This window comes from Variovorax sp. 22077, assembly GCF_052044195.1.
GTDB lineage: Bacteria > Pseudomonadota > Gammaproteobacteria > Burkholderiales > Burkholderiaceae_C > Variovorax > Variovorax atrisoli.
In genome coordinates this window covers 56,197-111,252 of sequence record NZ_JBQEQC010000007.1, presented here as the reverse complement: position 1 = coordinate 111,252, position 55,056 = coordinate 56,197, and the positions used below count along the sequence as shown (strand labels likewise).

Annotated in this window: 55 protein-coding genes (2 of these 55 cut by a window edge); 36 read left to right on the top strand and 19 right to left on the bottom strand. The window is 68.6% G+C overall.

The window, feature by feature from the left end; all coding sequences use genetic code 11:
* From ileS to ACTJLF_RS12260, 9 genes are all read left to right on the top strand, one after another.
* On the top strand, nt 1–1,084 hold the 3' portion of the coding sequence (gene ileS / locus ACTJLF_RS12300) for an isoleucine--tRNA ligase (RefSeq protein ID WP_019654283.1). The gene continues 1,766 nt to the left of window position 1, outside the view; 1,084 of the gene's 2,850 nt are visible here — the last part of the coding sequence; the start codon falls outside the window, past its left edge; its stop codon occupies nt 1,082–1,084.
* Complete coding sequence (gene lspA, locus ACTJLF_RS12295; protein ID WP_019654284.1) at nt 1,084–1,599, top strand: signal peptidase II; 516 nt, start codon at nt 1,084–1,086, stop codon at nt 1,597–1,599. The genes ileS and lspA overlap by 1 nt, the downstream gene beginning before the upstream one ends.
* A gap of 156 nt (nt 1,600–1,755) precedes the next feature.
* Nucleotides 1,756–2,793, top strand: coding sequence for a LacI family DNA-binding transcriptional regulator (locus ACTJLF_RS12290; RefSeq protein WP_019654285.1), 1,038 nt, complete (start codon nt 1,756–1,758; stop codon nt 2,791–2,793).
* Nucleotides 2,794–2,845: 52 nt separating this feature from the next.
* Nucleotides 2,846–3,856 carry an ABC transporter substrate-binding protein gene (locus tag ACTJLF_RS12285; protein ID WP_440883164.1) on the top strand — a complete coding sequence of 337 codons (1,011 nt, stop codon included), beginning with the start codon at nt 2,846–2,848 and terminating at the stop codon, nt 3,854–3,856.
* A 34-nt stretch (nt 3,857–3,890) separates the two neighbouring features.
* On the top strand, nt 3,891–4,730 hold the full coding sequence (locus tag ACTJLF_RS12280; protein WP_126182745.1) for an ABC transporter permease: 840 nt from the start codon (nt 3,891–3,893) through the stop codon (nt 4,728–4,730).
* A 10-nt stretch (nt 4,731–4,740) separates the two neighbouring features.
* Complete coding sequence (locus ACTJLF_RS12275) at nt 4,741–5,541, top strand: ABC transporter permease (RefSeq protein WP_019654288.1); 801 nt, start codon at nt 4,741–4,743, stop codon at nt 5,539–5,541.
* Nucleotides 5,531–6,592, top strand: coding sequence for an ABC transporter ATP-binding protein (locus ACTJLF_RS12270; protein ID WP_132796990.1), 1,062 nt, complete (start codon nt 5,531–5,533; stop codon nt 6,590–6,592). Before ACTJLF_RS12275 ends, ACTJLF_RS12270 begins: the two co-directional genes overlap by 11 nt.
* Nucleotides 6,589–7,443, top strand: coding sequence for a phosphodiesterase (locus ACTJLF_RS12265; protein WP_440883163.1), 855 nt, complete (start codon nt 6,589–6,591; stop codon nt 7,441–7,443). The genes ACTJLF_RS12270 and ACTJLF_RS12265 overlap by 4 nt, the downstream gene beginning before the upstream one ends.
* Nucleotides 7,444–7,511: 68 nt before the next feature.
* Nucleotides 7,512–9,173: a Na/Pi cotransporter family protein gene (locus ACTJLF_RS12260; RefSeq protein WP_019654291.1), complete on the top strand. Its 1,662-nt coding sequence runs from the start codon at nt 7,512–7,514 to the stop codon at nt 9,171–9,173.
* 27 nt (nt 9,174–9,200) lie between these two features.
* On the opposite strand, the gene ACTJLF_RS12255 is transcribed toward ACTJLF_RS12260, so the two are convergent.
* The 3 genes from ACTJLF_RS12255 to ACTJLF_RS12245 all read right to left on the bottom strand — a co-directional run bounded on the left by ACTJLF_RS12255 (nt 9,201) and on the right by ACTJLF_RS12245 (nt 11,908).
* Complete coding sequence (locus ACTJLF_RS12255; RefSeq protein ID WP_126182741.1) at nt 9,201–10,211, bottom strand: bile acid:sodium symporter family protein; 1,011 nt, start codon at nt 10,209–10,211, stop codon at nt 9,201–9,203.
* A 196-nt stretch (nt 10,212–10,407) separates the two neighbouring features.
* On the bottom strand, nt 10,408–10,809 hold the full coding sequence (locus ACTJLF_RS12250) for a response regulator (protein WP_019654293.1): 402 nt from the start codon (nt 10,807–10,809) through the stop codon (nt 10,408–10,410).
* Nucleotides 10,810–10,921: 112 nt separating this feature from the next.
* Complete coding sequence (locus tag ACTJLF_RS12245) at nt 10,922–11,908, bottom strand: quinone oxidoreductase family protein (protein WP_019654294.1); 987 nt, start codon at nt 11,906–11,908, stop codon at nt 10,922–10,924.
* A 123-nt stretch (nt 11,909–12,031) separates the two neighbouring features.
* On the opposite strand from ACTJLF_RS12245, the gene ACTJLF_RS12240 reads away from it, so the two are divergent.
* Complete coding sequence (locus ACTJLF_RS12240) at nt 12,032–12,940, top strand: DMT family transporter (protein ID WP_126182740.1); 909 nt, start codon at nt 12,032–12,034, stop codon at nt 12,938–12,940.
* A 118-nt stretch (nt 12,941–13,058) separates the two neighbouring features.
* Here ACTJLF_RS12240 and ACTJLF_RS12235 read toward each other — a convergent pair whose 3' ends face one another.
* The 4 genes from ACTJLF_RS12235 to ACTJLF_RS12220 form a co-directional block, all read right to left on the bottom strand.
* Nucleotides 13,059–13,853 carry an SDR family oxidoreductase gene (locus tag ACTJLF_RS12235; RefSeq protein WP_019654296.1) on the bottom strand — a complete coding sequence of 265 codons (795 nt, stop codon included), beginning with the start codon at nt 13,851–13,853 and terminating at the stop codon, nt 13,059–13,061.
* A 41-nt stretch (nt 13,854–13,894) separates the two neighbouring features.
* Nucleotides 13,895–14,863, bottom strand: a complete 969-nt coding sequence (locus ACTJLF_RS12230) for a DMT family transporter (protein WP_440883162.1) — start codon at nt 14,861–14,863, stop codon at nt 13,895–13,897.
* Nucleotides 14,864–14,907: 44 nt separating this feature from the next.
* Nucleotides 14,908–16,521, bottom strand: coding sequence for a gamma-glutamyltransferase family protein (locus tag ACTJLF_RS12225; protein ID WP_440883161.1), 1,614 nt, complete (start codon nt 16,519–16,521; stop codon nt 14,908–14,910).
* Nucleotides 16,522–16,652: 131 nt separating this feature from the next.
* Nucleotides 16,653–17,624, bottom strand: a complete 972-nt coding sequence (locus ACTJLF_RS12220; RefSeq protein ID WP_019654299.1) for a Bug family tripartite tricarboxylate transporter substrate binding protein — start codon at nt 17,622–17,624, stop codon at nt 16,653–16,655.
* Nucleotides 17,625–17,726: 102 nt separating this feature from the next.
* Here ACTJLF_RS12220 and ACTJLF_RS12215 point away from each other — a divergent pair, with 102 nt between their 5' ends.
* The gene (locus ACTJLF_RS12215; RefSeq protein ID WP_132752402.1) at nt 17,727–18,653 is read left to right on the top strand and encodes a LysR family transcriptional regulator; all 927 of its coding nucleotides are present in this window, start codon (nt 17,727–17,729) and stop codon (nt 18,651–18,653) included.
* Nucleotides 18,654–18,870: 217 nt separating this feature from the next.
* Here ACTJLF_RS12215 and ACTJLF_RS12210 read toward each other — a convergent pair whose 3' ends face one another.
* The 7 genes from ACTJLF_RS12210 to ACTJLF_RS12180 form a co-directional block, all read right to left on the bottom strand.
* Nucleotides 18,871–20,382, bottom strand: coding sequence for a tripartite tricarboxylate transporter permease (locus ACTJLF_RS12210; protein WP_019654301.1), 1,512 nt, complete (start codon nt 20,380–20,382; stop codon nt 18,871–18,873).
* A gap of 19 nt (nt 20,383–20,401) precedes the next feature.
* A complete protein-coding gene (locus ACTJLF_RS12205; protein ID WP_019654302.1) occupies nt 20,402–20,890 on the bottom strand; it encodes a tripartite tricarboxylate transporter TctB family protein in 489 nt (162 codons plus the stop codon).
* A gap of 140 nt (nt 20,891–21,030) precedes the next feature.
* A complete protein-coding gene (locus tag ACTJLF_RS12200; RefSeq protein ID WP_132796984.1) occupies nt 21,031–22,827 on the bottom strand; it encodes a GspE/PulE family protein in 1,797 nt (598 codons plus the stop codon).
* A gap of 20 nt (nt 22,828–22,847) precedes the next feature.
* Complete coding sequence (locus tag ACTJLF_RS12195; protein ID WP_132796982.1) at nt 22,848–23,624, bottom strand: spermidine synthase; 777 nt, start codon at nt 23,622–23,624, stop codon at nt 22,848–22,850.
* 12 nt (nt 23,625–23,636) lie between these two features.
* Entirely contained in the window at nt 23,637–24,182 is a 546-nt protein-coding gene (locus ACTJLF_RS12190) for a DNA-deoxyinosine glycosylase (RefSeq protein WP_020723048.1), read from the bottom strand.
* A 131-nt stretch (nt 24,183–24,313) separates the two neighbouring features.
* Nucleotides 24,314–24,736 (bottom strand): hypothetical protein, encoded by a 423-nt coding sequence (locus ACTJLF_RS12185; RefSeq protein WP_019654306.1) that lies wholly within the window; start codon nt 24,734–24,736, stop codon nt 24,314–24,316.
* 131 nt (nt 24,737–24,867) lie between these two features.
* Nucleotides 24,868–25,728 carry a TatD family hydrolase gene (locus ACTJLF_RS12180; RefSeq protein ID WP_440883160.1) on the bottom strand — a complete coding sequence of 287 codons (861 nt, stop codon included), beginning with the start codon at nt 25,726–25,728 and terminating at the stop codon, nt 24,868–24,870.
* Nucleotides 25,729–25,825: 97 nt separating this feature from the next.
* Between ACTJLF_RS12180 and ACTJLF_RS12175 the strand changes: the two genes are divergently transcribed.
* The 4 genes from ACTJLF_RS12175 to ACTJLF_RS12160 all read left to right on the top strand — a co-directional run bounded on the left by ACTJLF_RS12175 (nt 25,826) and on the right by ACTJLF_RS12160 (nt 30,042).
* Nucleotides 25,826–26,842 carry a S1C family serine protease gene (locus ACTJLF_RS12175; protein WP_126182734.1) on the top strand — a complete coding sequence of 339 codons (1,017 nt, stop codon included), beginning with the start codon at nt 25,826–25,828 and terminating at the stop codon, nt 26,840–26,842.
* Nucleotides 26,843–26,887: 45 nt separating this feature from the next.
* Nucleotides 26,888–27,907 (top strand): AAA family ATPase, encoded by a 1,020-nt coding sequence (locus tag ACTJLF_RS12170; RefSeq protein ID WP_019654309.1) that lies wholly within the window; start codon nt 26,888–26,890, stop codon nt 27,905–27,907.
* A gap of 111 nt (nt 27,908–28,018) precedes the next feature.
* Complete coding sequence (locus ACTJLF_RS12165) at nt 28,019–29,008, top strand: DUF58 domain-containing protein (protein ID WP_019654310.1); 990 nt, start codon at nt 28,019–28,021, stop codon at nt 29,006–29,008.
* Entirely contained in the window at nt 29,005–30,042 is a 1,038-nt protein-coding gene (locus tag ACTJLF_RS12160; protein WP_019654311.1) for a VWA domain-containing protein, read from the top strand. Before ACTJLF_RS12165 ends, ACTJLF_RS12160 begins: the two co-directional genes overlap by 4 nt.
* Here the strand turns inward: ACTJLF_RS12160 and ACTJLF_RS12155 are convergent.
* Complete coding sequence (locus tag ACTJLF_RS12155; protein WP_019654312.1) at nt 30,026–30,664, bottom strand: TetR/AcrR family transcriptional regulator; 639 nt, start codon at nt 30,662–30,664, stop codon at nt 30,026–30,028. The genes ACTJLF_RS12160 and ACTJLF_RS12155 overlap by 17 nt on opposite strands.
* Nucleotides 30,665–30,737: 73 nt before the next feature.
* Complete coding sequence (locus ACTJLF_RS12150) at nt 30,738–31,340, bottom strand: phenylacetic acid degradation protein PaaY (RefSeq protein WP_019654313.1); 603 nt, start codon at nt 31,338–31,340, stop codon at nt 30,738–30,740.
* Nucleotides 31,341–31,502: 162 nt separating this feature from the next.
* On the opposite strand from ACTJLF_RS12150, the gene ACTJLF_RS12145 reads away from it, so the two are divergent.
* The 15 genes from ACTJLF_RS12145 (at nt 31,503) to ACTJLF_RS12075 (ending at nt 46,620) form a co-directional block, all read left to right on the top strand.
* Nucleotides 31,503–32,306, top strand: a complete 804-nt coding sequence (locus ACTJLF_RS12145) for an enoyl-CoA hydratase-related protein (protein WP_440883159.1) — start codon at nt 31,503–31,505, stop codon at nt 32,304–32,306.
* A gap of 4 nt (nt 32,307–32,310) precedes the next feature.
* A complete protein-coding gene (gene paaI / locus ACTJLF_RS12140; RefSeq protein ID WP_126182732.1) occupies nt 32,311–32,775 on the top strand; it encodes a hydroxyphenylacetyl-CoA thioesterase PaaI in 465 nt (154 codons plus the stop codon).
* Nucleotides 32,776–32,789: 14 nt separating this feature from the next.
* A complete protein-coding gene (paaK, locus tag ACTJLF_RS12135; protein ID WP_019654316.1) occupies nt 32,790–34,100 on the top strand; it encodes a phenylacetate--CoA ligase PaaK in 1,311 nt (436 codons plus the stop codon).
* A 38-nt stretch (nt 34,101–34,138) separates the two neighbouring features.
* The gene (gene paaA, locus ACTJLF_RS12130; RefSeq protein ID WP_019654317.1) at nt 34,139–35,152 is read left to right on the top strand and encodes a 1,2-phenylacetyl-CoA epoxidase subunit PaaA; all 1,014 of its coding nucleotides are present in this window, start codon (nt 34,139–34,141) and stop codon (nt 35,150–35,152) included.
* Nucleotides 35,149–35,445 carry a 1,2-phenylacetyl-CoA epoxidase subunit PaaB gene (gene paaB / locus ACTJLF_RS12125; protein WP_440883158.1) on the top strand — a complete coding sequence of 99 codons (297 nt, stop codon included), beginning with the start codon at nt 35,149–35,151 and terminating at the stop codon, nt 35,443–35,445. Before paaA ends, paaB begins: the two co-directional genes overlap by 4 nt.
* 21 nt (nt 35,446–35,466) lie before the next feature.
* Complete coding sequence (gene paaC, locus ACTJLF_RS12120; protein WP_440883157.1) at nt 35,467–36,246, top strand: 1,2-phenylacetyl-CoA epoxidase subunit PaaC; 780 nt, start codon at nt 35,467–35,469, stop codon at nt 36,244–36,246.
* Nucleotides 36,246–36,770, top strand: coding sequence for a 1,2-phenylacetyl-CoA epoxidase subunit PaaD (gene paaD / locus ACTJLF_RS12115; protein ID WP_126182729.1), 525 nt, complete (start codon nt 36,246–36,248; stop codon nt 36,768–36,770). Before paaC ends, paaD begins: the two co-directional genes overlap by 1 nt.
* 22 nt (nt 36,771–36,792) lie before the next feature.
* Nucleotides 36,793–37,878 (top strand): 1,2-phenylacetyl-CoA epoxidase subunit PaaE, encoded by a 1,086-nt coding sequence (gene paaE, locus ACTJLF_RS12110; protein ID WP_019654321.1) that lies wholly within the window; start codon nt 36,793–36,795, stop codon nt 37,876–37,878.
* Between the two features lie 171 nt (nt 37,879–38,049).
* Entirely contained in the window at nt 38,050–39,195 is a 1,146-nt protein-coding gene (locus ACTJLF_RS12105) for an ABC transporter substrate-binding protein (RefSeq protein ID WP_132752392.1), read from the top strand.
* 172 nt (nt 39,196–39,367) lie between these two features.
* Nucleotides 39,368–40,396, top strand: a complete 1,029-nt coding sequence (locus ACTJLF_RS12100; protein ID WP_440883156.1) for a branched-chain amino acid ABC transporter permease — start codon at nt 39,368–39,370, stop codon at nt 40,394–40,396.
* A complete protein-coding gene (locus ACTJLF_RS12095) occupies nt 40,393–42,306 on the top strand; it encodes a branched-chain amino acid ABC transporter ATP-binding protein/permease (RefSeq protein WP_440883155.1) in 1,914 nt (637 codons plus the stop codon). The genes ACTJLF_RS12100 and ACTJLF_RS12095 overlap by 4 nt, the downstream gene beginning before the upstream one ends.
* Complete coding sequence (locus ACTJLF_RS12090) at nt 42,303–43,034, top strand: ABC transporter ATP-binding protein (protein ID WP_354421902.1); 732 nt, start codon at nt 42,303–42,305, stop codon at nt 43,032–43,034. The genes ACTJLF_RS12095 and ACTJLF_RS12090 overlap by 4 nt, the downstream gene beginning before the upstream one ends.
* A 144-nt stretch (nt 43,035–43,178) precedes the next feature.
* On the top strand, nt 43,179–45,251 hold the full coding sequence (gene paaZ / locus ACTJLF_RS12085) for a phenylacetic acid degradation bifunctional protein PaaZ (RefSeq protein WP_126182724.1): 2,073 nt from the start codon (nt 43,179–43,181) through the stop codon (nt 45,249–45,251).
* A 20-nt stretch (nt 45,252–45,271) separates the two neighbouring features.
* Nucleotides 45,272–46,030: a glucose 1-dehydrogenase gene (locus tag ACTJLF_RS12080; RefSeq protein WP_184604996.1), complete on the top strand. Its 759-nt coding sequence runs from the start codon at nt 45,272–45,274 to the stop codon at nt 46,028–46,030.
* A 29-nt stretch (nt 46,031–46,059) separates the two neighbouring features.
* Complete coding sequence (locus ACTJLF_RS12075) at nt 46,060–46,620, top strand: methyltransferase family protein (RefSeq protein WP_019654328.1); 561 nt, start codon at nt 46,060–46,062, stop codon at nt 46,618–46,620.
* Between the two features lie 92 nt (nt 46,621–46,712).
* On the opposite strand, the gene ACTJLF_RS12070 is transcribed toward ACTJLF_RS12075, so the two are convergent.
* Entirely contained in the window at nt 46,713–47,087 is a 375-nt protein-coding gene (locus tag ACTJLF_RS12070) for a DUF3761 domain-containing protein (RefSeq protein WP_440883154.1), read from the bottom strand.
* Between the two features lie 237 nt (nt 47,088–47,324).
* Between ACTJLF_RS12070 and ACTJLF_RS12065 the strand changes: the two genes are divergently transcribed.
* The 5 genes from ACTJLF_RS12065 to ACTJLF_RS12045 all read left to right on the top strand — a co-directional run bounded on the left by ACTJLF_RS12065 (nt 47,325) and on the right by ACTJLF_RS12045 (nt 52,059).
* Nucleotides 47,325–47,777 carry a hypothetical protein gene (locus ACTJLF_RS12065; RefSeq protein WP_019654330.1) on the top strand — a complete coding sequence of 151 codons (453 nt, stop codon included), beginning with the start codon at nt 47,325–47,327 and terminating at the stop codon, nt 47,775–47,777.
* 173 nt (nt 47,778–47,950) lie between these two features.
* The gene (locus ACTJLF_RS12060; protein ID WP_019654331.1) at nt 47,951–48,547 is read left to right on the top strand and encodes a phosphatase PAP2 family protein; all 597 of its coding nucleotides are present in this window, start codon (nt 47,951–47,953) and stop codon (nt 48,545–48,547) included.
* On the top strand, nt 48,544–49,605 hold the full coding sequence (locus ACTJLF_RS12055) for a glycosyltransferase family 2 protein (RefSeq protein ID WP_440883153.1): 1,062 nt from the start codon (nt 48,544–48,546) through the stop codon (nt 49,603–49,605). Before ACTJLF_RS12060 ends, ACTJLF_RS12055 begins: the two co-directional genes overlap by 4 nt.
* A complete protein-coding gene (locus ACTJLF_RS12050; RefSeq protein WP_440883152.1) occupies nt 49,602–51,230 on the top strand; it encodes an ArnT family glycosyltransferase in 1,629 nt (542 codons plus the stop codon). Before ACTJLF_RS12055 ends, ACTJLF_RS12050 begins: the two co-directional genes overlap by 4 nt.
* Nucleotides 51,223–52,059: a ChbG/HpnK family deacetylase gene (locus ACTJLF_RS12045; RefSeq protein WP_440883151.1), complete on the top strand. Its 837-nt coding sequence runs from the start codon at nt 51,223–51,225 to the stop codon at nt 52,057–52,059. Before ACTJLF_RS12050 ends, ACTJLF_RS12045 begins: the two co-directional genes overlap by 8 nt.
* A 13-nt stretch (nt 52,060–52,072) precedes the next feature.
* Here ACTJLF_RS12045 and ACTJLF_RS12040 read toward each other — a convergent pair whose 3' ends face one another.
* On the bottom strand, nt 52,073–52,675 hold the full coding sequence (locus ACTJLF_RS12040; protein ID WP_440883150.1) for a flavin reductase family protein: 603 nt from the start codon (nt 52,673–52,675) through the stop codon (nt 52,073–52,075).
* Between the two features lie 37 nt (nt 52,676–52,712).
* On the bottom strand, nt 52,713–54,284 hold the full coding sequence (locus tag ACTJLF_RS12035; protein WP_440883237.1) for a TerC family protein: 1,572 nt from the start codon (nt 54,282–54,284) through the stop codon (nt 52,713–52,715).
* A 375-nt stretch (nt 54,285–54,659) separates the two neighbouring features.
* On the opposite strand from ACTJLF_RS12035, the gene fusA reads away from it, so the two are divergent.
* Nucleotides 54,660–55,056: the 5' end (the start) of an elongation factor G gene (gene fusA / locus ACTJLF_RS12030; protein ID WP_440883149.1), read on the top strand. It continues 1,667 nt past the right edge of the window; only the first 397 of its 2,064 coding nucleotides appear in the window; the start codon lies at nt 54,660–54,662; the stop codon falls past the right edge of the window.

Sequence of the window (55,056 nt, the reverse complement as noted above, 5' to 3'; positions counted from 1 at the left end):
CCACGACCAGCACCGCGGATGGTTCCATTCGTCGCTGCTCATCGCCTGCGCGCTGGAAGACCGCGCGCCGTACAAGGGCCTGCTGACGCACGGCTTCACGGTCGATGCCAAGGGCATCAAGATGAGCAAGTCGCTCAAGAACGGCATCGACCCGCAGGAAATCAGCAGCAAGCTGGGCGCGGAGATCATCCGCCTGTGGGTGGCCGCGAGCGACTACTCGGGCGACATCGCGGGCGACGACAAGATCCTGGCGCGCGTGGTCGACGCCTACCGCCGCATCCGCAACACGCTGCGCTTCCTGCTCGCGAACACCAGCGACTTCGACATCGAGAAGGACGGCGTGCCGCTCGACCAGCTGTTCGAGATCGACCGCTACGCGCTGTCGCGCGCCGCGCAGTTCCAGGCCGAGATCCTCGCGCACTACAAGGTGTACGAGTTCCACCCGGTGGTGGCCAAGCTGCAGATCTACTGCTCGGAAGACCTGGGCGGCTTCTACCTCGACATCCTGAAGGACCGCCTCTACACCACGGCCCCGGGTTCGCTGGCGCGCCGCAGTGCGCAGACGGCCCTGTGGCACATCGCGCAGGCGATGCTGCGCTGGATGGCGCCCTTCCTGAGCTTCACCGCCGAGGAGGCCTGGAAGATCGTGGGCACCGGCAAGCCGGGCGACTCGATCTTCACGCAGACCTACAGCCAGTTCGCCGCGCCCGACGAGGCGCTGCTGGCCAAGTGGAACCGCATCCGCGAGATCCGCGACGTGGTCAACAAGGACATCGAGGCCGTGCGCGCCGAAGGCAAGGTCGGCTCGTCGCTGCAGGCCAACCTGCAGCTGACGGCCCCGGCCGACGACTTCGCACTGCTGGGCTCGCTGGGCGAGGACCTGAAGTTCGTCTTCATCACCTCCGCCATCGCGCTGGCCGCGGGCGAGACGCTCTCGACGGTGGTCACGCCGAGCGCCGCGCAGAAGTGCGAGCGCTGCTGGCACTACCGCGACGACGTGGGCCACGACCCGGCCCATCCGACGATCTGCGGGCGCTGCACCAGCAACCTGTTCGGCGCAGGCGAATCGCGGAGCGTTGCCTGATGGCCGCCGCCCGTTCCATGTCGTCCGCCTCGCGTTCGCGCGGCGGCAGCATCTGGCCCTGGCTCGGGCTGGCGGTGATCATCGTGATCATCGACCAGTTCACCAAGACGCTGATCCTGGGCTACTACAAGCTGGGCGACGCGACCTACGTCACGAGCTTCTTCAACGTGGTGCGCGCCCACAACACGGGCGCCGCCTTTTCGTTCCTCGCCGACCACTCGGGCTGGCAGCGCTGGCTGTTCACCGCCATCGGCGTGGGCGCGGCGGTGTTCATCGTGTGGATGCTGAAGTCGCACGCGGGGCAGAAGCTGTTTTCGTTCTCCATGGCCTGCATCCTGGGCGGCGCCATCGGCAACGTGGTCGACCGGATGATGCACGGCTACGTGGTCGACTTCCTGAGCTTCCACGCGGGCAACTGGTACTTCCCGGCCTTCAACGCGGCCGACAGCGCCATCACGCTCGGGGCGATCTGCCTGATCGTCGACGAGATCCGGCGGGTCCGCCGGGGCAAGTAAAAGCTCATCGAAATCCAGAACAAGGGGCCCGCAGGGCCCCTTTTCTTTTGGCCCGCACTGCCTGCGAAAGCCGAGGGTTTCTCCCGCTTTCTCGCCATGTCATAACAAAGTCATACTGCCGCGGTTCAATGTAAACGATTACATGAGCACCGCACGATGAGCATCCAAGCCGTTGCAGCCAAAGCCGGGGTCTCGGTGGCCACCGTCTCGCGCGCCTTCAACTTTCCGGACAAGGTGACGCCCGCCACGCGCGAGCTGGTGGAACGCGTGGCGCGCGAGCTCAACTACGTGCCGAACGCCAGCGCCCGCACCCTGCGCACCCAGCGCAGCCGCGTGCTCGGCGTGGTGCTGCCCACCCTGCTGAACCCGACCTTCGCCGAATGCCTGCAGGGCATCGCGCGCGCGGCCATCGCCGGGGGCTACGCGATCATCCCCGTCACCACCGGCTACCGGATCGAAGAAGAGGAGCGCGCCGTGCATCTGCTGCTCGCGGGCAGCGTCGACGGCCTGATCCTCGTGGTGTCGAACCCCTCGACCTCGGCCGCCCTGCCCCGCCTGCAGGCGGCCGGCGTGCCCTACGTGCTGGCCTACAACCGCCACCCCGCGCACCCCTGCGTGTCGGTCGACAGCGAAAGCGCGGTGGCCGATGCGGTCGCGCGGCTGGTGCTGCTGGGCCACCGGCGCATCGCGATGGTCAGCGGCACGCTCGCCGCCTCCGACCGCGCGCAGCAGCGCTATCGCGGCTTTCGCAAGGGCATGGCCGAAGCGGGCCTGCCGCCGCCTGCGCTGATCGAGGTGCCTTTCGTCGAAACCGCGGTGGATGCGCTCTCGAAGCAGCTGCAGGCGCGCAACCGCCCCACGGCACTGATCTGCTCGAACGACCTGCTGGCCATCCGCAGCATCCGGGCCGCGCACCTCAGCGGGCTTTCCGTGCCGGGCGACCTCAGCGTGGTCGGCTTCGACGGCATCGCGCTCGGCGAAGACCTCACGCCCGCGCTCACCACCATCGCCCAGCCCAACAGCGACATCGGCCGCCACAGCGTGGAACTGCTGATCCAGGCCATGGCCAGCGGCGCCGCGCTGCAGGCCGACGCGAGCCTGCTGCTTGCGCATTCATTTCGAGACGGCGAGTCGTGCGCCTCGGCGCACGAGAACGAAAACGACAGCCAGGACAACAACGCCGCAATTCCCTGACCCTCAAGACCCCCCGTTACCTGCCTACATCCATCCAAGGAGCCTTTCGATCATGTCTCTTCGCTTCCACCGCCTGGCCCGCCTCGGCCTGCTCGCCGCCACGCTCGCAGCCGGCAGCGCCATGGCCCAGACCGCCATCTGCTACAACTGCCCGACCGAATGGGCCGACTGGGGCACCCAGCTCAAGGCCATCAAGGCCAAGACGGGCATCACCGTGCCGCCGGACAACAAGAACTCCGGCCAGTCGCTCGCGCAGCTGGCCGCCGAGAAGGCCAGCCCCGTCGCCGACGTCACCTACCTCGGCGTGACCTTCGCGGTGCAGGCCGCCAAGGACGGGCTGGTCGAGCCCTACAAGCCGGCCGCCTGGAAAGACATCCCCGACGGCCTGAAGGACCCGGCCGGCAACTGGTTCACCATCCACTCGGGCACGCTGGGCTTCATGGTCAACGTCGACGCGCTCAAGGGCAAGCCGGTGCCGAAGTCGTGGGCCGACCTGCTCAAGCCCGAGTACAAGGGCCTGATCGGCTACCTCGACCCGGCCTCGGCCTTCGTCGGCTACGTCGGCGCGGTCGCGGTGAACGAGGCGCGCGGCGGCACGCTCGACAACTTCAAGCCGGCAATCGACTACTTCAAGGCGCTGCAGAAGAACGAGCCCATCGTGCCGAAGCAGACCTCCTATGCGCGCGTGCTCTCGGGCGAGATCGCGATCCTGCTCGACTACGACTTCAACGCCTACCGCGCCAAGTACAAGGACAAGGCCAACGTCGCCTTCGTGATCCCGAGCGAAGGCACGCTGGCCGTTCCCTACGTCATGAGCCTGGTCGCCAAGGCCCCGCACGCGGCCGACGCGAAGAAGGTGCTCGACTTCACCCTGTCCGACGAAGGCCAGGCGATCTGGGCCAAGGCCTACCTGCGTCCGGTGCGCGCCAGCGCCATGCCCAAGGACATCGAGGCCCAGTTCCTGCCGGCCAGCGAGTACGCGCGTGCCAAGAGCGTGGACTACGGCCGCATGGCCGCCGCGCAGAAGGCCTTCTCCAACGAGTACCTGAAGGAAGTCCGCTGAGCGGATGCCGCGCGCGATGACGCAAGCCATTTCCATGAACGCCTCCAGCGCCTCCGACGTGCCGAACGCCTGGAACCCGCGCTGGCGCCTGCTGGCCTGCGTCGCGCCCGCGGCCGCCTTCTTCGCGGCCTTCTGGCTGCTGCCGGTGGTGCGCCTGCTGGCGCTGCCCGCCGGCAAGGGCTGGGCCACCTACTTCGCGGTGCTGACCGATGCGCGCTACCTCGCGAGCATGGTCAACACCGTCGTGCTCTCGGTCACCGTGACGCTGGCCACGCTGGTGCTGGGCGCAGCCGTGGGCATCTACCTTGCGCGCCGCGCCTTCGTGGGCAAGCGCGTGCTGCTGTCGCTGCTCACGCTGCCGCTGTCGTTCCCCGGCGTGATCATCGGCTTCTTCGTGATCCTGCTCGGCGGACGCCAGGGCGTGGTGGCGGACATCGGCGACACGCTGTTCGGCGAGCGCATCACCTTCGCCTACGGACTGCTCGGCCTGTTCCTGGCGTACCTGTATTTCTCGCTGCCGCGCGCCATCGCCACCTATGCGGCAGCGGCCGAGTCGATGAACATGCAGCTGGAGGAAGCCGCGCGCTCGCTCGGCGCCTCGCGGCTGCGCGTGGCGCGCGACGTGTGGCTGCCCGAGCTGGCGCCGACCACGCTGGCCTGCGGCGCGATCCTGTTCGCGACCTCGATGGGCGCCTTCGGCACGGCCTTCACGCTGGCCAGCAAGTTCGAGGTGATCCCGATCACGATCTACAACGAGTTCACCAACTACGCCAACTTCGCACTGGCCGCATCGCTGTCGATCGCCCTGGGCGTCGTGACCTGGCTGGTGCTTTTCATGGCGCGACGCTTCGGCGCCAACCCCGTCGCACGCTGAGGTTCGCACCATGCACAAGAACACTCAACCGAAGGCTCCCTTCCTCTTCGCGGTGACGCTGATCGTGAGCCTCTTCATGATCGCGCCGATGCTGCTGTCGGTGATGGCGGGCCTGGTCAACAACTACAGCACGGGCATCAAGAGCGGCTTCACGCTGCGCTGGCTGGCCGAGGTGTGGGAGAACTACGGCGGCACCGTGGGCTGGTCGCTCGCGCTGGCCATCGCCTGCGTCGCCGGCACCGTGCTGCTGGGCGTGCCCTGCGCCTATGCGCTGGCGCGCAGCCGCTCGCGCGCGGCCCGCATCTTCGAGGAACTGCTGACGCTGCCGGTCGCGGTGCCGGGGCTGGCCACGGCGCTGGCGCTGATCCTCGCCTACGGGCAGCTCACGGCCTTCCGGCAGAGCTTCGCGTTCATCCTCGTGGGGCACATCGTCTTCACGCTGCCCTTCATGGTGCGCACCGTGGGCTCGGCCTTCCAGCGCGACGAGCTGCTCGCGCTCGAGGAAGCCGCGCGCTCGCTGGGGGCGAACTTCCGCCAGCGCTTCATGGGCATCCTGGTGCCGGCCGTGTTCCCGGCCATCGTGGCCGGCAGCCTGATGGTGTTCACGCTCTCGGTGGGCGAGTTCAACCTCACCTGGATGCTGCACACGCCGCTCACCCGCACGCTGCCCGTGGGCCTGGCCGACAGCTACGCCTCGATGCGCATCGAGATCGGATCGGCCTACACGCTGGTCTTCTTCGCCGTCATCCTCCCGGTGCTGTGGGGCCTGCAGCACCTTGCAAACCTGATCCAGAAACATCATGGAACTTGAACGCATCCCCATCGACATCGCCAACTGCGCGAAGACCTATGCAGACGGCACGCGCGGCCTGCAACCCACCAGCCTGCGCGTGGAGGCCGGCGAGGTGCTCGCGCTGCTCGGCCCCTCGGGCTGCGGCAAGACCACGCTGCTGCGGCTGATCGCCGGGCTGGAGTCGCCCGACGCGGGCAGCCGCATCGTGTTCGGCGACCAGGACGTCACCCAGCGCCCCGTGGAGCAGCGCGGCGTGGGCATGGTGTTCCAGAGCTACGCGCTCTTTCCGCAGATGACCGTGGCGGCCAACATCGGCTACGGCCTGCGCATCCGGGGCGTGTCGGCCCAGGAAGAAAAGCGCAGCGTGGGCGAGCTGGTCGACCTGGTGCGCCTGGGCGGCCTGGAGAACAAGCGCCCCGCCGAGCTCTCCGGCGGCCAGCGCCAGCGCGTGGCACTGGCGCGCGCGGTGGCGGTGCGCCCGCGCGTGCTGCTGCTCGACGAGCCGCTGGCCGCGCTAGACGCCAAGCTCAAGGAGTCGCTGCGCGACGAACTGGCCGAACTGTTGCGCCGGCTGCACATCACGGCCATCCACGTCACCCACGACCAGCAGGAGGCGCTGGCCATCGCCGACCGGCTCGCGGTGATGCGCGCCGGCCGCATCGTGCAGGTGGGCCGCGGCGAGGACCTGTACCGCGCGCCCGCGCATCCCTTCGTGGCCGAGTTCCTGGGCCGGGTCAACCGGCTGGAGCGCGGGCAGGACGCCATCGCCCAGGGCGTTGTCCGACTCGGAGGAAAGACCCTGCCCTGCCCCCCGGCGTGGCAGAGCCATGCGACTCTGCTGGTGCGGCCCGAGGACATCGAGGTCGGCTCGCCCCGGCTCGACTGGGGCGCTGCGATCGTCGAGCGCCGCACCTTCCTCGGCGATCGCGTGCAGCTGCATCTGCGCGCACAGGACCAGCCCGTGCTGGTGGCCGACGTGGGGCGCGACAATCCTTTCGGACCGGGCGACACGGTGGGTCTTCGCATCCAGCCCGAACGCCTGATGACGTCGCAGGAAGCCATCGCATGACGACAGCAGAAACCCGCAACAACACCATCCTGGTCCAGCTCACCGACCTGCACATCCGCGAGCCGGGCCGGCTGGCCTATGGGCGCATCGATACGGCCCCGTACCTGGAGCGCGCGGTGCAGTCGGTGCTCGCGCTGCGCCAGCAGCCCGACGCGGTGGTCGTCACCGGCGACCTCACGGACTTCGGCCGCGCCGCCGAGTACGAGCACCTCGCCCGCCTGCTTGCACCGCTGACCATGCCGGTCTACCTGATGCCCGGCAACCACGACGAGCGCGACCAGCTGCGCCGCAGCTTTCCCGGCCACGCCTACCTGGGCGCGGACGGCGACGGCTTCATCCAGTATTCGGTGCGTGTCGGCGCGCTGCGGCTGCTGACCCTCGACACCTGCGTGCCACACGCCAGCCACGGCGCGCTGTGCGAGAAGCGCCTGGCCTGGCTCGAAGCGCAACTCGACGCCTGCCGAGGCGAGCCGGTCGTCATCGCCATGCACCATCCGCCCTTCGAGACGCTGATCGGCCACATGGACGAGATCGGCCTGCTGGAAGGCGCCGAGGCGCTCGAAGCGCTGGTCTCGCGCCATCCGAACGTCGAGCGCATCATCTGCGGCCACCTGCACCGCGCCATCGACGTGCGCTTCGGCGGCACCATCGCATCTACCTCGCCGGCGCAGGCCCACCAGGTGTGCCTCGACCTGGCGCCCGACGCCGACTCGGCCTGGACGCTGGAGCCGCCATCGTTCCGGGTGCACGCCTGGTCCGCCCGCGGGCGCCGGCTCGTCACCCACCTGGCCGCCTCGGGCAGCTTCGAGGGGCCCTACCCTTTCCACGACAACGGAGCGTTGATCGACTGAAGCTCCTACTTGTGGAAAATGGGGTCGAAACGAAAAACAACGAAAAGAAAGGATAGAGCCCGACCTCCATGAAGCACCTCCTGAATCTGCTGGCGGCGGTGGCCCTGCTCGTGTGGGGCACCCATCTGGTCCGCACCGGCGTTCTTCGCGTGTTCGGCGCCAACCTGCGCAAGATCCTCGTGCAGAGCATGCGCAACCGCTTCACCGCCGCCCTCTCGGGCATCGGCGTGACGGCGCTGGTGCAGTCGAGCACCGCCACCTCGCTCATGACCTCCTCCTTCGTCGGGCAGGGGCTGGTCACGCTGCCTGCGGCTCTGGCGGTGATGCGGGGCGCCGACATCGGCACGGCGCTGATCTCGGTGCTGTTCTCGGCAGACCTTTCGTGGCTCTCGCCGATGTTCATCTTCGTGGGGGTGGTGCTCTTCATCACGCGCTCGGCCACGGTGGCGGGGCGCGTCGGCCGGGTGCTCATCGGGCTGGGACTGATGCTGCTGGCGCTGCAGCTGGTGGTGGAGGCGACCGAGCCCCTGTTCTCCTCGCCGGCCATCCGCGCGCTGCTGGCCTCGATCAACAGCGACGTGCTGCTGGAGATCACCATCGGCTCGGTGCTGGCCATCGTGGCCTACTCGAGCCTCGCGGTGGTGCTGCTGGTGGCGGCCATGGCCAGCTCGAACGTGGTGCCGCTGGACGTGGCGCTCGGGCTGGTGCTCGGCGCCAACCTGGGCAGCGGCCTGCTGGCGGTCCTGACCACGGCCAAGTCGGCCGTCTCGGTACGGCAGGTGACCGTGGGCAATCTGCTCTTCAAGGCGCTGGGCGTGGCCATCGTGGCGCCCTTCATCGGTCTGTGGATCCGCTACGTGCAGCCCGAGCTGCCGAACCAGACGCACGGGGTGGTGCTCTTCCACCTGGCATTCAACGTGGTGATCAGCGTGGGCTTCATCGGCCTGACGCAGCTGGTGGCCAAGCTGGTGACGCGCCTGCTGCCGCAGCCGCAGCAGCCGGCGGGCACGACGCGGCCGCATCACCTCGACCCGTCGGCGCTGTCGACGCCCTCGCTCGCCATCTCCAACGCCGCGCGCGAGGCGCTGCACCAGGCCGACGTGGTGGAGACCATGCTGATCGGCATCCTGGACGTGATCCGCCACAACGACCTGCGGCTGGCGCAGGAGCTGCGCCAGCTCGACGACACGGTGGACGAGCTCTACTCGGCCATCAAGTACTACATGACGCGCATCTCGCGCGAGGCGCTGGGCGAGGAGGAAAGCCGCCGCTGGACCGACATCATCAGCTTCACGATCAACATGGAGCAGATCGGCGACATCATCGAGCGGGTGATCATCGACGTCGAAGACAAGAAGATCCGGCCGCAGCGCAACTTCTCCGAGGCCGGCATGGCCGAGATCGTGGAGCTGCACGGACGCCTGGTGGCCAACCTGCGCCTGAGCATGAGCGTGTTCCTCAACGGCAACGTGCGCGACGCACAGAAGCTGCTGGAGGAAAAGGCGCGCTTCCGCGACCTGGAGCGGGCCTACGCGACCACCCACCTCGACCGGCTGTCGGACCGCACCACGCTGAGCATCGAGACCAGCTCGCTGCACATCGACCTGATCAGCGACCTGAAGCGCATCAACTCGCACATCTGCTCGATCGCGTATCCGATCCTGGAGTCGGCCGGGGCGCTGGCGCCCAGCCGGCTGCGCGAGTCGCGGCTGGGCAAGATCGAGGGCTGAACGGTCCTCCGAACGTCCTGCCCGGGCCTACTTGGCCTGCCCGGCGGTCTCCAGCAGCGAAGTCTCGTCGCGCCCGCGCCGCGCATAGCGCTGCGCCAGCACCGCGCAGACCATCAGCTGCATCTGGTGGAAGAGCATCAGCGGCAGCACGATCGCGCCCACCGCGTGCGAGGCGAAGAGCACCTTTGCCATCGGGATGCCGCTGGCCAGGCTCTTCTTGGAGCCGCAGAAGACGATGGTGATCTCGTCTTCCGTGTCGAAGCCCAGCTTGCGCGCCAGCAGGGTCGTGAGGCTCAGCGCCAGGCCGAGCACCACCGCGCACACCACGAGCAGGCCGACCAGTGCATGCACGGGCACCTGCTTCCAGAGCCCCTCGATCACGGCCGCGCTGAACGCGGTGTAGACCACCAGCAGGATCGAGCCCTGGTCGACGAACTTCAGCACCGCGGCGCGGCGCTGGATCCACTTGCCGATCAGCGGACGCAGCAGGTGGCCGGCCGCGAAGGGCACCATCAGCTGCAGCAGGATGCGCCCGATGGAATCCAGCGAGGAAGAAGCCGCATGGCCGCCGCTGGGCAGCACCACCAGGTTGACCAGCACCGGCGTGATGAACACCCCCAGCAGGGTGGAGGCCGAGGCGCTGCAGATGGCCGCGGGCATGTTGCCTCTGGCCATCGCGGTGAAGGCGATGGCCGACTGCACCGTGGCCGGCAGCACGCACAGGTACAGCACGCCGGTGTAGAGCTCGGGCGTCACCAGCGGCAGCAGGATCGGCTTGAGCACCAGTCCCAGCACCGGGAACAGCACGAAGGTGCTCGCGAACACCAGCAGGTGCAGCCGCCAGTGCATGAGCCCGTTGACGATCGCCTCGCGCGACAGCTTGGCCCCGTGCAGGAAGAACAGCAGGCCGATGGCCACCGTGGTCAGCCCCTCGAAGAAGTGCGCGATGCGCCCGCTGGCCGGCAGCAGGCTGGCCAGGGTCACGACCGAGAGAAGCGCGAGGGTGAAGTTGTCGGGAAGGAAACGGGGGCGGGACATGTTGCAACTCGGGACGAACGCCACGCGCGTTGCAGGCGCGCGGGCCGACTCAGCAGGGGAAGATGTGATTTCCGCGCATGAATCTGGTCGCCACTTTGCGGAGCCCGGCGCGTGCTCCTCGCGCCTTTAAGAAGGGGATTTTCGGCGAATTCCGGCATCGCTGCCGGGCGGGCCGGAAATGCCCCACCACGGCGCTTCAGTGTGCCGTGGGCGAACTGAACTGCGCCTGACGGCGGCGCTGGCAGTAGTCGATCAGGTCGTCGATCTCGGTGGCCTTGTCGAAGACCGCATCGGCGCCCAGGTGCACGCACTTGCGGCGCATGTCGGGCGTGGCGTAGTTGCTGAGCACCACGATCTTCTGGGAGGGGCTGCGGTTGCGGCAGGCCTCTAGCACGCGAAAGCCCGTGCCGTCCTTCAGGAACAGGTCGACGATGGCCAGGTCCCACTGCGCCAGATTGCTCGAAAGCCAGCGCGACCCCTCGGCCTCCGTCTCCGCCTCGCCGATGGGCTCGACCCTCGCCACCTCTCGCAGGGTGCCTGCGAGGTTGCGGCGGATGGTCGGGTTGTCTTCGACGATGAAGGTGCGAACGGTGGTCATGGGTATCTATGCCTCTGCGCTGTATCCACAGGCTACAAAGTGCTCGTGGCACAAGTCGAAGGCATGACACCCCTGCGCCGGTAGGACAAGGCCGGCGCGGCGGGCTCGGAAATCAGAGCGTGAGGATCGTGCAGCCCGTGGTCTTGCGCGCTTCCAGGTCGCGGTGCGCCTGCTGCACGTCGGCCAGCGGGTAGCGCTGGTCGATAGGAATCTTCACTGCGCCGCTGCGCACCACCGCGAACAGGTCGTCGGCCATCGCCTGCGTGCTTTCGCGCGTGGCCATGTGGGTGAAGAGCGTGGGCCGGGTGATGTAGAGCGAGCCCTTGGAGGCCAGCAGGCCGAGGTTGACCGGCGGCACCGGGCCGGAGCCGTTGCCGAAGATCGCCAGCAGGCCGAAGGGGCGCAGGCAGTCGATGGAGCCCTCGAAGGTGTCCTTGCCCACCGAGTCGTACACCACCTTCACGCCCTTGCCGCCGGTGATCTCCTTCACGCGGGCCGCGAAGTTCTCGGTGCTGTAGTTGATGGCGTGCGCCGCGCCGTGCTCCAGCGCGAGCTTGCACTTGGCGTCGCTGCCGGCCGTGCCGATCAGCTGCAGGCCCAGGGCCTTGGCCCACTGGCATGCGATGAGGCCGACGCCGCCGGCCGCGGCATGGAACACGATGAAGTCGCCGGCCTGCAGGCCCTCGGCCGGCAGCGTCTTCTTCAGCAGGTACTGCGTGGTCAGGCCCTTGAGCATCATGGCCGCGCCGGTCTCGAAGGAGATGTCGTCGGGCAGCCTGCAGACGTTCTTCGCCGGCATCACCCGCAACTCGCTGTAGGCGCCGGGGGGCTGGCTCGCGTAGGCGGCACGATCGCCGGCCTTGAGGTGGGTCACGCCCTCGCCCACCGCCTCGACCACGCCCGAGGCTTCCATGCCCAGTTGCAGCGGCATCTGGAACGGGTAGAGCCCGCTGCGCTGGTAGGTGTCGATGAAGTTCAGGCCCACGGCCTTGTGGCGGATGCGGATCTCGCCCGGACCGGGCTCGCCGACCTCCACCTCGACGATCTTCAGTTCTTCGGGACCGCCATGGCGGTCGATACGGACGGCTTTGCTCTTCATCGTTGCGGTCTCCACGCTCTGGAAAGAAGGTAAGGAAGGGATTGAAGGTAGGGGCAGGCATCCTGCCATGTTTGAGCTTCCGGCGACGGCGCGGGGAATCATTGCCCGGTAGAGTCGGCGCCCATGCAGACACAGCCGCAGCGCCTCGCTCCCCTCACCGTCTTCCTGCTCCTCGTTCCTCCGCTGCTGTGGGCCGGCAATGCCGTGGTCGGCCGCATGGTGCGGGAGCTGGTGTCGCCACTGACGCTGAACTTCGTGCGCTGGGTCATCGCCTTCGCGCTGCTGCTGCCGCTGGCGGCGCAGGTGCTGCGGCGCGACAGCCCGCTGTGGGCGCACTGGAAGCGCTACGCGGTGCTCGGCCTGCTGGGCATCGGCCTGTACAACGCCTTCCAGTACCTGGCGCTGCAGACCTCCACGCCCATCAACGTGACGCTGGTCGGCTCGAGCCTGCCGCTGTGGATGCTTGCGGTGGGCGCCCTCTTCTTCCGCGCGCGCGTCAGCGGCCGCGAAATCGGCGGCGCGCTGCTGTCGATGGCGGGCGTGCTGCTGGTGCTCAGCCGCGGCGAATGGCGGCAGCTGCTCGGGCTGCGGCTGGTGCCGGGCGACCTCTACATGATCCTGGGCACCATCGCGTGGGCCTTCTACAGCTGGCTGCTGGCGCGCACGCACGAGCCGGCGGCCGTGCGCAGGGACTGGGCCGCGTTCCTGATGGCGCAGCTGGTGTTCGGCCTCGCATGGTCGGGCGCGCTGGCCGCAGGCGAATGGACGCTGACGCCCGCGCACCTCGAACTCGGCTGGCCGCTGATCGCGGCGATGCTGTTCATCGGCATCGGCCCCGCGGTGGTGGCGTATCGCTGCTGGGGCACCGGCGTGCAGCGCGCGGGGCCGCAACGGGCGAGCATCTTCATGAACCTAACGCCGCTGTTCGCGGCGGTGCTGTCGGCGGCCTTCCTGCGCGAGCCGCCGCACTGGTACCACGGGGCGGCGTTCCTGCTGATCGTGAGCGGGATCGTGGTGGCCTCGCGGCGCTGAGCGAAGGACGGACCCTTCAAGCGAACACCGAGGAACCGGCTTTGCCGGGCCTCAGGTGTTGCCCCCGGCAGGGGGTTGGCGTGCGCGACACGAAGTGCGCGCAGCCTGGGAGCGAGCCCTAGTACGTGCCGGGGTAGGCGCCGCCGTCGGCCAGGATGTTCTGGCCGGTCATGTAGCCGGCCTGCATGCTGCACAGGAAGGCGCAGATGGCGCCGAACTCGGCCGGCGTGCCGAAGCGCTTGGCCGGGATGGTCTTCTTGCGGGCTTCCCACACGGTGTCGAAGTCCTGGCCCGACTTCTGCGCGGAACCGGCCATCGTGCCCTTGAGGCGGTCGGTGTCGAAGGCGCCAGGCAGCAGGTTGTTGATGGTCACGCCCTGCGCCGCCACCGACGTGCGCGCCACGCCGGCCACGAAGCCGGTGAGGCCGCTGCGCGCGCCGTTCGACAGCCCCAGGATGTCGATGGGCGACTTCACCGAGCTCGATGTGATGTTCACGATGCGGCCATAGCCGCGCTTGGCCATGCCGTCCACCGTGGCCTTGATGAGCTCGATGGGGGTCAGCATGTTGGCGTCGACCGCCTTGATCCACGCCTCGCGGTCCCAGTTGCGGAAGTCGCCGGGCGGCGGGCCGCCGGCGTTGGTGACGACGATGTCGAAGTCATGGCCCAGCGCGAACACCGCTGCACGGCCGGCTTCGGTGGTGATGTCGGCGGCCACGTGCTTGACGAACGGGTTGCCCGAGCCGCCGGCCACTTCGGCCAGCTTCTTCGCGGCCGCTTCCAGCACCTCGGCGCCGCGCGCCACGATCACCACGTTGACGCCCTCGCGCACCAGAGCCTCGGCGCAGCCGTAGCCGAGGCCCTTGCTCGCGCCGCACACCAGCGCGGTCTTGCCTGCAATACCCAGATCCATGTTCTTTCTCCAATGAAACAGAAGCAGAAGCGCCGGGGGCTTCAGCGCCCCTTGCGCGTGAAAACGAAAATGCCCGCGATCACGAGCACGGTGCCCGCCGCGATCCACGGCGTGAACGGCTCGCCGAGTATGACCACCCCCATGAGGATGGTCGACAACGGCCCGATCATGCCGGTCTGCGCCGCCATCGCCGGGCCGATGCGCTCGATGGCCATCATCACCATCAGCACCGGCACCGCCGTGCACAGCGTGGCGTTGAGCACCGACAGCCAGATCACCTCCGGCGCCACCGCCATCGCCACGCTGATCGGCCGCGTCAGCGCGAACTGCAGGATGCACAGCACGCAGGCCACAGTGGTGGCCAGCCCAACGAGCCTGAGCGACCCCAGCCGCTTGACGAACTCGCCGCTGTAGACGAGGTAGCCCGCATAGCTCACCGCGCTCAGGAACACCAGGAAGGCGCCCCAGGCCGCGGCGCCGCCGCCCTTGCCGCCGCCACCGGTCCAGAGCTCGTGGCCGAACACCAGCAGCACGCCGGCATAGCTCACGACCATGCCCAGCAGCTGCGGGCGCGTCGGGTGGCGCCGATATAGCAGCCAGCCGAAGAACAGCACCAGCGTGGGGTTGAGGTAAAGGATCAGCCGCTCGAAGCTGGCCGAGATGTAGGCCAGCCCCGCGAAGTCGAGGAAGCTCGCGAGGTAGTACCCCGAGAAGCCCAGGCCGACCACGCCGATCCAGTCGCGCCCGGTGAGCGCCGGCTTGCCGCGCCCGGCCCACCACGCCATCAGTGCGAAGAGCGGCAGCGCGAACAGCATGCGCAGCATGATGAGCGTGACCGCGTCCACGCCGTAGCGGTACGCGAGCTTGACGATGATGGCCTTGCCGCTGAACGCGATGGCGCCCAGGGTGGCCAGCACCAGGCCGGTGGCGACGCCCTTCCTGGCGCTGTCGCGCAGGGGTTGGAGGGCTGGCCGGGGGGATTCGCCGGTCGACGCGGCTGTCTTGTTCATCCCCCGATCATCGCGGCAAGCCCGAACCCCTGCCTCGCCCGCGCTCAGTACCCCGCAGCCGCGCCGTCGCGGCGCGGGTCGCTGGCGGCCACGTAGCCTTCGACCGAGGGCTCGCCCGCGCGCCAGATGAACTGGCCGGCGCCGAAGTCCTGGTAGGAGTCGTTGATCACTTCCAGGTGATGGCCGAGCTCGCGCAGGCCCTGCACCGTGGCCGGGTTCATCGCGGCCTCGACGTTGATCTCCAGCCCCGAGTTGAAGCGCCAGCGCGGCGCGTCGCAGGCGGCCTGCGGGTTCTGCCCGTAGTCGAGCATGCGCACCAGCGTCTGCATGTGGCCCTGCGGCTGCATGTTGCCGCCCATCACGCCGAAGCTCATCACCGGCTGGCCGCCCTTCGTGAGGAAGGCCGGGATGATGGTGTGGAACGGCCGCTTGCCCGGCGCCACCACGTTCGGGCTCTCGGCCTTCAGGCTGAAGCCGTGGCCGCGGTTCTGCAGGCTGATGCCGTATTCGGGCTCCACGCAGCCTGAGCCGAAGCCCATGTAGTTGCTCTGGATGAAGCTGACCATCATGCCGCTCTCGTCGGCGGCCGTAAGGTAGATGGTGCCGCCCTTGACCGGGTTGCCGGCCTTGAAGTCCTGCGCCTTCTTCGGGTCGATGAGGCGCGCGCGCGAGGCCAGGTAGGCGTCGTCGAGCATCTGCTCGGTGGTCACTTCCATGGTCCTGCGCTCCGACACGTAGCGGTACACGTCGGCGAAGGCCAGCTTCATGGCCTCGATCTGCAGGTGCTGCGACTGCACGGAGTCGACCGGCAGCGAGGCGATGTCGAACTTCTCCAGGATGCCCAGCGCGATCAGCGCCGCGATGCCCTGGCCGTTCGGCGGGATCTCGTACAGCGTGTGGCCGCGGTAGTCGCGCGAGATGGGCTCGACCCACTCGGGCTGGTAGGCCGCGAGGTCGGCCACGGTGAGCGCGCCGCCCTGCTCGGCGGAGAACTTCGCCAGCGCCTCGGCGATCTCGCCGTTGTAGTAGGCCTCGCCCTTGGTGCGGGCGATGGCCTTGAGCGCGCGCTCCGCGGCCGTGAAGCGGAACATGTCGCCCACCTCGGGTGCGCGGCCCCAGGGCAGGAAGGTCTGGGCGAAGCCCGGCTGCGACTGCAGGATCGGCGTGGCCGCGGCCCACTTGCCCTGCACCACCGGCGGCACGAGGTAGCCGCGCTCGGCGATGTCGATGGCCGGTGCCAGCAGGTCGGCGAAGGGCAGCTTGCCGAAGCGCTCGCTCAGCGCCACCCAGCCGCGCACCGCGCCCGGCACGGTGACCGAGTCGATGCCGCGCATCGGCGGATTGGCCGCGTCGGCGCCGTACTTGGCCTTGAAGTATTCGGGCGTCCAGGCCTTGGGCGCGGGGCCCGAAGCGTTGAGGCCGTGCAGCTTCTCGCCGTCCCACAGGATGCAGAAGGCATCGCTGCCCAGGCCGTTGCTCACCGGCTCCACCAGCGTCATCACCGCCGCGGTGGCGATGGCCGCGTCGACCGCGTTGCCGCCCTGCTGCAGGATGCGCAGCCCGGCCTGCGAGGCCAGCGGATGCGAGGTCGACACCACGTTGCGCGCGAAGATCGGGATGCGCGTGGAGAGATAGGGGTTGGCGTAATCGAACTTCATACCGTGCTTTCAAGGATGGCGTGAACAATTCGGGAAACACCGCCGAACCGGCTTTGCCGGGCCGCAGGTGTTGCCCCCGGAAGGGGGTTGGCGAAGCGACACGAAGTGCGCGAAGACTGGGGGTGAGCCTGTCACTCGTTGGTGATCTTGCGCTCGACGACGATCTTCTTCCACTTGGCCGCATCGGCCGCAACCATCTTCGCGAACTGGTCCGGCGTACCGGGCACCGCAGGCTCGATGCCCAGGCGCGCGAGCTTTTCCTTCACCTCGGGGTCGGCCAGCGCGTCGTTGGCGGCCTTGTTGATCTTCGCGACGATGTCCGCCGGCAGGTTCTTCGGGCCGTAGAAGCCGAACCAGGTGTTCGACTCGTAGCCGGGCAGCGTGTCGGCGATGGGCGGCAACTCGGGCGCGAGCGGGCTGCGCTTGAGCGAGGTGACGCCCAGCGCGCGCAGGCGGCCGTCGCGCACGTGCGGCATGCCGGTGGGCAGCGAGTCGAACAGCACGTCGACCTTGCCGCTGATCAGGTCGGGAATGGCCAGGGCCGTGCCCTTGTAGGGAATGTGCGTGACGAACACGCCGGCCTGCGCCTTGAAGAGCTCCGCCGTGAGCTGCACGATGGTGCCGTTGCCGCTCGATGCGTAGTTGAGCTTGCCGGGGTTCTTCTTGGCGTAGTCGATCCACTCGCGCACCGTCTTCGCGGGCGAATTGACCGGCACCAGCATGATGCTGGCCGCGTCGCCCACGTGCGCGATCGGCGTGAAGTCGCGCACCGTGTCGTAGGGCAGCTTGCTGATCGCCGGACCGATGGAATGCGTGCTGGTGGTGGCCAGCAGGATGGTGTAGCCGTCGGGCGCGGCCTTGGCCGCCTGGTCGGAGCCGATGGCGCCGCCGGCGCCGGGCTTGTTGTCGACCACCAGCGTAGTGCCCAGCTTGTCGCCCATCTTCTGCCCCAGCGTGCGGGCGAAGAGGTCGGTGGCGCCCGCGGCCGGGAACGGAACGATCAGCCGGATCGGCTTGTTCGGATAGCCCTGCGCCAGGCTGGCTGACGAAGCGGCCACGCCGAGCGCGACGGCGAGCACCTGGAGGAACTGGAGGCGTTTCATGTGCGGGAAAGAATTCTGTGCCAGTGAGGGGGACCGAGCATGCTATGCAGCGGCGGTGGATCAAGCCAGATAATCCAGCTTATTCAACTATCAACGCCGTTTATGACACGAGCCCCCGCCGAGGAAATCTCGCTGCAGCAGCTGCGGGCGCTGGCGGCCGTGGCCGAAACCGGCAGCTTCACACTGGCGGCCGAAGCCCTGCAGCTCACCCAGCCCGCCATCAGCCACCTGATCAAGCGGCTCGAGGAAGAACTGGCGCAGCCGCTGGTGGTGCGCGGGCGCCGCATCCGCATGACCAACGCGGGCCAGATGATGGTCGACACCGCCGTGCGTGCGCTGCGGCTGATCGACGACTCGGTCGGCGCCTGCCGTTCGCAGTCCCAGCTGCGCGAGGGCCGCATCGTGCTGGCGGTGGGCCACCTGACGGCGGGCGCCCTGCTGCCGCCGCTGCTGGGCCGCTTTTCGCAGAAGCACCCCACGCTCGCGGCCACGCTGCTCGACAGCACCGCCGAACAGATGATCTCGCGCGTGCTCTCGCAGGAAGCCGACCTGGGCTTCGGCTCCGACATCGGCCAGAAGCACTCCGAGCTGGCGACCGAGCCCCTCTTCACCGAGCGCATGGCCCTCTTCGTGCGCGACGACCATCCGCTCGCACAGCACGAGACGGTCGAAGCCAGGCGTCTGGAAGGCCTGCCCTTCATCCACGTCAACCCCGACGCCAACGTGTGGCGCGCCGTGAGCCGCCAGCTGGCGAGCGTGGCCAACGTGTACCCGCAGGTGGTGCACCACGTGTCGATGCTGTCGACGGCCTTCGGCCTCATCCAGGCCGGCGCGGGGGTCGCACTGGCACCCCGCTACGTCGAAGTCCTGATGCCCGGCAACCTGCGCGCCGTGGGGGTCACCCGCCCCGTGCTCGAATACCCCGTGGTCGCCATCCGCCTGGCCAAGCACCCGCTGAGCCCCGCGGCAATGGCCTTCCTGGCGATGGCGCGCCAGCACATGAAGCCGGTGCGGGTGGACAAGCTTTGAAGGAAAGCGGGAGCGGACAGCCGAACGCAGAAGAAGTACAAAAGACGCAAAGGCCGCAAAGGCCGCAAAAGAAACCAGGAAGACCTGTTTTGGTTTTCCTTTCGCGCCCTTCGCGAACCTGTCGCGAATCCTTCGCGCCCCCTGCGTCCGGCAGCCCGCCCCCTCACCCCCAAACAAAAACGGCGCCCGAAGGCGCCGTTGTGCAGGGCGTGAGGGATCAGTCCTCGACGAAGGCCTCTTCGCGCTTGGACTTCACGGCCGGCAGCAGGACGATGATCAGCAGCAGGGCTGCCGCGGCCAGCAGGCTTGCCGAGATCGGGCGCGTGACGAACACGCTCCAGTCGCCGCGCGACAGGAGCAGCGAGCGGCGCAGGTTCTCTTCCATCATCGGGCCCAGGATGAAGCCCAGCAGCAGCGGTGCAGGCTCGCAACCCAGCTTGAAGAAGGTATAGCCCACCAGACCGAAGATGCCCACCATCCAGATGTCGAAGGTGTTGTTGTTGGTCGAGTACACCCCGATCGCGCAGAACAGCACGATGGCCGGGAACAGGTACTTGTAGGGCACCGACAGCAGCTTGATCCACATGCCGATCAGCGGCAGGTTCAGGATGATGAGCATCGCGTTGCCCAGCCACATCGAGGCGATCAGGCCCCAGAACAGCTCGGGGTTGCTGGTCATCACCTGCGGGCCCGGCTGGATGTTGTGGATGGTCATCGCACCCACCATCAGCGCCATCACCGCGTTGGGCGGGATGCCCAGCGTCAGCAGCGGGATGAAGGAGGTCTGCGCACCGGCGTTGTTGGCCGACTCGGGAGCCGCCACGCCGCGGATGTTGCCCTTGCCGAAAGGCACTTCGCCCGGCTTCAGCTTAGTCTTCTTCTCGATCGTGTAGGCAGCGAAGGCGGCCAGCAGCGCACCACCGCCGGGCAGGATGCCCAGTGCGGAACCCAGCGCCGTGCCGCGGAGAACGGCGGGCGTCATGCGCTTGAAGTCTTCCTTGGTCGGGAACAGGCCCGAAACCTTGGCGGTGAACACTTCGCGCTCGTCGTCGGGACGCGAGAGGTTCGCGATGATTTCGCCGTAGCCGAACACGCCCATGGCGATGGCCACGAAGCCGATGCCGTCGGTCAGTTCAGGGATGTCGAAGCTGTAGCGGGCGACGCCCGAGTTCACGTCGGTACCGACCAGGCCCATCAGCAGGCCCAGCACGATCATCGCGATGGCCTTCAGCAGCGAGCCGGAGGCCAGCACCACGGCGCCGATCAGGCCCAGGATCATCAGCGAGAAGTACTCGGCCGGGCCGAACTTGAAGGCCAGCTCGGTCAGCGGCGGCGCGAAGGCAGCCAGGATCAGCGTACCGACGCAGCCCGCGAAGAACGAGCCCAGGCCGGCGGCGGCGAGCGCCGGGCCCGCACGGCCCTTGCGCGCCATCTGGTAGCCGTCGATCACTGTCACCACCGATGAAGACTCACCGGGGAGGTTCACAAGGATCGCGGTGGTCGAGCCGCCGTATTGCGCGCCGTAGTAGATACCGGCCAGCATGATCAGCGCCGAAACCGGCGGCAGCGCGTACGTTGCCGGCAGCAGCATCGCGATGGTTGCAACCGGGCCGATGCCCGGCAGCACGCCGATCAGCGTGCCCAGGATGCAGCCGATCAGGCAGTACAGCAGGTTGGTGAAGGTAAAGGCGACGCCAAAACCGACGGAAAGGTTGTGGATCAGGTCCATGGTGGTATCGGCTTTCGTCTCAACCGGTGATGAAGGTCGGCCAGACCTGGATCTGGAGCTTGAGCGCCCAGATGAACGCGACGTAGCTGCCGACGGCCAGCACGGTGGCCAGGATCAGCACGCTGGGCAGCTTGAACTCGTGGCCCGCGAGGCTGGAGATGATCACCAGCGCGTAGATGGCGATGATCATGCCCATGGCCGGAACCCCGATGCTCGGCAGGCCGCCGAGCAGGACGCCGAAGGCAAGGTTGGCGCCAAGGATGAACACCACCTGCTTCCAGGCCCACTTGCCGATCTTCTCGCCGTCGGTGGTCTCGACGCTGAGGCCGGTGAACATGATCCCGAGGCCGATGAGGGCCATCAGGATGCCGAGCATCAACGGGAAGTAACCCGGTCCCATACGGGCGCCGGTGCCCACGGTGTAGGTGGTGGCGCCCCATGCGAACGCCACACCCACCACCGTGAACATCAGACCCGAGAAAAAGTCTTTCTGACTCTTGATCTTCACGAACAGTCTCCTCGAACAAATTTCGATGCGGGATTGTCGAGTCAGCTTCCGGTCAGCCCGATGTGGATTCCACTAACCAAAGTCTTAGGGATAACCCGGGAACGATCACCGCCCCCGGGATGGCTGGGGCGCGGCGCGGATCACTCCAGCGGGGGCGTGGCGCTCAGCACCTCTTCGATGGTGGTCACGCCCTCGGCCACGCGCAGCGCGCCGGCCAGCCGCAGCGGCCGCATGCCGTCGATCACGGCCTGGCGGCGCAGCCCGGCGAGGTTGGGCTCCTTGGTGACCTGGCCCTTGAACGGCTCGCTGACGCTCAGCAGCTCGTAGAGCCCCATGCGGCCCATGTAGCCGGTCATGCGGCAGTCGACGCAGCCCACCGGCTTGTAGGCGCGCACCGAGCCGGTGATCTGCCAGGGCTTGACGATGGCCTCGAGCTTCTCGCGAGTGACCGTGTCGTCAGGCTGCTTGCAGTTGGGGCACAGCGTGCGCACGAGGCGCTGCGCGAGCACGCCCAGCATCACCGCGTTGATGAGGTACGAGGGCACGCCCAGCTCCATCAGCCGGGTAATCGCGCTGGGTGCGTCGTTGGTGTGCAGCGTGCTGAACACCAGGTGGCCGGTGAGCGCGGCCTGCACCGCCATCTCGGCGGTGGCGAGGTCGCGGATCTCGCCGACCATGATGATGTCCGGGTCCTGCCGCATCAGCGCGCGCAGTCCCTCGGTGAAGCCGAAGTCGAGCTGCGGCTGCACCTGCGTCTGGTTGAAGGAGGGCTCGATCATCTCGATCGGGTCCTCCACCGTGCTCACGTTGACCTCCTCGGTCGCCACGCGCTTGAGCGTGGAGTACAGCGTGGTGGTCTTGCCCGAACCCGTGGGCCCGGTGACGAGGATGATGCCGTTGGGCCGCGTGACCAGCTGCTCCCAGCGCTGCGCGTCGTGCTGCGCGAAACCCAGCGCGTCGAGGTCCTTCACCGCGGTGTCGGGGTCGAAGATGCGCATCACCATCTTCTCGCCGAAGGCGGTGGGCAGCGTCGACAGGCGCATCTCGATCTCTTCGCCGCGCATGTTGCGGGTCTTGATGCGGCCGTCGAGCGGGCGGCGCTTCTCGACCACGTCCATGCGGCCCAGCAGCTTGATGCGAGCGACCATCGCGTTCATCACGCCCATGGGCATCTGGTAGGCCGGGTGCAGGATGCCGTCGATGCGGAAGCGGATCACGCCCTGCTCGCGTCGCGGCTCCAGGTGGATGTCGCTCGCGCGCTGGTCGAAGGCGTACTGCCACAGCCAGTCGACCACCTGCACCACGCTCTGGTCGTTGGCGTCGAGCTGCTTGTTGCTCTTGCCGAGCTCCACCAGCTGCTCGAAGCTCGTGGTGCTGGTGCTGCCGCCGGCCTTCTGCGCGGCGCGCACCGATTTCGCGAGCGCGAAGAACTCGGCCGTGTAGCGCTGGATGTCGGCCGGGTTGGCCACCACGCGCCGCACCGAACGGCGAGCCTGGCGCTCGACCTCGGCGATCCAGTCGGTGAGGAAGGGCTCGGCCGTGGCCACAACCACCTCGTTGGGCAGCACCTGCACCGGCAGCACCTTGTGGCGCTCGGCATAGGCCGCGCTCATGGTGTCGGCCACCTTGCCCACGTCGACCTTGAGCGGATCGATGCGCAGATAGGAAAGGCCCGCGCGGCCCGCGAGCCACTGCGTGAGCATCTCGAGGTCGAGCGGCTTGTTGTCGCTCTCGCGGGTCATGGCGACGTTGGCCAGGCGCACCAGCGGGGCCTGTCGGCTCTCGGCCTGCGCGCAGCGGGCGATGGTGCGCTTGGCCTCCACAGGGGAGATCACGCCATCGGCGGCAAGCCATTCGATCAGGCGGCGCAGGTCGAGCGGGCCTTCGTGGCGCGCGGCCAGCGCAGCGGGGGCGGAAGCAGCGGGTACAGCGCTCATGTTCCGTGTGTCGGTCGGGTTCAGGTTCGGGTGAGTGTCGGATTCAGCGGCTTGAAGACCCGGAGCCATTTCGGTGCGGGCAAGCCCCAGCGAGTCTGGATCGTTTGGGCGCGCTCGGCAAGCGCCTCGCGCTTCGGGCGGCTCGGGGTGCGCTGCGCGAGCACCACCGTGTTGCCTTCGCGCGTCGGCTTGAAGGCCCAGACGGCGTCGGCGTCGAAGGCGGCGCAGATCTTCTCGAGGCTGCGCTCGTAGCTCGACGAGCGGCCGAAGAGATTGACCGTCATGCAGCCGTCCTCGGTGAGCAGCGCGCGGCAGTCGGCGTAGAAGTCTTCGCTGTCGAGCACGGGCGCCGCGGCCTCGTGGTCGTACAGGTCGACCTGCAGCGCGTCGACGGTGCCCTGCCATTCGGGCTTGCGGATCTCGGCTGCGGCATCGGCGATCACCACGCGCAGCTTCGGATCGTCCGGCGGCAGCTTGAACCAGCCGCGGCAGGCCGCCACCACCTGCGGGTTGAGCTCGATCGCGGTGGTGCGCATGCGCAGGATCTTGCGGCTGAACTTGGTGAGCGTGGCCGCGCCCAGGCCGAGCTGCATGGCATGGCGGCTGGCCACGGTCTTGGGGTCGGCGAAGAGCAGCCAGGCCATCATGCGCTGCACGTACTCGAGTTCGATCTCGAAGGGCGCATCGAGCTTCATCGAGCCCTGGACCCATTCGGTGCCGAGGTGCAGGTAGCGGATGGGGCCCCAGTCGGAGAAATTGACTTCAGGAAGGGAGACGGGAGTTTTGCTCGATGCCATCGATGCTGCAGCTCAGGCGACTAGTTTGTGGGCGGCCATCACCTCGCGCCAGGCCGCGAGCTTGCGCTCGAAGCTCCACGACGCGTTGGCGGGGCTGGTGGAAGGCAGCTGGTAGACCGGCACGCCCAGCGTGCGGGTGTGGCGCGCATGCTTGAAGCTCTCGCCGCCGTTGTGCGCGATGGCCGCGAGCTTCGGCAGGTGCAGACCGGCGATGTCGTTCGCCACCGGCGCACGGATGGCCGAGTCGAGGCTGCCCTCACGCTCGCAGGAGGCATACACGTCCCACACGCCCAGGCCGCGTTCGAGCAGCCAGCGGCAGCGCTGCGCGTAGCTGTCGGCGCCCGAGGGAAGGGGAATGTCGGGCCACACGGCTTGCAGGATCTTCCAGAACTGGTTTTGGGGGTGTGCATAGTACTGCTGCCGCTCGAGCGACTTCACTCCCGGGAAGCTGCCGAGGATCAGCACGACGGTGGCCGGCGACACGACGGGCGCAAGTCCCGTGAGCACCAGGCCGGGCTCGACAGCGCCGTTCGAGGGCAAGACGGATTCCTTCTTCATGGGCGGCAATCGTGCCACCGTCGCGCGCAGGCCAGGGCGAGTAACGAAAAAACCCGCCGAAGCGGGTTTTTCGCGGGGGACGCAAGCGTCCTGGAACAGGTCCGGGAGCGGCCCGAGTTCCTCTCTTTTACTTACTTCTTGGCGGCTTCGTTCTCGGCCGTGCCCGGGATCTTCTCGCCGATGGCCTTGCCGGTGGAACGCATGCCGTCGGCCGTCTTGTGGCCGGCGTTCTCGACGGCGTCACCGGTCTTCGCGGCTGCGGTCTTGGTGGCGTTGGTTGCCTTCTTGGTGGTGCGCTTGGTCGCGTTCCAGGCCTTCTTGGTGCCGCGCTCGGTGGCGTTCACGGCCTTCTTGGTGGTGCTCTTGGTCGCGTCCCAGGCCTTTTCCGCGCCGCGCTCGGTGGCGTTCACCGCGTCCTTGCCGGCTTCCTTCACCTTCTCGGTGGTGGTCGGCTCGGTGGTGGTGGCGGCGGTCTGCGCGACGGCCGACACGCCGATGGATGCCAGCGCCAGGGCGATGACGACGGGAACGGTACGAACAAAGGACTTGGTCATGGAAAGGCTCCTTTTTGAGTGAAATATTGGAGTGACGGATGCGCCACTGCACACCCAACGCCACTTCGAACTTCAAGGATGACAGCAAAAGGGGCCCGATGACACGCCCGGATGCAACTCGGGAAATCCGCCTACGCGGGGGATATCCGCCCATCCGACGCGGACAGCAGACTTTGGAGCTTCGGCAGCGCCTGAACCGCATTGCGAGTGGTCGCTTCGGCCAGCGCATCGATGCCGATGCCCCGCAGCCCGGCCACCACTTCGGCGATGCGCGGCAGCTGCGCCGGCTCGTTGCGGCCCTGCGGCTCGCCGGCGTCGCGCTGGGCCTGCGTGCGGTAGATCCAGTGCGGCTGGATGTCGGGCGCGTCGGTTTCCATCACGATCGACTCCAGCGGCAGCGTCAACGCCAGCCGCCGCAGCTGCAGGGCGCGCTCGAAAGTCACGGCACCGCCGAAGCCGAGCTTCAGCCCGAGCTCGATGCACGCGCCGGCCTGCTGCTCGCTGCCGTTGAAGGCATGGGCGATGCCCTGCCACGGCTTTCCGGCCGCCGTCTGCCTCAGATGCTTGAGCACCTTGTCGACCGAGCGCCGCACGTGGATGAGCACGGGTAACCCGTGCCTGCGTGCCAATTGCAACTGAGTGTGAAAGAACCGCTCCTGCTTTTCGCCGTCGAGCCCTTCCACGAAGTAGTCCAGGCCGATCTCGCCGACCGCCACCAGCCTCGGGTCGTCGCGTCGGGCGGCCAGTTCGGCGTCTAGGGCTTCCAGGTCTTCGTCCTTCGCCTCGCCGGTGCACAGCGGGTGGATGCCCAGCGCATAGGCATCGCCCTGCACATGGGCCAGCTCGCGCACCGTGGCGAAGTTGGAGACGGCCACCGCCGGGATCACGCACATCGCGACCCCGCGCTCGGCGGCGCGGGCGCGCAGCACCGGCATCTCCGCACCGAATTCGGGCGCGTCCAGATGACAGTGAGTATCGATGAAGGTAGCCATCGCTCGATGATGCCCGATGGGATGCGCCGGCGCGGAAAGCGTGCTACTGTGAACTCCTCTACACGCGATTGCGATTTTTTAAGCCGGAGGTACTCCGATGCGCAGGCCCGCTTTCTACAGCCGTTCGCCCCGCACGCAGCCACCGGCCGCAGACGAGGCGGCCGAACGGGCGGATGCGCCGGCCTCGCCCGAAGCGGCCACGGTCGGCGCGGGCTCCGTACCTCCCGGCACTCCCGTCAAGAAACCAGGCTGGCAGCCCGGCCGCCGCAGCTTCGCGCTGCTGATCGTGCTCTCGGCCGCGCTGGTCACCGGTGCCGTGCTGTGGGCGCCCCGCCCCGGCGCCAGGGTTCTCACGCAGAAAGACATCGACGCGGCCGTGCTGCGCACGCTGCAGACCAACACCCTGCCCTCTCCCGCGGCCAAGGCGGCCGACATCATCCGGCCCTCGGTGGTGCGGGTGGTGAGCTACGGCGAAGAGAAGAACACGCCCGAGGCCAAGATCCAGAAGCGCGGCCGCAACATGGCCAAGGGCAAGCCGCCCGAGGCACCCAACGACGGCGCCGGACCGGGCGAGGTCGAACGCGGCGTGGGCACGGGCGTGGTGATCGTCGACAAGGGCGTGATCCTCACCAACCTGCACGTGGTCGCGGGCGCCGACAAGATCAAGGTGACCTTCTTCGATGGCCTGGAGGCTCCAGCCACCATCACCGGCGTGCAGCCCGAGAACGACCTCGCGGTGCTGCAGGCGCAGAAGATTCCCGACGACCTGATCCCCGCCACCATGCGCTCCACGGCCGACCTGCGCCCCGGCGACCAGGTGGCGGCGGTGGGCTTTCCGTTCGGCATCGGGCCGTCCGTCTCCGCCGGCGTGGTGTCGGGCCTGAAGCGCTCGTTCCGCTCGCCCGAGGGCAAGCAGGAACTGGGCAACCTGATCCAGTTCGACGCGGCGGCCAACCCCGGCAACTCCGGCGGGCCGCTCATCAACATGGACGGCGAGGTGCTCGGCATCGTCACCGCCATCCTCAACCCGACGCAGCAGCGCACCTTCATCGGCATCGGCTTCGCGGTGCCCATCGAGAACGCGGCCTCGGCCGCAGGTTCGCCGCCGTTCTGACGCTCCCGATCTTCTTCTCTTCCCTTCCTCTCGAAAGCCCATCGCATGAGCACAGCAGAGACCACCGCAGCCCCCACGCCCGCCGGCACGGCCGAACTGATGGAGCAGATCCTTTATGAGGTGAAGCGCGTGGTGGTCGGCCAGGACCGCTTCCTGGAGCGCGTGATGGTCGCCATGCTCGCGGGCGGGCACCTGCTGGTCGAAGGCGTGCCGGGGCTGGCGAAGACGCTCACGGTGAAGACGCTGGCCGACACCGTGCGCGGCCAGTTCAAGCGCATCCAGTTCACGCCCGACCTCGTGCCGGCCGACCTGGTGGGCACGCGCATCTACAACCAGAAGACGGGCGACTTCAGCACCTCGCTGGGCCCGGTGTTCGCCAACCTGCTGCTGGCCGACGAAATCAACCGCGCGCCGGCCAAGGTGCAGAGCGCGCTGCTCGAGGTGATGCAGGAGCGCCAGGTCACCATCGCCGGCGAGACGCACAAGGTGCCCCGCCCCTTCCTCGTGATGGCCACGCAGAACCCCATCGAGACCGAGGGCACCTACCCGCTGCCCGAGGCGCAGGTCGACCGCTTCATGATGAAGGTGCTGGTCGACTATCCCACCGACGAGGAAGAGTTCGTCATCGTGCAGCGCGTGATCGGTGCGCCCGTCAGCGCCACGCCGGTCGCCACCACCGAGCAGCTCGCCGCGCTGCAGGCCGAGGCCCGGCGCGTGTATGTCGACCCTTCGCTCATCCAGTACGCGGTGAAGCTGGTGTCGGCCACGCGCACGCCCGAGAAACATGGGCTCAAGGACCTGCGCCGGTTCATCACCTTCGGCGCCAGCCCGCGCGCCAGCATCAGCCTGACCGAAGGCGCGCGCGCCCTGGCCCTGCTGCGCGGACGCAGCTACGCGCTGCCTGAAGACATGACCGCGCTGGTGCCCGACGTGCTGCGCCACCGCGTCACGCTTTCCTACGAGGGGCTGTCCGAAGGGCTGACGCCCGACAGCCTGGTCGAGAAGATCATGCGCGCGGTCCCTGCTCCTCCCAAGCCGCTCGAACATGAAAAGCTGGTGGCCTGACATGAGCGCAGCCCCGGTCTTCGCGCACTTCGTGGCGCTTCGCCAACCCTCTTGCAGGGGTCGACACCTGCGGCCCGGCAAGGCCGGTTCCGCGGCGTTCCCTGGAATCGCATGAAAAGCTGGTGGCGCAAGGCCCCCGCGGCCGCGAACGACGACCGGCTCGCCATCGAGGCCGGCGGGGCGGAACGTGCGCTGCGCCGGCTCGAGTGGACCGTGATACGCCGGCTCGACGGGCTGCTGCAGGGCGACTACCGCACGCTGATGCGCGGCACCGGCCTCGACCTGGCCGACCTGCGCGAATACCAGCACCAGGACGACGTACGCCACATCGACTGGAACGTCACGGCGCGGCTGCAGGTTCCGCACGTGCGCGTGTTCACCGAAGATCGCGAGATGGCCGCGTGGTTCGTGCTCGACCTCAGCCGCTCGGTCGACTTCGGCTCGGGCCTGAAGGCCAAGCGCGAGATTTCGGCAGGCTTCGTCGGCGTGCTGGCGCGGCTGCTCACGCGGCACGGCAACCGGGTGGGCGCGCTGGTGTACGGCAGCGATCTCGAAGCCGTGATTCCGCCGCGCAGCGGCCGGCGCCACGTGCTGCACCTGCTGCACGCGATGGAAAAACGCGCCACCAGGGCCGAGGCCGCGCCCACGCAGAAGGGCATGACGCGGCTGGCCGACCTGCTCAAGTCGGCCGCCACGCTGATGCCCCGGCGCTCGACGGTGTTCGTGGTGTCCGACTTCCTCAGCGAACCCGGCTGGGAGCGCCCGCTGGGCCAGCTGGTGCAGCGCCACGAGGTGGTCGCGGTGCGCCTGTTCGATCCGCTCGAGCTGGAGCTGCCCGACCTGGGCCTGGTGCCGCTGCGCGATGCCGAGACCGGTGAACAGCTGTGGGTCGACACCCATGACGCGGGTTTCCGCAAGCGCTTCGCCCGGCTGGCGGCCGAGCGCGAGACCGCATTGCGCGAGGCGCTGGCCCGGGCCGGCGTCGACGCGCTCGAACTCTCGACCAACGACGATCTGGTGGAAGCGATCGTCCGTTTCGCCGAGCTGCGCAAGCGCCGCGCGCGCATCGGCCAGGCTGGCATGAAGGCGGTGGCAGCATGACTTTTCTCTGGCCCCAATTCCTCTGGCTGCTGGCGGCGCTGCCGCTGCTGGTGCTGCTCTACGTGTGGCTGCTGCGCCGCAAGAAGAAGCTCGCGGTGCGCTACGCCAGCCTGTCGATCGTGCGCGAGGCCATGGGCGCCGGGCAGAGCATTCGCCGGCACCTGCCGCCCCTGCTCTTCCTGCTGGCCATGGCCGCGATGCTGGTGGCCGCGGCGCGGCCGATGGCGGTGGTGGTCCTGCCTTCGAACCAGCAGACCATCATCCTGGCGATGGACGTCTCGGGCAGCATGCGCGCGGCCGACGTTCAGCCCAACAGGCTGGTCGCGGCGCAAGAGGCGGCCAAGAGCTTCATCAAGGACCTGCCGCGCAGCGTGAAGGTGGGCATCGTCGCCTTCGCCGGCAGCGCGCAGGTGGCGCAGCTGCCCACCACCAACCATGAAGACCTGGTGACCGCCATCGACAGCTTCCAGCTGCAGCGCGCCACCGCCACCGGCAACGCCATCGTGGTGTCGCTGGCCACGCTGTTCCCCGACGCGGGCATCGACGTCGAGCAGTTCAGCTCGCCCAGCCGCCAGCGCGGTGCGGCCATCGACCAGAACGAGAAGAAGCTCAAGGACTTCACGCCCGTGGCGCCCGGCTCCTTCACCTCGGCCGCGATCATCATGCTGACCGACGGCCAGCGCACCACCGGCGTCGATCCGCTGGACGCGGCCAAGGCCGCCGCCGACCGCGGCGTTCGCATCTACACGGTGGGCGTGGGCACGGTCGACGGCGAGACCATCGGCTTCGAGGGCTGGTCGATGCGCGTGCGCCTCGACGAGGACACGCTCAAGGCCATCGCCAACAAGACCAACGCCGAATACTTCTACGCAGGCACCGCCAACGACCTGAAGAAGGTCTACGAGACGCTGAGCACCAAGCTCACGGTTGAGAAGAAGGAAACCGAGATCTCCGCGCTCTTCGCGCTGGGCGCCGCGGTGCTGACGCTGCTGTCGGCCGGGCTCTCGCTGCTCTGGTTCAACCGGATTCTCTAGCGCCGCGCGGGGCTGTCCGGGGCTCGGGCGACTTCACCGCCCCAATGCCGCCCAGGAACAGGTCGGCCACGATCGGCGCGATGGCCGCGTGGTCGAGCCGGCCGTCTGGCTTCATCCAGGTGAACATCCAGTTGATCATGCCGAAGAGCAGCATGGTCAGCGGCTTGGCGAGGTCGTCGCTGGGCGCGCCGGGGCGCAGGGCCGACACCGCGCGCGCGAAGCCTGCGACCACCTCGCGCTCCTTGTCGAGCACGCGCTCGCGGTCGGCCTCTTCGAGAAAGCGCACGTCGTCGGTCAGCACGCGGTGCGCGTCCTGCGCGCCCGCGTACTCCTCGACGATGCGGTAGATGAAGCGGCGCAGGCGCTCCTCGTCGGTGTGCGTCGAGGCTTCCTCCTCGGCCACCAGCGCGGCGAGCTTCGACACGTGCGTCTCCGCGATGCTGATGAGCAGGCTGCTCTTGTCCTTGTAGTAGTGGTAGAGCGTGGCCTTCGAGAGGCCGCAGGCCTCGGCCACCTGGTTCATCGAGGTGGCGGGATAGCCGCTGCGCGCGAACAGCTGGGCGGCCTGCGCGAGGATGAATTCACGCTGGTCCTCGTAGGTGGCGGATCTTCCACGCGGCATCGGTTCGTGTTCCTCGGTTCTTCGTTGTTTGGATTGAAGGCAACGCGCGATCTTGCCCGAAGCTCGACGGGGTTCAGCCGCGCTTCGTCGCGATGAGCGAACGCACGTCGGTGGCCGGCAGGCTCGGGCGGTCCTTCTCCACGCTGGAAAGCGGCTCCACCTCGCGCAGGCTCGCGAGGCTGCGCACCGTGAGCGCCTGGTAGGTATGGGTGCCTTCGAGCTTCCAGGCGATCTCGTCGTCGCTCAGCTCGCGCTTCACCTTCGCGGGAATGCCCGCGGCCAACGAGCGCGCCGGCACCTTCATGCCCGCAGGCACGAAGGCGCAGGCCGCGACGATGGCCTTCTCGCCGATCTCGGCCTCGTCCATCACCACCGCGTTCATGCCCACCAGCGCGTCGCGCCGCACGATGCAGCTGTGCAGGATCGCCCCGTGGCCGATGTGGCCGTTGACCTCCACCACGGTGTCGTTGTCCGGGAAGCCGTGGATGCAGCAGTGGTCCTGCACGTTGGAGCCCTCCTCCAGCACGATGCGGCCGAAGTCGCCGCGCAGGCTGGCGCAGGGGCCCACGTAGCAGCGGGGGCCGACGATCACGTCGCCGATCAGCACGGCCGTGGGATGCACGTAGGCGCTCGGGTCGACGACCGGGATCACGCCGTCGATGGAATAGCTGGGCATTCGCTCTGTCTCCTTCTTGCCTGGCTTGTCGCGGGTATCAGGGTTTGCCCTGAATCAACCCTGCTTGTGCCGTTGTCCGGGTCGATCCTAAAATCAACCGAACGGTCGGTCAATAGTGTTTGCACGCCGGCCCGTACCCACAAAGGATGAAAGAGACAAGCGATGACTGAGCCTTTGGTACTCACCAGCAACGCCGGCGCCGTCCGCACGCTGAGCCTCAACCGGCCGGCTGCCCTCAACAGCTTCACGACCCAACTGCATGAAGCGCTGATGGCGGAGCTGGAAGCCGCGGCGAACGACGCGAGCGTGCGCTGCGTGGTGCTCACGGGTGCCGGCCGCGCCTTCTGCGCGGGTCAGGACCTGGCCGACCCGTCGGTCGCACCCGACCCGACGCCCGGCGCCGCGCCCAAGGACCTGGGCCACGTCATCTCTACCTACTACGCACCCCTGGTCGCACGCCTGCGCTCGATGCCGGTGCCGGTGATCGCTGCCGTCAACGGCGTGGCCGCCGGCGCGGGCGCGAACCTCGCGCTGTGCTGCGACCTCGTGGTGGCCGCGCGCTCGGCCAGCTTCATCCAGGCCTTCACCAAGATCGGCCTCGTGCCCGACACCGGCGGCACCTGGCTGCTGCCGCGCCTGGTCGGTTCGGCGCGCGCGCTGGGCATCGCGATGCTGGGCGACAAGCTGCCCGCCGAGGAAGCCGCGCGCATCGGCCTGATCTGGCAGTGCGTGGACGACGCAGCGCTCGCCGAAACGGTGGCCGCACTCGCATCGAAGCTTGCCGGCATGCCCACGCGCGCCCTGGTCGCCACACGCGAGGCCATGGCCGCCGCGCAGCACATGGACCTGGGCGCGGCCCTGGCCGAGGAAGCCCGCATCCAGCGCGAGATGGGCAGTGCCGACGACTACCGCGAAGGCGTCGAGGCCTTCCGCGCCAAGCGCGCACCCGTCTTCAAGGACCGCTGAAGCCATGACCGACAACAACCAGCAACGCACGCCCCAGCAGACGGCCGAATACGTCCGCGACGGCATGTTCGCCAACGACAACGCCAGCAAGGGCCTGGGCATGCGCATCGTGGAGGTCGGCCCCGGCCAGGCCACCATCGAGATGCGCGTGCGCCCCGACATGCTCAACGGCCACGCGATCTGCCACGGCGGCTTCATGGCCACGCTGGCCGACTCCACCTTCGCCTTCGCCTGCAACTCGTACGACGAGCTGACCGTGGCCTCGGGCTTCGCCATCGACTTCATCGCGCCAGCGCGTGAAGGCGACGTGCTCACCGCGCGCTGCCACGAGGTGTCGAAGGCCGGCCGCACCGGCGTGTACGACACCGAAATCACCAACCAGCGCGGCGAGCGCATCGCGATCTTCCGCGGCCGCTCCTACACCGCCAAGGGCCGCCCGGCCGTTCCGCCTGCCGCTGCAGCCGCCTGAGGAGACAACACACCATGACAGTCAAGCGCCCCGCCCCCGGCGAGCTCGATCCCATCGAAACCGCCAGCCGCGACGAGATCGCCGCGCTGCAGCTCGCACGCCTGCGCGCCACGCTGCAGCGCGCCTACGAGAACGTGCCGCACTACCGCAAGGCCTTCGACGCCAAGGGGGTGCACCCGGACGACCTCAAGTCGCTGGCCGACCTGTCGAAGTTCCCGTTCACGGTGAAGAGCGACCTGCGCGACAACTACCCCTTCGGCATGTTCGCCGTGCCGCGCGAGAAGGTGGCGCGCATCCATGCATCGTCGGGCACCACCGGCAAGCCGACCGTGGTGGGCTACACCCTCAAGGACATCGACACCTGGGCCGACCTCGTCGCCCGCTCCATCCGCGCCGCGGGCGGACGGCCCGGCGACATGGTGCACGTGTCGTACGGCTACGGCCTCTTCACCGGCGGCCTGGGCGCGCACTACGGCGCCGAGCGCGCGGGCTGCACCGTCATCCCCATGTCGGGCGGCCAGACCGAGAAGCAGGTGCAGCTCATCCAGGACTTCAAGCCGAACATCATCATGGTCACGCCCAGCTACATGCAGGTGATCATCGAGCAGTTCGAGCGCCAGGGGCTCGATCCGAAGGAGAGCTCGCTCAAGGTCGGCATCTTCGGCGCCGAGCCATGGACCGAGGCGATGCGCCGCGACATCGAGGCCCGCGCCGGCATCGACGCGGTCGACATCTACGGCCTCAGCGAAGTGATGGGCCCGGGCGTCGCCAGCGAATGCGTGGAGAGCAAGGACGGCCCCGTGATCTGGGAAGACCACTTCTACCCCGAGATCATCGACCCCGAGACCGGCGAGCTGAAGGCCGACGGCGAGGAAGGCGAGCTCGTCTTCACCTCGCTGAGCAAGGAGGCCATGCCGATCGTGCGCTACCGCACGCGCGACCTCACGCGCCTCCTGCCGCCCACCTCGCGCTCGTTCCGCCGCATGGGCAAGATCGTCGGGCGCAGCGACGACATGATGATCATCCGCGGCGTCAACGTCTTTCCCACGCAGGTGGAGGAGATCGTGCTCGCGCACCAGGCGCTCTCGGGCCTCTACCAGGTTCACGTGAGCCGCGCCGACAAGCTCGACCAGGTCGAGATCCACTGCGAGCTCAAGCCCGCCGACGCCACCTCGGCCGACCGCACGGCCATCGGCGACTGGCTGCAGCACCGCGTGAAGACGCTCATCGGCATCTCCACCCGCGTGGTGGTGCACGGCCCCGACGAGATGGAACGCACCCAGACCGGCAAGGCGCGCCGCGTGATCGACACGCGCCCGCGCTGAGACCAGCCACTACCAACACCGACCGAAAGGACACGCACATGTACACCCAGGCAATGGACACCATGGGCAAGGACGCGGGCGACGGCAAGAAGGCCGTGCGCTCCGCAGAGGAGATGCGCCTCGAGGAACGCTTCGACGCGCAGATCGACGCCGGCGAATTCATCGAGGCGAAGGACTGGATGCCCGAGCACTACCGCAAGACGCTGGTGCGCCAGATCAGCCAGCATGCGCACTCCGAGATCGTCGGCATGCTGCCCGAGGGCAACTGGATCAGCCGCGCGCCCACGCTCAAGCGCAAGGCCATCCTGCTGGCCAAGGTGCAGGACGAGGGCGGTCACGGCCTCTACCTGTATGCCGCGGCCGAGACGCTGGGCACCTCGCGCGACCAGATGTTCGAGGCGCTGCACAGCGGCAAGGCCAAGTACAGCTCGATCTTCAACTACCCCACGCTGACCTGGGCCGACATGGGCACCATCGGCTGGCTGGTGGACGGCGCGGCCATCATGAACCAGGTGCCGATCTGCCGCTGCTCGTACGCGCCCTATGCGCGCGCCATGATCCGCATCTGCCGCGAGGAGAGCTTCCACCAGCGCCAGGGCTACGAGTCGCTGCTGACCATGATGACCCACGGCACCGAAGCGCAGAAGGCCATGGTGCAGGACGCGGTCAACCGCTGGTGGTGGCCCTCGATCATGATGTTCGGCCCGCCGGACGACCAGTCGCCCAACAGCGCGCAGTCGATGCGCTGGGGCATCAAGCGCTTCAGCAACGACGAGCTGCGCCAGAAGTTCGTCGACGCCACCGTGGAGCAGGCGCGCATCCTCGGCGTGACCCTGCCCGACCCCGACCTCAAGTGGAACGAGGAGCGCCAGTCCCACGACTTCGGCGCGATCGACTGGAGCGAGTTCTGGCGCGTGATCGGCGGCGACGGCCCCTGCAACCGCGAACGCCTGCAGGCCCGCGTCGACGCCTGGGAAGACGGCGCATGGGTGCGCGAAGCCGCGCTCGCCCACGCCAACAAGCAACATCAACCGATCAAGGAAGCAGCATGAGCACCGAAGCGAAACAGGAATGGCCTCTGTGGGAGGTGTTCGTGCGCAGCAAGGCGGGCCTGGACCACAAGCACTGCGGCAGCCTGCACGCGGCCGACCCGAAGATGGCGATCCAGATGGCGCGCGACGTCTACACCCGCCGACAGGAAGGCAGCAGCATCTGGGTGGTGCGCTCCGACCAGATCGTGGCCAGCGACCCCGGATCGAAGGACATGTACTTCGATCCGGCCGAAGACAAGGTGTACCGCCACCCGACCTTCTATGCCCTGCCCAAGTCGGTCGACCACATGTGAGCGGCCATTGACGGAAGCATCATGCAAGCATCCATCGAACTGAACCGCACGCCCGCCGTGCAATACCTGCTGCGCATCGGCGACACCTGCCTGGTGCTGGCGCAGCGCCTGGGCGAATGGTGCGGCCACGCGCCCGTGCTGGAGGAAGACATCGCGATGGCCAACATCGCGCTCGACCTCGTCGGCCAGGCCCGCGCGCTGCTCACGCACGCCGGCAAGCTCGAAGGCACCGGCCGCGAGCACGACGAGGACCAGCTCGCCTACCTGCGCGACGAGCGCGACTACTTCAACCTCACCATCGCCGAACTGCCGCGCGGCGACTTCGCCTTCGCTGTCGTGCGCAACACCATGGTGTCGACGCTGCTCAAGCTGCTGTGGCAGCGCCTGGCGGCATCGAACGACCCCGAGGTGGCGGCCATCGCCGGCAAGGCGCTGAAGGAAGCGCGCTACCACCAGCAGCATTCGGGCGACTGGGTGGTGCGCCTGGGCGACGGGACCGACGAATCGCGCCGCCGCACCGAGAAGGCGCTGAAGCAGCTGTGGCTCTACATGCCCGAGCTCTTCTTCAGCGACGAGGTGGATGCCGCGGCCAGCGCCAGCGGCCTCGGCCCCGCATGGAGCGAGCTGCGCGAACCCTGGCTCGCCGAGATGCGGCAGGTGCTGGACGCGGCCGGCCTCGCCATGCCGAAGGAAGCCGCCTTCCGCAGCACCGGCAAGCACGGCGTGCACAGCGAGCACATGGGCTACATCCTCGCGGAGATGCAGCACCTGCAACGCACCTATCCCGGAGGCGTGTGGTGATGAACGCACTGGCCTCGCGCGTCGACGCGGCATGGGCCGTGCTGCACAACGTGCCCGACCCGGAGGTGCCGGCCGTGTCGGTGTGCGACCTGGGCATCGTGCGCGAGGTGATCGAGCACGACGACGGCCTGGAGATCGTGCTCACGCCGACCTACTCCGGCTGCCCCGCCACCGAGGCCATCGAGCACGACGTGCTCGCCGCCGTCGAGCAGGCCGGCCTGGGCCGCGCGCGCGCCACGCTGCGCCGAGCGCCCGCATGGACCAGCGACTGGATCAGCGACGAGGGCCGCGCCAAGCTCAAGGCCTACGGCATCGCGCCGCCCGCGCACCTGAATGCCGAACAGGCCGCGGGCACCGCCGTGCCCATCAGGCTCTTCGGCCGCATCGCCGGCGAGCGCATCGCCTGCCCGCGCTGCGCGAGCGAGCGCACCGAGCGGCTTTCCGCATTCGGCTCCACTGCCTGCAAGGCCCTGTATCGCTGCATGGCGTGCAAAGAACCTTTCGAACACTTCAAGCCGATCTAACAAGAGAAAAGCGTTCCACACGATGAGCACCCTCTTCCATCCCCTGCGCGTGAAGGCCATCGAGCCCGACACCGCCGAGGCCGTCATCGTCTCCTTCGAGGTGCCGGCCGACCTGCAGCAGGTCTTCGGCTTCACGCAGGGCCAGTACCTCACGCTGCGCCACGAGATCGACGGCCAGGACCTTCGCCGCTCCTATTCGATCTGCGCCGGCCTCGACGACGGCGAGCTGCGCGTCGGCGTGCGCAAGGTGCGCGGCGGCGTGTTCTCCAACTGGATCAACGCCAGCCTCAAGCCCGGCGATGCCATCCAGGTGATGGCGCCGCAGGGCCGCTTCTTCGTGCCCATCGAGCCGGAGGCGGCGCGCCACCACGTCGGCATCGCGGGCGGCAGCGGCATCACGCCCATCCTGTCGATCATGAAGACGGTGCTGGCGCGCGAGCCGCACAGCCGCTTCACGCTGATCTACGGCAACCGCCAGCTGCAGTCCACGATGTTCAAGGAAGAGATCGAGGACCTGAAGAACCGCTACATGACTCGCCTCGTGCTGCAGCATGTGTTCTCCGACGAGCACACCGATTCGCCGCTGGGCTTCGGCGTGATGAACCGCGAGAAGATCGGCGAGTTTCTCGCGAGCGTGGTGCCTGCCGCGGACATCGACCACGTCTACGTTTGTGGCCCCTTCCAGATGAACGACGAGGCCGAGGCCGCGCTGCTGGCAGCCGGCGTGCCGGAAGACCGCATCCACATCGAGCGCTTCGGCGTCGCGCTGCCTTCGGCCAGCCAGGTGGGCGCGGTGGTGCACGAGGCCCAGCCCGGCGATGCGAAGCAGGCACGCATCGTCATCGTGCGCGACGGCCTGCAGCGCGAGATCACCTTCACCGAAGGGCAGCCCAGCATCCTCGACGCGGCATCGGCCGCGGGCCTCGAGGTGCCCTTCTCGTGCACCTCGGGCGTGTGCGGAACGTGCCGCGCGAAGTGCGTGGACGGGGAAGTCCGCATGGAAAGAAACTTCGCGCTCGACAAGAATGAAGTCGCCGCGGGTTTCGTATTGACCTGCCAGGCGCACCCCCTGACCGAACGCGTCACGCTGTCGTTCGACGAGCGCTGAAAGATGAATCCAACCCTGAATCTCCGCGCACTTCGTGTCGCTTCGGATTCCCCCTCAAGGGGGCGCACCTGGTGGCCCGGCAAAGCCGGCTCCACCGGTGCCCTGAAAAAGACACCTGCAACGGAGATACTTCAGGCCTCAGTCGATTTTCAACCCGGAGACAAGCCAACCATGAAATTCTTCAAGCCCCTGCTGACCGTCGCCCTGTGCGCCTCGGCCCTCGCGGCCTGGGCCGACGTCAACGTCGGCGTGACCATCTCGGCCACGGGCCCGGCAGCCTCGCTGGGCATCCCCGAGAAGAACACCATCTCGCTGATGCCCAAGACGATCGGCGGGCAGAAGATCAACTACATCGTGCTGGACGATGCCTCCGACACCACCGCGGCCGTCAACAACACGCGCAAGCTCATCGCGGAGAACAAGGTCGACGTGATCCTGGGCTCGACCACCACGCCGGCCTCGCTCGCCATGATCGACGTGGCCGCCGAGGCGCAGACGCCGATGATCTCGGTGGCCGCGTCGGCGCGCATCATCGAGCCGATGGACGCCAAGAAGAAGTGGGTGTTCAAGACGCCGCAGAACGACATCATGATGTCGCTGGCCATCGCCGAGCACATGGCCGCCAACGGCGTGAAGACCGTCGCCTTCATCGGTTTCTCCGACGCGTACGGCGAAGGCTGGTCGCAGGAGTTCGCCAAGGCCGCCGACCTGAAGAAGATCAAGATCGTGGCCAACGAGCGCTATGCCCGCACCGACACCTCGGTGACCGGCCAGGCCCTGAAGATCATGGCCGCCAAGCCCGACGCGGTGCTCGTCGCCGGCTCCGGCACGCCGGCCGCGCTGCCGCAGAAGACGCTGAAGGAACGCGGCTACACCGGCAAGATGTACCAGACCCACGGCGTGGCCAACGCCGACTTCCTGCGCGTGGGCGGCAAGGACGTGGAAGGCACCTTCCTGCCCGCAGGCCCGGTGCTCGTGGCCGACCAGCTGCCCGCCAGCAACCCCGTGAAGAAGTCCGCGCTCGCCTACGTGTCCGCCTATGAAGCCGCCTACGGCAAGGGCTCGGTCTCGACCTTCGGCGGCCACGCCTGGGACGCCGGCCTGCTGATGAGCTCGGCCGTGCCCGTCGCGCTGAAGAAGGCCCAGCCCGGCACGCCCGAGTTCCGCGCCGCACTGCGCGACGCGCTGGAGCAGACCAAGGAAGTGGCCGGCGCGCACGGCGTGTTCAACATGACCGCACAGGACCACCTGGGCCTGGACCAGCGCGCACGCGTGATGGTGCGCATCGAGAACGGCGCCTGGAAATACCAACCCTGATCCCGCGCTTGCTCCCTCCCCCGCTGGGGGAGGGCCGGGGTGGGGGCTCTACGGCTTCGACCTTCGCGCAGCATTGAGCGCGCGGATGCCCCCATCCCGACCTTCCCCCAGAGGGGGAAGGAGCAATGCAATGCACTGAGTCGATACAAGGGCGACGCCCGAAGGTTGTTTTATGGATTTGCAGATCGCCCTGTTGCTCGGGCAGGACGGCATCGTGAACGGCGCGGTCTACGGACTGATGGCGCTCGCGCTGGTGCTGGTGTTTTCGGTCACGCGCGTGATCTTCATCCCGCAGGGCGAGTTCGTCGCCTTCGGTGCGCTGTCGATGGCCGCGCTGCAGGGCGGGCGGGCGCCCTCCACGCTGTGGCTGCTGCTGGCGCTGGCCGTGATCGTGCTGGTGGTGGAGGCCTGGCGCTGGAAGCGCGGCGCCACCGTCGACTGGCGCTCGGCCCTGACCTGGTGCGTGGCCTTCCCGGCCATCGCGGCGGTGCTGATTCTCGGCTTCAAGCCCACCTCTCTCGCGATGCAGTCGCTCGCCACGCTGGTGCTGATCGCGCCGCTGGGTCCGCTGCTGTATCGCGTCGCCTATCGCCCGCTGGCCGATGCCAGCGTGCTGATGCTGCTGATCGTGTCGGTGGCGCTGCATGGCGTGCTCGTGGGCCTCGGCCTCTTCTTCTTCGGCGCCGAGGGCTCGCGCACCAGCGCGTTCTCGGAAGCGCGCTTCGACCTTGGCGGCATTCCGGTCAACGGCCAGTCGCTGGTGGTGGTCGGCGTCACGCTGGTGCTGGTGATCGCGATGTTCTGGTTCTTCGGCCGCTCGATGGTCGGCAAGGCGCTGCGCGCCACCGCCATCAATCGCGTGGGCGCACGGCTGTCGGGCATTCCCACCGAGCTCTCGGGCGACCTGAGCTTCGCGCTGGCGGCGGTGATCGGCGCCATCTCGGGTCTGCTGATCGCACCGATCACCACGGTCTACTACGACACCGGCTTCCTCATCGGCCTGAAGGGCTTCGTGGCCGCCATCGTCGGCGGGCTCGCGAGCTATCCGCTGGCGCTCGCGGGCGCGCTGCTGGTCGGCCTGCTGGAGACCTTCTCTTCCTTCTGGGCCAGCGCGTACAAGGAAGTGCTGGTCTTCACCCTGATCATCCCGGTGCTCCTGTGGCGCTCGCTGAACAGCCATCACGTGGAGGACGAGGAATGAACCCGTCGTCTTCATCCCCAACCGCATCTGCCGCCGCGAACGCCGTGCCCGAGGGCCGCCCGCTCGTGACGCCGCGCGTGCTCACCCTCGTCTTCATCGTCGCGCTCGCGCTGGCCTGGGGCTGGCTGCCCGAGTTCACCGTCAGCGTGCTCAGCAACATCGGCCTGTACGCGCTGGTCGCGGTCGGACTGGTGCTGCTGACGGGCGTGGGCGGCATGACCTCCTTCGGCCAGGCCGCCTTCGTCGGCATGGGCGCATACGCCACCGCCTGGATCTGCACCTCGCCCACGGCCGCCGGCTGGCTCGGCGGCCTCGCAGGCTCCGCGCTGGTGCCGTGGCTGGGCCTGCTGCTCGGGCTGGTGCTGACCTTCGCGCTGGCGTGGACGCTCGGCGCGGTCACGCTCAAGCTCTCTGGCCACTACTTGCCACTGTGCACCATCGCCTGGGGCCTGAGCCTGTACTTCCTGCTGGGCAACATGGAGTTCCTTGGCGGCCAGACCGGCATCACCGGCATTCCGCCGCTGGTGGTGGCTGGCGTCTCCTTCGCCACGCCGCGCATGCTGGGCGTGGTGATCTGGGCCGTGCTGCTGCTCGCGCTGTGGGCCATGCACAACCTGCTCGATTCGCGCGAGGGCCGCGCCATCCGCGCACTCAAGGGCGGCCGGTTGATGGCCGAGTCGATGGGCGTGGACACCGCGCGCCACCGCATCAAGCTGTTCGTGCTGGCGGCACTGCTCGCTGCCATCTCGGGCTGGCTCTATGCGCACATGCAGCGCTTCGTGAACCCGACGCCCTTCAACCTGAACATCGGCATCGAGATGCTGTTCATGGCGGTGGTCGGCGGCGCGGGCCATCTGTGGGGCGCGGTGCTGGGCGCGACGCTGATCACGCTGCTCAAGGAGAAGCTGCAGGATGTGCTGCCCGCGCTGCTGGGCACCAGCGGCAACTTCGAGGTGGTGGTGTTCGGCCTGCTGATGCTGTTCGTGCTGCAGCGCTTCGCGGACGGCCTGTGGCCCACGCTCGCTCGGCTGTCGCGCCGCTGGGTGCGCGAAGTGCCGCGCGCCGCAGGTGCCGGCCCTGCCGCATCGACCACGGTACAGCTCGCGCAGCGTGTGGTGCCCGCCGCCGGCACGCTGCTGCTGCAGGCCGACGGCGTGAGCAAGCGCTTCGGCGGCCTGGTGGCCAACAACGACATCTCGATGACGCTGAAGGCCGGCGAGGTGCATGCGCTGATCGGGCCCAACGGGGCCGGCAAGAGCACCTTCTTCAACATGATCTCGGGCGTGGACGACCCGACCACCGGCGAAGTGCGGCTGGTCGGCCAGCCCATGTCGGGCAAGCCCTCGCGCGCCTTCGCCTCGCTGGGCCTGGGCCGCACCTTCCAGCACGTGCGGCTGCTCGGCCAGCGCAGCGTGGTCGAGAACGTGGCGCTCGGCGCCCACCTGCGTGCCAGGCGCGGCTGGCTGTCGGCCATGCTGCGCCTGGACCGCGCCGAAGAGGCCGCCCTGATGGCCGAGGCCCGCAGGCAGATCGAACGCTGCGGCCTCGGCGCGCATGCCGACACGCCCGCGGCGTCGCTCTCGCTCGGGCAGCAGCGCGTGGTGGAGATCGCCCGTGCGCTCGCCGGACAACCCTCGGTGCTGCTGCTGGACGAGCCTGCCGCCGGCCTGCGCCACCTGGAGAAGCGCGCCCTCTCGGAACTGCTCGCGCAGCTGCGCGCCGAGGGCCTCGGCATCCTGGTGGTGGAGCACGACATGGAATTCGTGATGAACCTCGCCGACCGCATCACGGTGCTCGAGTTCGGCACCGTCATCGCCACCGGCACGCCCGCCGAAGTGCAGGCCAACCCGCGCGTGCTCGAAGCCTACCTGGGCGGTGCCGACGACGAATTGCTGGAAGACGCAAGATGAGCCATCCCCTGCTTCAACTCGACGGCTTCTGCGTCGCCTACCGCACCGTTGAAGCGGTGCACAGCGTGCGCCTGCAGGTGAACGAGGGCGAGATCGTCACCGTGATCGGCCCCAACGGCGCCGGCAAGACCACGCTGCTGTGCGCGGCGATGGGCCTGCTGCCTTCCACCGGCCAGCTGCTGCTGGACGGCGAGCGCGTCTCGCGCCCCAGCGTCGAGACCATGGTGTCGCGCGGCGTCGCGCTGGTGCCCGAGCGGCGCGAGCTGTTCGGCGAGATGTCGGTCGAAGACAACCTGCTGCTCGGCGGCTTCTACCAGTGGCGCAAGGGCAAGCGCGACCAGCGTGCGCGCATGGACGAGATCTTCGCCATCTTCCCGCGATTGAAAGAACGCCGCGTGCAGATGGCATCGACGCTCTCCGGCGGCGAGCGCCAGATGCTGGCCATCGGCCGCGCGCTGATGGCGCGGCCCCGCCTGCTGATGCTCGACGAGCCTTCGCTCGGCCTCGCCCCGCTGGTGGTGCGCGAGGTGCTGCGCGTGGTGTCGCAGCTGCGCAGCCACGGCGTGTCGGTGCTGCTGGTGGAACAGAACGCCCGCGCCGCGCTGCAGGTGGCCGATCGCGCCTATGTGCTGGAAATGGGCGCCGTGGCGCTCGAAGGCAAGGCGCGCGACCTGCTGCACGACCAGCGGATCATCGATACCTATCTGGGTATCGGCAAGAAAGAGTGACTTGACTTTCACCCTCCCCCGCTGGGGGAGGGCAGGGGTGGGGGCACGGCGGCCTCCACCGCCGCGCAGCCTTCGAGGACGTGGCTGCCCCCATCCCAGCCTTCCCCCAGAGGGGGAAGGAGCAACACGCAAAGGACCCGCACCATGACCACCACCCTCCAAAGCTACATCGCCGGCCGCTGGATCGGCCAGCAGGCCGCGCAGCAGCTGCGCAGCGCCGTCAACGGCAAGCCCGTGGCCGCCACGCATGCCGAGGCCATCGACTTCGCCGAGGCGCTGGCCCATGCGCGGCGCATCGGCATCCCGGCGCTCATGAAGCTCGACTTCCAGCAGCGCGCCGAACGCCTGAAGGCGCTGGCCAAGTTCCTCGCAGCGAACAAGGAAACGCTCTACGCCATCTCGGCCCACACCGGCGCCACGCGCGCCGACAGCTGGATCGACATCGAAGGCGGCGCCGGTACGCTCAGCGCCTACGCCGGCATCGGCACCAACGAGCTGCCCTCGGGCAACCTGGTGCATGAAGGCCCGGCCTTCCCGCTCGGCAAGAAGGGCGGCTTCGCGGGCACGCACATCCTGGTGCCGCGCGGCGGCGTGGCGGTGCACATCGACGCCTTCAACTTCCCGGTGTGGGGGCTGCTCGAGAAGTTCGCGCCGAGCTTCCTCGCGGGCATGCCCTGCATCGGCAAGCCGGCCACGGCCACCAGCTATCTCACCGAGGCGCTGGTGCGGCTGATCGTGCAGTCGGGCATCCTGCCCGAAGGCGCGCTGCAGCTGGTCATCGGCAGCACGGGCGACCTGCTCGACCGGCTTGAAGGGCCCGACGTGGTCACCTTCACCGGCTCGGCCGACACGGCGGCGAAGCTGCGCGTGCACCCGAACATCGTGCGCCAGTCGATCCCGTTCAACGCCGAGGCCGACTCGCTCAACTGCGCGATCCTCGCGCCCGACGTGACGCCCGACGACGAGGAGTTCGATCTCTTCGTGAAGGAAGTGGCGCGCGAGATGACCGTGAAGGCCGGCCAGAAATGCACCGCCATCCGCCGCGCGATCGTGCCGCGACAGCACCTCGACGCGGTGGCCGAGCGCCTGCGCGCGCGGCTCGCGAAGACGGTCGTGGGCGACCCCTCGCGCGAGGAAGTGCGCATGGGGGCGCTGGCCTCGCGCGACCAGCAGGCCGACGTGGCCGAGCGAGTGGCCACGCTGCTCAAGGGCGCGGAGCTGGTGTACGGCGAGCGCGACGGCTTCTCGCCGGTGGGCGACGGCGTGGGCGAAGGCGCCTTCTTCGCGCCCACGCTGCTGTTGAGCCGCAAGCCGCTCGAACACGACGCGGCGCATGACGTGGAGGCCTTCGGCCCCGTCAGCACGCTGATGCCCTACGACGGCATCGACGAGGCGCTGGCGCTGGCCGCGCGCGGCCGGGGCAGCCTGGTCGGCACGCTGGTCACCCGCGACCCGGCCACCGCTGCCAAGGCGATCCCGGTGGCTGCCGCATGGCACGGCCGCCTGCTGGTGCTCGACCGCGAGGCCGCTGCCGAATCGACCGGCCACGGCTCGCCGCTGCCGCAGCTCAAGCACGGCGGCCCGGGCCGCGCGGGCGGCGGCGAGGAACTGGGCGGCCTGCGCGCGGTGAAGCACTACCTGCAGCGCACCGCCGTGCAGGGCTCGCCCACCATGCTGGCCGCCATCACCGGCGAGCACGTGCGCGGCGCGGCCGTGCGCGAGAGCGAGGTGCATCCCTTCCGCCGCTACTTCGAGGACCTGCGCGTCGGCGACTCGCTGCTCACGCACCGCCGCACGGTGAGCGAGGCAGACATCGTGGCCTTCGGCGGCATCTCGGGCGACTACTTCTACATGCACTTCGACGAAGTGGCGGCCAGGGAGTCGCCCTTCGGCAAGCGCATCGCGCACGGCTACTTCGTGCTGTCGGCGGCGGCGGGCCTGTTCGTGTCGCCCTCGCCGGGGCCGGTGCTGGCCAACTACGGCCTCGATACGCTGCGCTTCACCAAGCCCGTGGGCATCGGCGACACCATCCGCGCGCGCCTGACCTGCAAGCGCAAGATCGACCGCAACAAGAAGGACGCAAGCGGCCAGGGCCAGGGCGTGGTGGCATGGGACGTGGAGGTGACCAACCAGGACGGCGAGCTGGTCGCCAGCTACGATATCCTGACCCTCGTCTCCAAGAAGCCCGAAGCCGCTGCAGCCTCGGCCAACGCCTGATGCAATCTTCCTCGTCCTCCATGTTCGACCTCACCGGCAAGGTAGCGCTCGTCACGGGCGGCAACGGGGGCATCGGCCTCGGCATGGCCCAGGGCCTTGCCAGGGCCGGCGCCCGCGTCATCGTGGCCGCGCGCAATGCGCAGAAGTCGGCCGCGGCGGTCGAGGCACTGAAGGCGCTCGGCAGCGACAGCTTCGCGCTGGAGGCCGACGTGAGCGACGAGGCCTCGGTGCAGAAGCTGTTCGACGAAGCCGCCGCGCGCGCCGGCCGGCTCGACATCCTCGTCAACAACGCCGGCACCAACATCCGCAAGCCGGTCGACCAGCTCCCGCTGGACGACTGGCACAAGGTGATGAACACCAACCTCACCAGCGCCTTCCTGTGCAGCCGTGCCGCGCACCCGCACCTCAAGGCCGCGGGCGGCGGAAAGATCATCAACATCGGCTCGATGATGTCGATCTTCGGCGCGGCCTACGCGCCGGCCTATGCGGCGAGCAAGGCCGGCATCGTGCAGCTCACCAAGTCGACGGCGCTCTCGTGGGCTCCAGACAACATCCAGGTCAACGCGATCCTGCCCGGCTGGTTCGAGACCGAGCTGACCGACGGCGCGCGCAGCCAGGTGCCGGGCCTCTACGAACGGGTGAACGCCCGCGCCGCCGCAGGCCGCTGGGGCCAGCCGGCCGACATCGCCGGCACCGCCGTGTTCCTCGCGAGCGCAGCGTCCGACTACGTGACCGGCACCGCAATACCCGTAGACGGCGGCTTCTCCATTTCGGGCTGAAGCCCGCGGGCCGTGTAAATTCGCCGGCCATGCTCTTCTGGATCCAGATATTCCTTCTCGTCGCCGGCACTGCCGCGCTGGTGTACGTGTCGCGCGGCCCGCTGAGCCAGCCGGGCTCGCACGGCTTCTACCGCTTCTTCGCGTGGGAGTGCATGCTGGTGCTGATCGTGCTGAACCTGCCCTGGTGGCACGACGATCCGTTCTCGCCCAGGCAGATCGTTTCCTCGCTCTTCTTCGTGCTGTCGATCTGGCTGCCGATCCACGCGGTGCGGCTGCTCAAGGCCCAGGGCAAGCCCAGCGACGCGCGCAACGACGATCCGGCGCTCTACGGCTTCGAGAAGACCTCGGCCATCGTCAGCAGCGGCGCGTTCCGCTACATCCGCCATCCCATGTACACGGCGCTGCTGCTGCTGGCATGGGGCGCCTTCATGAAGCAGTTCAGCTGGCTCACGCTCGCGCTGGTGCTGGCGGCCACGGTGCTGCTGTTCATGACGGCGCTGCGCGACGAACAGGAATGCATCGCGCACTTCGGCGACGACTACCGTGCATACATGCGCGGCACGCGGCGCTTCATTCCGTTCCTGTTCTAGGGGCTGTCGCCCCGCTCGAGAAGGCGCAGGCACTTCCGCTGCGCCAAAGAGAAAGCGCCCCGTCAGGGGCGCTATTCACGTGGTCTCGACGCTCAGCACGCCTTGCCGTGGGCGGCGTGTGCGCCCTTGGCCTTCGCATCGGCTTCTGACATGTACGAGCCGCGCTTGGTCTTGCCGAAGTACTTGTCGTTGGCGCAGTGATAGACCTTGCCGTTGACCCATACCTGGCCGGCGGCGGGTGCCGCTGCAGTCGTGGAGGCGGCAGGCGCGGCTGCGGGCTTGGCCGCTGCTGCAGCGGGTGCGGCCGCAGCAGGCGCAGCAGCGGGCTTCGTCGCCGCAGGAGCAGGTGCCGTGGCAGCGGCCGGCGCGGTGGCAGGGCTGGTCGTCGCGGGAGCGGCTGGTTGCTGTGCAAAGGCAGAGACGACAAGGACGGAACTGGCCGCCAGCAGGAAAAGGGTCTTCTTCAAGATCGCTCCTTGTGAATCGCACGAAAGCACGTGCATGCAGCGACCAACGCGCTCGCAGCAGCGCAGTTGACGAATGTTTACGCCGATGTGTGACGAGCCGTACGGCGCGAGACCTTTTTCACGTTCGCAAGGCGCATCGACCTCGACATCCTTTTCATACGGGCGTCATCCTGAACCTTGCGGGATGCTGACCCGCCCGATCAGGTTCGGTTCACACGAGCCTCATAGCATTCGCCCATGCTGTTGCTCGCACGCGTCCGCCGTTTCGTCGACGCACACCACAAGGCGTGGTGTGTGGCGGGCATGCTGCTCATTCTTCTGCAGCCCTTCATCGCGGTCCATTTCCGCTGCGACGGGCTGGAAGACGAGCCGATGCTGCGCGTGCGCAGCGCCAGCGACACCACCCAGTTCGAAGCCGACGACCGCGCGGACCACCCGTCCGACCGCGAGACCACGCTGTTCGCACAGGCTCCTGCGAGCATCGACCATCCCGATGCCTTCGACCTCGCGCTGAGCACGCTGATGGCGATGGTGCTGGCGCTCCTGCCGCTGGCGCTCGCCGTCGCACGGCTCGCGGTTCCCATCGTGCGCGAAGCGCCCGAACACGTGCCTCCGCACGGCGGCGCGCCACCTCCCTCGCAGCCCTGGCGGCGCCTGCCGCCGACCGTCGCGCCACCTTCCGCCACCTGAGACACGACGCCTCGTGCGTCGAGGCGGTCTGCTGCGTCCTGCAGCGGGCCATCTCTTCCCCTGTCGAAAGGTTCGACCATGTCCGGTTTCGCTTGTTGCGCCCGTGGTGGCGCGTGGCTTCGCTCGCCCATTTTTTCCTTCCACTTCCCGACCGCGCCGAAGAAGGTGGCGTCATGAATTCGCTGAATCTCGCGCTCTTCCAATGGCTCACGGCCGGCACGCAGCCGACGCCGTGGGTGCTGTCCGTCGCATCCGCCTTCGCGCTCTGGGGCAGCTGGGTGAGCGCGGCCCTGGTCGTGTTCGCGCTGTGGCGGTATCGCGAGGAACGCGCCTACCTGTGCATCGTCGCGGCCTTCGCGGGCCTCTCGTCGATGGCCTCCCATGCGATCGCCCAGGCAGTGAACGCGCCGCGCCCCTTCGTGCTCGGGCTCGCACCCGCCTACATCGAGCACGCCGGCCGCGGCTCGCTGCCGAGCACGCACGCGACCGTGATGTTCATGGTGGCCCTGGCCTTCCTGCTGCGCCCGGGGCTGCGCAGGCTGGCCATGCCGCTGCTGGCGCTCGCGGCCCTCACGGGCTGGGCGCGCGTCTACGTGGGCGTGCATTTCCCGATCGACATCGCCGCGGGCCTGCTGCTCGGAGGCGCCATTGCGGGCGCGCTCCTCGTCGTGCAGCTCCTGGCACATCGCTTCTTCTCTTTTCCAGCGTCGCCGGCCGGCCGCGCCCGCGACAACAGGCAAGCGGCCGCTTCTTTCTGGAGGCATCCATGATTTCCTCGACCGACAACGGCCGGCATGCCCGCGCGCCGATGCGCATGCCACAGGCCGAAGCCCTCCCCGCCACGCGCGCGGACACCGACGTGCCGCATGCGGCACCCGATTCGACGCGCAGCATCTCCTGCGTGATCCCGTGCTTCAACGAAGCCGCGAACCTGCGGCACCTGCTGCCGCTGCTGGAGGACATCCTCTGGGACACGCGCATGCGCTGGGAGATCATCGTGGTGGACGACGGCAGCACCGACGACACCGTCGCTGTGGCCGAGGCGTGGTGCGAGCTCTCGGGCTTTCGCTGCATCTCGCTGTCGCGCAACTTCGGCAAGGAGGCCGCGCTCACCGCGGGCCTCGCCGCCGCCACGGGCGACGCGGTGGTGCTGCTCGACGGTGACCTGCAGCATTCGCCGGAACTCATCCACACCATGATCGCGCAGTGGGTGGCCGGCGCCGAGGTGGTGTACGCGGTGCGCGAGCAGCGCAGCGACGAGAGCCGCTTCAAGCAGCTCGGCAGCAAGCTCTTCTACAGCCTGATCAACGGGTCCGACCGCTTCGCCGTGCCCAAGGACGCGGGCGACTTCCGCCTGATGGACCGCAAGGTGGTCGACGCGCTCATGAGCCTGCCCGAGCGCAGCCGCTTCATGAAGGGCCTGTACGCCTGGGTGGGCTTCCGTGCGGTGGCGCTGCCCTACACGCCCGCGCCGCGCGCGGAAGGCAAGAGCACTTTCAACAAGCGCCGGCTGGTGCGCCTGGCCATGGACGGGCTCACCGCCTTCACCACCTGGCCGCTGCGCGCGGTCAGCGTGGCGGGCCTCATGCTCGCGATACCTGCCTTCGCCTACGGCGCCTTCGTGGCCATCAACTACCTGCTGTTCGGCAACGAAGTCTCGGGCTGGACCACCATCGTGGTGAGCCTCATGTTCTTCATCGGCATCCAGATGATCTCCACCGGCATCGTGGGCGAATACATCGCCCGCATCTACGAGGAAGTGAAGGGCCGTCCGCTGTACGTGGTGCGCCGCGAACGCGGCACGGGACTCGAGACCGGAAAGACATGAAACGACCCGCTTCCCCATGGTGGACCGCTCCTCAACCCATATGGCTCATCGCAGCCCTGCTCGCCTGGCTGCTGGCCACGGCATGGATGCGTCCGTTGATGGCGCCCGACGAGGGCCGCTACGGCGGCGTCGCGCTCGCCATGCTGCACTCGGGCGACTGGCTCGTGCCACGGCTCGACGGACTGCCCTTCTTCCACAAGCCGCCGCTCTTCTACTGGATCGGCGCGGCGGCGATGTCGATCGCAGGGCCGGTGGAATGGGCGGCGAGGCTGCCTTCCGTGCTGGGCGGCGCAGCGGCGGCCGCGGCGCTCTTTCTCTTCCTGCGCCGCTGGTCGACGGTGCGCCTGGCGCTGCTGTCCACGGTGGTGCTGGTGACCACGCCCTTCTTCTTCCTGGGCGCGCAGTTCGCCAACCTCGACATGCTGGTGGCGGGCTGCATCTCGGCCACGGTGCTGCTGGCGGCGGGCGCGGCACTGGCCCGCGAGCGCGAGGAGCCATGGCGCGCGCTGCTGGCCGGCGCCTGGCTGTTCGCCGCGGCCGGCCTGCTGGCCAAGGGGCTGATCGGACTCGTGCTGCCCGCGATGGTGATCGCGATCTGGTGCGCCGCAACGCGCAGGCTCAGGGCGCTGCGCCTCGCGCTGTGGCTGCCCGGCTGGGCCGTGCTGCTGGCAGTGGCCGGGCCGTGGTTCGTCGCGATGCAGCTGAGGTATCCGGAGTTCTTCGACTACTTCGTCGTCACCCAGCACTTCCGGCGCTTCGCGTCGTCGGGCTTCAACAACGAGCACGGCTTCTGGTTCTATCTGCCGGTGCTGGCGGGCCTGACGCTGCCGTGGTTCGCATGGGTGTTCGTGCCTCGCGGATCGGACGACGCGACGAACGACGCCGCGGCGCGCCACCGCCAGCCGGACATCGACCGGCTGATGTGGATATGGCTCGCGGTGATCGTGGTGTTCTTCTCGCTGCCGCGCTCCAAGCTGGTGGGCTACGTGCTCCCGGCGCTGCCGCCGCTGGCGTACCTGATCGCGCAGCGCGTGCTGGCGGGACGCCCGCTGGAGACCCTGCTGCCGAAGGTGCGCGCGATGACGGTGGCGGCGGCCGCGGTCTGCATCGGCTGCGTGATCGCCGTGATGGTGTATTCGTCGCCGCCGGGCTCGCGGCTGCGCCTGCCGGCTGGGCAAGCGGTGGCACCGGGTGAACAGGTGCTGATGCTCGACACCTACAACTACGAGATTCCGTTCTACTGGAACCTGCGCGAGCCGGTGATGGTGTCGGACGACTGGAAGGCCGCGGCCGAGGACACGCGCGACAACTGGCGCAAGGAGATCTTCGACGCGAGCCGCTTCGATCCGGCGCGCGCGGCGCGCACGCTGGTCGATCGCACGGAGCTCGCCGAAGTGCTGTGCGTGCCGCGCACCACCTGGATCGTCGGCGCGAACACGGCGCACCTCGCCAACCCGTGGCTGCACCATGCGCAGCTGGTGGTGGTGAACGACGGGCTGGCGGCCTGGCGCTTCAAGGGCAGCGCCACGGGCGACCCGCATTGCCTGGACACGGTGCCCTTCCCCGACCCGGCCGCCGCCCCGGCGCCCGCCCACACCACCGGAACGAACGGCGGCAATGGCTGAACCGCGCCGCTACCTGTGCATCTGCGCCGACGACTTCGGCATGAGCGCCGGCATCAACTCGGCCGTGCTCGACCTCGCCGCGAAAGGAAAGATCTCCGCCACCAGCGGCATGGTGCGCCGCGAGGCCTGGCTGGCAGGCGCGAGGATGCTGCGTCAGCTGGAGCCCTCGGAGTTCGACGCCGGCCTGCACCTCGACCTCACGCGCCCCGCGCATGCCGGCGGCCCCGAACCGGGCCTGGCCGGCCTGATCGCGCGCACCTGGACGCGCACGGTGTTCTCGCCCGGGCTCGAGGCCGACATCCGCGACCAGTTCACCCGCTTCGAGGACGCCATGGGCCGCGCGCCCGCCTTCGTCGACGGGCATCGGCACGTGCACCAGTTCCCGGTGGTGCGCGAACTGCTGGTGGAGGAGATCGCGCGGCGCTATCCCTCGTCGCCGCCCTGGATCCGCAACACGGCGCCGGGCTTTCGCCAGGGCCCCGACCGGCTGAAGGCCGAGATCATCCACGCGCTGGGCGGCGCGCGGCTGGCTGCGCTGGCCGAACGCCGCGGCATTCCGGCCAGCAGCCGGCTGCTGGGCGTCTACGGCTTCTCGGGCGACATCAACAGCCACGAGCAGCGGCTGCGCGAATGGCTCTCGGCCAGCCGCACCGGCGACGTGCTCATGTGCCATCCGTCCGCCGGCCTCATGCCCGGCGATCCGCATGGCGGCGCGCGGTTGCGCGAATACACCGCGCTGCTCGCGCTGGAGCCCGCCCAGGCCCTGCGCGATGCGGGAGGCAGCGAGGTCACGCTCGCACCGCTCACCCGCTGCCTGCAGCCCGCCTGAGCGCGGGCTTCCTCTAGCGGGGCAGCATCCGCGCGTCGACCGCTTCGCCATCGACGATGAAGTGCCCGCCCGCCACGTGGTGCAGCGTGCGCAGCTCGTCGTGTCCGTCGAAGTGCCAGCGCCCGTTGGAGAACACCCGCTCGTCGGCCTGCGCGGCGATCACCTCGCCGAGGAACAGGTCGTAGCGCTGCTGGATGGCCGGCTCCGGCAGCAGCCTGCATTCGAGCCACGCGGCGCAGCCTTCGAGCAGCGGCGCGCCGATGGCGGTGCCCGCGAAGGTCGAGAGGCCGTAGGCGGCGAACTTGTCCTGCCCCGGCTGATCGGCGATCTCGCGGCCCGACGTGTTGCCCAGCGTCTCCGTCAGGTCGAGCTGCGCGCGCACCGGCACCTGCAGCGCGAAGCTGCCTGCGCCTTCGAGCAGTTCGCGCGTCCAGGTGCTCTTGTCGAGCACCACCGCCACCTTGGGCGGATCGAAGTCCAGCGGCATGGCCCAGGCTGCCGCCATGATGTTGCGCCGGCCGCCGTGCGCGGCGCTCACGAGCACCGTGGGACCGTGGTTCAGCAGGCGGTAGGCCTTGTTCAGTGCGACGGGTTGGCGATGGGTGATGGCGTTCATGGCGGGCGATGCATCAGGACGTGGATCAGGACGTGGGTCAGGTCTCAGGCTCTTCCACCGGCACCCGGCGGACGGCGACCGTGCGGATGCGCTGCGCATCGACGTCGGTCACCACGAAATCGTACCCGTCGTGCGTCCAGCGGGCATCGCGCGCAGGCAGCCCGCCGAAGCGCTCCAGCAGCAGGCCCGCGACCGATGTGTAGCTGTCGTCATCGCTGACGAGGCCATGGGTCTGCAGCGCCTGCTCCAGCAGATGCAGGTCGGCGCTGCCGGAGACGGTCCATGCATCGGGCGCGGTCTGCAGGATCTCCAGCGTCTCGTCCTCGTCGGGAAACTCGCCGGCGATGGCCTCCAGCACGTCGATGGGCGTCACCACGCCGCTGAGCGTGCCGTGCTCGTCGCTGACCAGCGCGAGCTGGCCGCGCGCGCCGCGCAGCGTGTCGATGAGGCGGATCGCGGTGGTCGACTCCGGCACGTAGATGGGCGCGCGCAGGCCGGCGCTCTCGTCGATCCGGCCGTTGCGCAGCAGCTGGCCCAGCAGGTCCTTGGCGCGCGCCACGCCCACCACCTCGTCGAGCGAGCCCCGGCACACGGGGAAGATGCCGTGCGGCGTGTCGAGCAGCTGCTCGCGCACCGCCACCGGGTCGTCGTCGAGGTTCACCCACGAGACATCGGCGCGCGGCGTCATCACCGAACGCACGGTGCGCTCGGCCAGCGAGAGCACCCCGCTCACCATGTTGCGCTCCTCGATCGCGAAGGCCGGTTCTTCCTGCGCCTCTGGCGTCGCGTCGGACGCGCCCGCACCGACGGGCACGGGCTCGCCGCGCACCCTGCCGCCGAGCAGCCGCAGCACCGACTCGGCCGTGCGCTCGCGCAGCGGCCTGCGCGCCTCGTGCTTGAGCGCATTGCGCCGCGCCCACTGGTTCAGCGCCTCGATCATCACGGAGAAGCCGATGGCGCCGTACAGGTAGCCCTTCGGAATGTGGAAGCCCATGCCCTCGGCCACGAGGCTCAGGCCGATCATCAGCAGGAAGCTCAGGCACAGCATCACCACCGTGGGATGCGCGTTGACGAAACGGGTGAGCGGCTTCGAGGCCCACAGCATGATGCCGATGGAGATGACGACCGCCGCCATCATCACCGGCAGGTGGTCGACCATGCCCACCGCGGTGATGACCGCATCGAGCGAGAACACCGCATCGAGCACGACGATCTGCGACACCACCAGCGAGAAGCTCGCGTAGGCCACCGGACCGGTGGCCGTGTGCGCCGCCACGCCTTCGAGCCGCTCGTGCAGCTCCGACGTGGCCTTGAAGAGCAGGAACAGACCGCCCCCCAGCAGGATCAGGTCGCGGCCCGAAAAGCCGTGCCCCCACACGTGGAACAGCGGCGTGGTCAGCGTCACCAGCCACGAGACGATGGACAGCAGCGCCAGCCGCATGATGAGCGCGAGGCTCAGGCCGATGAGCCTGGCCTTGTCGCGCTGGCTTGGCGGCAGCTTCTCCGCGAGGATCGCGATGAAGACGAGGTTGTCGATGCCCAGCACGATCTCCAGGACGACCAGCGTCAGGAGACCGAGCCAGACGGCCGGGTCGGAGAGCAGTTCGATCATGATGGGAGCAAGGAAGAAGCACGCACACCGCTGCAGCGCAACATGTCGCGGCCCATGCCGCAAAGGGGCGGCTCGGGAGGCGACTGGGGAGGCGGAGAGCGCAAGAAGGCCGCGTGGATGTCAGCCGCGGCGCCGCTTTGCGGGGAAGAGATGAGGGTTGAAGCGAAGGCGGTGCTGGCGCATGCCAGCGGCCTACTGGGAGGCTCGGAAGAGGAGTTCACCCGCGCAGTTTAGCGAAGGCCCTCCTCGCGACCCTGCCATTTCCGCTTGCATCGGTACGGTCAATACCTTAGGCTGACCCGGCGTCCGCGCGCAGCACCCGAGCCCCGAGCGGGCCGCCGGGCCTGTCTTGCGGGCGTGAAGGAGCCACGCATGCCAAGCCGATCGAACGGCCTCGCGGCCGAAATGGAAGCGGTGCGAACCCTGGCGCTCGTCGGCGCCTCCGCGTCCGGCAAGACCTCCCTTGCAGAGGCCCTGCTGCACGAGGCGGGCGCCATCGGGGCACGCGGCAGCGTGGAGCGCGGCACCACCGTCAGCGACCACGACCCGATCGAGAAGCGAATGCAGCATTCGCTCAATGCGACGCTAATGCACATGGCGCACGGCGGCACCCGCATCCACCTGATCGACACGCCCGGCGGCGCCGACTTCCTGGGCCAGAGCCTGCCCGCGCTGGAGGCCGTGGAAACCGCCGCCATCGTCATCAACGCCGCCGCCGGCATCGAGCCGATGGCGCTGCGCATGATGGACTACGCCGCATCGCGCCACC

Excerpts from the sequence above, each read along its gene's own strand:
- ACTJLF_RS12060 (WP_019654331.1), top strand. The coding sequence starts at position 47,951 with ATGAATTCGCTGAATCTCGCGCTCTTCCAATGGCTCACGGCCGGCACG.
- paaD (WP_126182729.1), top strand. The coding sequence starts at position 36,246 with ATGAACGCACTGGCCTCGCGCGTCGACGCGGCATGGGCCGTGCTGCAC.
- paaC (WP_440883157.1), top strand. The coding sequence starts at position 35,467 with ATGCAAGCATCCATCGAACTGAACCGCACGCCCGCCGTGCAATACCTG.
- paaE (WP_019654321.1), top strand. The coding sequence starts at position 36,793 with ATGAGCACCCTCTTCCATCCCCTGCGCGTGAAGGCCATCGAGCCCGAC.
- paaI (WP_126182732.1), top strand. The coding sequence starts at position 32,311 with ATGACCGACAACAACCAGCAACGCACGCCCCAGCAGACGGCCGAATAC.
- ACTJLF_RS12280 (WP_126182745.1), top strand. The coding sequence starts at position 3,891 with ATGAACGCCTCCAGCGCCTCCGACGTGCCGAACGCCTGGAACCCGCGC.
- ACTJLF_RS12265 (WP_440883163.1), top strand. The coding sequence starts at position 6,589 with ATGACGACAGCAGAAACCCGCAACAACACCATCCTGGTCCAGCTCACC.
- ACTJLF_RS12285 (WP_440883164.1), top strand. The coding sequence starts at position 2,846 with ATGTCTCTTCGCTTCCACCGCCTGGCCCGCCTCGGCCTGCTCGCCGCC.
- paaK (WP_019654316.1), top strand. The coding sequence starts at position 32,790 with ATGACAGTCAAGCGCCCCGCCCCCGGCGAGCTCGATCCCATCGAAACC.
- ACTJLF_RS12225 (WP_440883161.1), bottom strand. The coding sequence starts at position 16,521 with ATGAAGTTCGATTACGCCAACCCCTATCTCTCCACGCGCATCCCGATC.
- ACTJLF_RS12215 (WP_132752402.1), top strand. The coding sequence starts at position 17,727 with ATGACACGAGCCCCCGCCGAGGAAATCTCGCTGCAGCAGCTGCGGGCG.
- ACTJLF_RS12260 (WP_019654291.1), top strand. The coding sequence starts at position 7,512 with ATGAAGCACCTCCTGAATCTGCTGGCGGCGGTGGCCCTGCTCGTGTGG.
- ACTJLF_RS12195 (WP_132796982.1), bottom strand. The coding sequence starts at position 23,624 with ATGGCATCGAGCAAAACTCCCGTCTCCCTTCCTGAAGTCAATTTCTCC.
- ACTJLF_RS12055 (WP_440883153.1), top strand. The coding sequence starts at position 48,544 with ATGATTTCCTCGACCGACAACGGCCGGCATGCCCGCGCGCCGATGCGC.
- ACTJLF_RS12220 (WP_019654299.1), bottom strand. The coding sequence starts at position 17,624 with ATGAAACGCCTCCAGTTCCTCCAGGTGCTCGCCGTCGCGCTCGGCGTG.
- ACTJLF_RS12200 (WP_132796984.1), bottom strand. The coding sequence starts at position 22,827 with ATGAGCGCTGTACCCGCTGCTTCCGCCCCCGCTGCGCTGGCCGCGCGC.
- ACTJLF_RS12230 (WP_440883162.1), bottom strand. The coding sequence starts at position 14,863 with ATGAACAAGACAGCCGCGTCGACCGGCGAATCCCCCCGGCCAGCCCTC.
- ACTJLF_RS12040 (WP_440883150.1), bottom strand. The coding sequence starts at position 52,675 with ATGAACGCCATCACCCATCGCCAACCCGTCGCACTGAACAAGGCCTAC.
- ACTJLF_RS12235 (WP_019654296.1), bottom strand. The coding sequence starts at position 13,853 with ATGGATCTGGGTATTGCAGGCAAGACCGCGCTGGTGTGCGGCGCGAGC.
- ACTJLF_RS12145 (WP_440883159.1), top strand. The coding sequence starts at position 31,503 with ATGACTGAGCCTTTGGTACTCACCAGCAACGCCGGCGCCGTCCGCACG.
- ACTJLF_RS12175 (WP_126182734.1), top strand. The coding sequence starts at position 25,826 with ATGCGCAGGCCCGCTTTCTACAGCCGTTCGCCCCGCACGCAGCCACCG.
- ACTJLF_RS12080 (WP_184604996.1), top strand. The coding sequence starts at position 45,272 with ATGTTCGACCTCACCGGCAAGGTAGCGCTCGTCACGGGCGGCAACGGG.
- ACTJLF_RS12290 (WP_019654285.1), top strand. The coding sequence starts at position 1,756 with ATGAGCATCCAAGCCGTTGCAGCCAAAGCCGGGGTCTCGGTGGCCACC.
- paaB (WP_440883158.1), top strand. The coding sequence starts at position 35,149 with ATGAGCACCGAAGCGAAACAGGAATGGCCTCTGTGGGAGGTGTTCGTG.
- lspA (WP_019654284.1), top strand. The coding sequence starts at position 1,084 with ATGGCCGCCGCCCGTTCCATGTCGTCCGCCTCGCGTTCGCGCGGCGGC.
- ACTJLF_RS12255 (WP_126182741.1), bottom strand. The coding sequence starts at position 10,211 with ATGTCCCGCCCCCGTTTCCTTCCCGACAACTTCACCCTCGCGCTTCTC.
- ACTJLF_RS12045 (WP_440883151.1), top strand. The coding sequence starts at position 51,223 with ATGGCTGAACCGCGCCGCTACCTGTGCATCTGCGCCGACGACTTCGGC.
- ACTJLF_RS12190 (WP_020723048.1), bottom strand. The coding sequence starts at position 24,182 with ATGAAGAAGGAATCCGTCTTGCCCTCGAACGGCGCTGTCGAGCCCGGC.
- ACTJLF_RS12240 (WP_126182740.1), top strand. The coding sequence starts at position 12,032 with ATGCAGACACAGCCGCAGCGCCTCGCTCCCCTCACCGTCTTCCTGCTC.
- ACTJLF_RS12160 (WP_019654311.1), top strand. The coding sequence starts at position 29,005 with ATGACTTTTCTCTGGCCCCAATTCCTCTGGCTGCTGGCGGCGCTGCCG.
- paaZ (WP_126182724.1), top strand. The coding sequence starts at position 43,179 with ATGACCACCACCCTCCAAAGCTACATCGCCGGCCGCTGGATCGGCCAG.
- ACTJLF_RS12095 (WP_440883155.1), top strand. The coding sequence starts at position 40,393 with ATGAACCCGTCGTCTTCATCCCCAACCGCATCTGCCGCCGCGAACGCC.
- ACTJLF_RS12050 (WP_440883152.1), top strand. The coding sequence starts at position 49,602 with ATGAAACGACCCGCTTCCCCATGGTGGACCGCTCCTCAACCCATATGG.
- ACTJLF_RS12210 (WP_019654301.1), bottom strand. The coding sequence starts at position 20,382 with ATGGACCTGATCCACAACCTTTCCGTCGGTTTTGGCGTCGCCTTTACC.
- ACTJLF_RS12270 (WP_132796990.1), top strand. The coding sequence starts at position 5,531 with ATGGAACTTGAACGCATCCCCATCGACATCGCCAACTGCGCGAAGACC.
- ACTJLF_RS12065 (WP_019654330.1), top strand. The coding sequence starts at position 47,325 with ATGCTGTTGCTCGCACGCGTCCGCCGTTTCGTCGACGCACACCACAAG.
- ACTJLF_RS12165 (WP_019654310.1), top strand. The coding sequence starts at position 28,019 with ATGAAAAGCTGGTGGCGCAAGGCCCCCGCGGCCGCGAACGACGACCGG.
- ACTJLF_RS12155 (WP_019654312.1), bottom strand. The coding sequence starts at position 30,664 with ATGCCGCGTGGAAGATCCGCCACCTACGAGGACCAGCGTGAATTCATC.
- ACTJLF_RS12105 (WP_132752392.1), top strand. The coding sequence starts at position 38,050 with ATGAAATTCTTCAAGCCCCTGCTGACCGTCGCCCTGTGCGCCTCGGCC.
- paaA (WP_019654317.1), top strand. The coding sequence starts at position 34,139 with ATGTACACCCAGGCAATGGACACCATGGGCAAGGACGCGGGCGACGGC.
- ACTJLF_RS12185 (WP_019654306.1), bottom strand. The coding sequence starts at position 24,736 with ATGACCAAGTCCTTTGTTCGTACCGTTCCCGTCGTCATCGCCCTGGCG.
- ACTJLF_RS12150 (WP_019654313.1), bottom strand. The coding sequence starts at position 31,340 with ATGCCCAGCTATTCCATCGACGGCGTGATCCCGGTCGTCGACCCGAGC.
- ACTJLF_RS12100 (WP_440883156.1), top strand. The coding sequence starts at position 39,368 with ATGGATTTGCAGATCGCCCTGTTGCTCGGGCAGGACGGCATCGTGAAC.
- ACTJLF_RS12075 (WP_019654328.1), top strand. The coding sequence starts at position 46,060 with ATGCTCTTCTGGATCCAGATATTCCTTCTCGTCGCCGGCACTGCCGCG.
- ACTJLF_RS12275 (WP_019654288.1), top strand. The coding sequence starts at position 4,741 with ATGCACAAGAACACTCAACCGAAGGCTCCCTTCCTCTTCGCGGTGACG.
- ACTJLF_RS12170 (WP_019654309.1), top strand. The coding sequence starts at position 26,888 with ATGAGCACAGCAGAGACCACCGCAGCCCCCACGCCCGCCGGCACGGCC.
- ACTJLF_RS12250 (WP_019654293.1), bottom strand. The coding sequence starts at position 10,809 with ATGACCACCGTTCGCACCTTCATCGTCGAAGACAACCCGACCATCCGC.
- ACTJLF_RS12245 (WP_019654294.1), bottom strand. The coding sequence starts at position 11,908 with ATGAAGAGCAAAGCCGTCCGTATCGACCGCCATGGCGGTCCCGAAGAA.
- ACTJLF_RS12180 (WP_440883160.1), bottom strand. The coding sequence starts at position 25,728 with ATGGCTACCTTCATCGATACTCACTGTCATCTGGACGCGCCCGAATTC.
- ACTJLF_RS12090 (WP_354421902.1), top strand. The coding sequence starts at position 42,303 with ATGAGCCATCCCCTGCTTCAACTCGACGGCTTCTGCGTCGCCTACCGC.